The organism is Paenibacillus sp. P46E (genome assembly GCF_001909095.1).
Classification (GTDB): Bacteria; Bacillota; Bacilli; order Paenibacillales; family Paenibacillaceae; genus Paenibacillus_AQ; species Paenibacillus_AQ helianthi.
Genome location: NZ_LVYZ01000070.1, coordinates 1 through 43161 on the forward strand (window position 1 = coordinate 1; position 43161 = coordinate 43161).

Annotated in this window: 37 protein-coding genes and 1 pseudogene; 8 read left to right on the top strand and 30 right to left on the bottom strand. The window is 51.8% G+C overall.

Translation table 11 applies throughout. From position 1 onward, the window contains the following. The 8 genes from A3849_RS26010 to A3849_RS26050 form a co-directional block, all read right to left on the bottom strand. A partial coding sequence (locus tag A3849_RS26010) for a glycoside hydrolase family 38 N-terminal domain-containing protein (RefSeq protein WP_483874381.1) occupies positions 1-839 on the bottom strand: 839 nt, incomplete at its 3' end. Beyond that, a complete protein-coding gene (locus A3849_RS33715; RefSeq protein WP_256700917.1) occupies positions 826-3315 on the bottom strand; it encodes a glycoside hydrolase family 3 N-terminal domain-containing protein in 2490 nt (829 codons plus the stop codon). The genes A3849_RS33715 and A3849_RS26010, both read right to left, overlap by 14 nt. 28 nt (positions 3316-3343) lie before the next feature. Continuing rightward, positions 3344-4261: a carbohydrate ABC transporter permease gene (locus A3849_RS26025; RefSeq protein ID WP_074084390.1), complete on the bottom strand. Its 918-nt coding sequence runs from the start codon at positions 4259-4261 to the stop codon at positions 3344-3346. A gap of 23 nt (positions 4262-4284) precedes the next feature. After that, positions 4285-5217 (bottom strand): ABC transporter permease, encoded by a 933-nt coding sequence (locus A3849_RS26030; RefSeq protein ID WP_074114027.1) that lies wholly within the window; start codon positions 5215-5217, stop codon positions 4285-4287. A gap of 84 nt (positions 5218-5301) precedes the next feature. Further along, the gene (locus A3849_RS26035; protein WP_074114001.1) at positions 5302-6798 is read right to left on the bottom strand and encodes an ABC transporter substrate-binding protein; all 1497 of its coding nucleotides are present in this window, start codon (positions 6796-6798) and stop codon (positions 5302-5304) included. A 175-nt stretch (positions 6799-6973) separates the two neighbouring features. Beyond that, complete coding sequence (locus A3849_RS26040) at positions 6974-8500, bottom strand: response regulator transcription factor (RefSeq protein WP_074114002.1); 1527 nt, start codon at positions 8498-8500, stop codon at positions 6974-6976. Beyond that, entirely contained in the window at positions 8493-10319 is a 1827-nt protein-coding gene (locus A3849_RS26045; RefSeq protein ID WP_074114003.1) for a sensor histidine kinase, read from the bottom strand. Before A3849_RS26045 ends, A3849_RS26040 begins: the two co-directional genes overlap by 8 nt. A 471-nt stretch (positions 10320-10790) precedes the next feature. Next, positions 10791-12284 carry a TROVE domain-containing protein gene (locus A3849_RS26050; protein WP_074114004.1) on the bottom strand — a complete coding sequence of 498 codons (1494 nt, stop codon included), beginning with the start codon at positions 12282-12284 and terminating at the stop codon, positions 10791-10793. Between the two features lie 581 nt (positions 12285-12865). Here A3849_RS26050 and A3849_RS26055 point away from each other — a divergent pair. The 3 genes from A3849_RS26055 to A3849_RS26065 all read left to right on the top strand — a co-directional run bounded on the left by A3849_RS26055 (position 12866) and on the right by A3849_RS26065 (position 15285). Then, a complete protein-coding gene (locus A3849_RS26055) occupies positions 12866-14188 on the top strand; it encodes a helix-turn-helix transcriptional regulator (protein WP_074114005.1) in 1323 nt (440 codons plus the stop codon). Then, entirely contained in the window at positions 14175-15002 is an 828-nt protein-coding gene (locus A3849_RS26060) for a WYL domain-containing protein (protein WP_074114006.1), read from the top strand. Before A3849_RS26055 ends, A3849_RS26060 begins: the two co-directional genes overlap by 14 nt. A gap of 157 nt (positions 15003-15159) precedes the next feature. Beyond that, a complete protein-coding gene (locus tag A3849_RS26065; RefSeq protein ID WP_020426145.1) occupies positions 15160-15285 on the top strand; it encodes a DUF4023 family protein in 126 nt (41 codons plus the stop codon). A gap of 211 nt (positions 15286-15496) precedes the next feature. Here the strand turns inward: A3849_RS26065 and A3849_RS26070 are convergent, their stop codons facing one another. Continuing rightward, complete coding sequence (locus tag A3849_RS26070; RefSeq protein WP_074114007.1) at positions 15497-16213, bottom strand: stalk domain-containing protein; 717 nt, start codon at positions 16211-16213, stop codon at positions 15497-15499. Between the two features lie 192 nt (positions 16214-16405). Beyond that, positions 16406-16930: a GNAT family N-acetyltransferase gene (locus tag A3849_RS26075; protein WP_074114008.1), complete on the bottom strand. Its 525-nt coding sequence runs from the start codon at positions 16928-16930 to the stop codon at positions 16406-16408. Positions 16931-17331: 401 nt separating this feature from the next. Between A3849_RS26075 and A3849_RS26080 the strand changes: the two genes are divergently transcribed. Beyond that, complete coding sequence (locus tag A3849_RS26080) at positions 17332-18927, top strand: acetate--CoA ligase (RefSeq protein ID WP_074114009.1); 1596 nt, start codon at positions 17332-17334, stop codon at positions 18925-18927. A 121-nt stretch (positions 18928-19048) separates the two neighbouring features. Here the strand turns inward: A3849_RS26080 and A3849_RS26085 are convergent, their stop codons facing one another. From A3849_RS26085 to A3849_RS32505, 4 genes are all read right to left on the bottom strand, one after another. Then, positions 19049-19645, bottom strand: a complete 597-nt coding sequence (locus A3849_RS26085) for a hypothetical protein (RefSeq protein WP_074114010.1) — start codon at positions 19643-19645, stop codon at positions 19049-19051. Between the two features lie 90 nt (positions 19646-19735). Beyond that, the gene (locus A3849_RS26090) at positions 19736-20176 is read right to left on the bottom strand and encodes a HEAT repeat domain-containing protein (RefSeq protein WP_074084378.1); all 441 of its coding nucleotides are present in this window, start codon (positions 20174-20176) and stop codon (positions 19736-19738) included. Between the two features lie 200 nt (positions 20177-20376). Next, complete coding sequence (locus A3849_RS26095; protein WP_074114011.1) at positions 20377-20871, bottom strand: aminoglycoside phosphotransferase family protein; 495 nt, start codon at positions 20869-20871, stop codon at positions 20377-20379. Continuing rightward, complete coding sequence (locus A3849_RS32505; protein WP_143191903.1) at positions 20796-21176, bottom strand: phosphotransferase; 381 nt, start codon at positions 21174-21176, stop codon at positions 20796-20798. Before A3849_RS32505 ends, A3849_RS26095 begins: the two co-directional genes overlap by 76 nt. Positions 21177-21333: 157 nt before the next feature. Here A3849_RS32505 and A3849_RS26100 point away from each other — a divergent pair, with 157 nt between their 5' ends. Beyond that, positions 21334-21753: a GNAT family N-acetyltransferase gene (locus tag A3849_RS26100; protein ID WP_074114012.1), complete on the top strand. Its 420-nt coding sequence runs from the start codon at positions 21334-21336 to the stop codon at positions 21751-21753. Between the two features lie 19 nt (positions 21754-21772). Here A3849_RS26100 and A3849_RS26105 read toward each other — a convergent pair whose 3' ends face one another. Next, a complete protein-coding gene (locus A3849_RS26105) occupies positions 21773-22486 on the bottom strand; it encodes a DUF554 domain-containing protein (protein WP_074114013.1) in 714 nt (237 codons plus the stop codon). Positions 22487-22695: 209 nt separating this feature from the next. Here A3849_RS26105 and A3849_RS26110 point away from each other — a divergent pair, with 209 nt between their 5' ends. Continuing rightward, positions 22696-23880, top strand: a complete 1185-nt coding sequence (locus A3849_RS26110) for a nucleotidyltransferase domain-containing protein (protein WP_074114014.1) — start codon at positions 22696-22698, stop codon at positions 23878-23880. Positions 23881-24041: 161 nt separating this feature from the next. Here the strand turns inward: A3849_RS26110 and A3849_RS26115 are convergent, their stop codons facing one another. From A3849_RS26115 to A3849_RS26135, 6 genes are all read right to left on the bottom strand, one after another. Continuing rightward, positions 24042-25838 (bottom strand): ABC transporter ATP-binding protein, encoded by a 1797-nt coding sequence (locus tag A3849_RS26115; RefSeq protein ID WP_074114015.1) that lies wholly within the window; start codon positions 25836-25838, stop codon positions 24042-24044. A 13-nt stretch (positions 25839-25851) separates the two neighbouring features. Next, complete coding sequence (locus A3849_RS26120; RefSeq protein ID WP_074114016.1) at positions 25852-26310, bottom strand: lasso peptide biosynthesis B2 protein; 459 nt, start codon at positions 26308-26310, stop codon at positions 25852-25854. After that, the gene (locus A3849_RS26125) at positions 26307-26612 is read right to left on the bottom strand and encodes a lasso peptide biosynthesis PqqD family chaperone (protein WP_074084370.1); all 306 of its coding nucleotides are present in this window, start codon (positions 26610-26612) and stop codon (positions 26307-26309) included. The genes A3849_RS26120 and A3849_RS26125 overlap by 4 nt, the downstream gene beginning before the upstream one ends. After that, the gene (locus tag A3849_RS26130; protein WP_074114017.1) at positions 26609-27550 is read right to left on the bottom strand and encodes a hypothetical protein; all 942 of its coding nucleotides are present in this window, start codon (positions 27548-27550) and stop codon (positions 26609-26611) included. The genes A3849_RS26125 and A3849_RS26130 overlap by 4 nt, the downstream gene beginning before the upstream one ends. Before the next feature lie 114 nt (positions 27551-27664). Next, positions 27665-27790 (bottom strand): paeninodin family lasso peptide, encoded by a 126-nt coding sequence (locus A3849_RS32510; protein WP_020426161.1) that lies wholly within the window; start codon positions 27788-27790, stop codon positions 27665-27667. 29 nt (positions 27791-27819) lie between these two features. Continuing rightward, positions 27820-29751: an asparagine synthase-related protein gene (locus tag A3849_RS26135; RefSeq protein WP_074114018.1), complete on the bottom strand. Its 1932-nt coding sequence runs from the start codon at positions 29749-29751 to the stop codon at positions 27820-27822. 284 nt (positions 29752-30035) lie between these two features. On the opposite strand from A3849_RS26135, the gene A3849_RS26140 reads away from it, so the two are divergent. Next, positions 30036-30623, top strand: a complete 588-nt coding sequence (locus A3849_RS26140; RefSeq protein WP_074114019.1) for a GNAT family N-acetyltransferase — start codon at positions 30036-30038, stop codon at positions 30621-30623. A gap of 54 nt (positions 30624-30677) precedes the next feature. Here A3849_RS26140 and A3849_RS26145 read toward each other — a convergent pair whose 3' ends face one another. From A3849_RS26145 to A3849_RS26185, 9 genes are all read right to left on the bottom strand, one after another. After that, complete coding sequence (locus tag A3849_RS26145; RefSeq protein WP_074114028.1) at positions 30678-31331, bottom strand: M48 family metallopeptidase; 654 nt, start codon at positions 31329-31331, stop codon at positions 30678-30680. 164 nt (positions 31332-31495) lie between these two features. Further along, positions 31496-32518 carry an ABC transporter ATP-binding protein gene (locus tag A3849_RS26150; RefSeq protein WP_074114020.1) on the bottom strand — a complete coding sequence of 341 codons (1023 nt, stop codon included), beginning with the start codon at positions 32516-32518 and terminating at the stop codon, positions 31496-31498. Beyond that, the gene (locus A3849_RS26155) at positions 32515-33531 is read right to left on the bottom strand and encodes an ABC transporter ATP-binding protein (RefSeq protein WP_074114021.1); all 1017 of its coding nucleotides are present in this window, start codon (positions 33529-33531) and stop codon (positions 32515-32517) included. The genes A3849_RS26150 and A3849_RS26155 overlap by 4 nt, the downstream gene beginning before the upstream one ends. Beyond that, positions 33498-34472 (bottom strand): ABC transporter permease, encoded by a 975-nt coding sequence (locus A3849_RS26160; protein ID WP_074114029.1) that lies wholly within the window; start codon positions 34470-34472, stop codon positions 33498-33500. The genes A3849_RS26155 and A3849_RS26160 overlap by 34 nt, the downstream gene beginning before the upstream one ends. 2 nt (positions 34473-34474) lie before the next feature. After that, positions 34475-35446, bottom strand: coding sequence for an ABC transporter permease (locus A3849_RS26165; protein ID WP_074114022.1), 972 nt, complete (start codon positions 35444-35446; stop codon positions 34475-34477). 116 nt (positions 35447-35562) lie between these two features. Then, entirely contained in the window at positions 35563-37302 is a 1740-nt protein-coding gene (locus tag A3849_RS26170; RefSeq protein ID WP_074114023.1) for a peptide-binding protein, read from the bottom strand. 558 nt (positions 37303-37860) lie between these two features. Continuing rightward, a complete protein-coding gene (locus A3849_RS26175; RefSeq protein ID WP_074114024.1) occupies positions 37861-38907 on the bottom strand; it encodes a phosphotransferase in 1047 nt (348 codons plus the stop codon). Positions 38908-38921: 14 nt separating this feature from the next. Continuing rightward, positions 38922-40148 carry a GGDEF domain-containing protein gene (locus A3849_RS26180; RefSeq protein ID WP_074114025.1) on the bottom strand — a complete coding sequence of 409 codons (1227 nt, stop codon included), beginning with the start codon at positions 40146-40148 and terminating at the stop codon, positions 38922-38924. A 52-nt stretch (positions 40149-40200) separates the two neighbouring features. After that, positions 40201-42582, bottom strand: a complete 2382-nt coding sequence (locus tag A3849_RS26185; protein WP_074114026.1) for a GH36-type glycosyl hydrolase domain-containing protein — start codon at positions 42580-42582, stop codon at positions 40201-40203. 419 nt (positions 42583-43001) lie between these two features. Between A3849_RS26185 and A3849_RS34040 the strand changes: the two are divergent. After that, positions 43002-43161, top strand: a pseudogene (locus A3849_RS34040) (IS1182 family transposase); the annotation flags it as partial.

The window sequence follows — 43161 nt, forward strand, 5'->3', positions numbered from 1 at the left end:
GGCTGGCTCTGGGCAAATTGATAGTCCGGGTATTCGTCCATTAAGGCATTGACGGTGGAGAAGGTCCGGCTGGTCTTCCGCACGGTCTCCCGCGCCGGCCACAGCCAGGCAATGTCGATATGCGACTGGCCAACCATATGAATGGTGCCTTCCGCATTGCCGCCAATCCCTGCGATATCTGTACGCAGCGTCGCTTCCAGGGCCGCTACAGCACTGCCTTCACGTACCGCTGTCTCTTCCAAATTCAAATATTCATCCATCACCCGGTACAAGGATTCCAGCATCCGCGCGCGGCGCATATCCGCTTCGGGCAGCAGGACCGCCGCATCGCGGACGATGACGGCGGTATACATCAGGCTCTGGACCGGCTCATTGACCCGTACCAGCCAGGTGCGGATGGCCCGGATCGGCGGCTGGATGACCGCCTGCTGATTCAGCGGGTCCACCGGCTCGGGAATGGGATCGAACAATTCGATTTCCAGCTCCAGCGGCCGGCCGTCCGGCGAGGCTTCCAGGGTTACAAAGGTGTGGTTCCGGTCGAGGCCCTGGCGGGATTCCCCGTTCACCCGCAGTAAACCCTCGCCGCCCGACTCAAATATGAGACCCGTACGCTGCCCTTGCCATTCTGCAGGAATTTCCAGTGTACGGCGAAAAAAGTAGGTGGTTCCCTGTACACTCGGGAACAGGTTGAAATCTCCGCCTTCGGTATACGGCCGCATTCCGTCATATTGACCCGGCACGGTATAGACCGAAGCCTGAATGTCCCAGCCTTCCAGCGCCTGCTGCTCCAGCCATTGCCGCTCGGACAGCTCGCGGATGAATCTTCTAATCCGTTCCATGTGACCCCTCCGTTACCTCGAGTGCAGCTTCCAGTACCTCATTGACATGAGGACCCACCAGCACCTTGAATCCTCCCGGCTCCACGACAGGCTGAACCTCCGGGCCGATATATTGCAGCTGCTCCGCGCCGACTTCAAATTCTACGATTTGCGCTGCGCCTGGAGCCAGCGTGATTTTGCGGAAGCCTTTGAGTTCCTTCGCAGGTCTGGACACCTTGCTCACCACGTCGGAAATGTAGAGCTGAACGACATCCGCGCCTTCCCGTTCTCCCGTGTTGGTCACGGTGACCCGTACCGTTGCGGTTTGGTCTGCCGTGATTGCCTGCGGCTCCACCTGGAGTTCCGAGTAGCGGAAGCTTGTATAGCTCAGTCCATACCCGAACGGGTAGCGGGGCTGCGAATCGGCCTCCAGATATTGTTTGCCGCGTGAACGTTTGCCGTTGTAATACACCGGAAGCTGTCCCACATCTTTCGGCCAGGAAATGGTCAGCCGGCCGGAAGGATTCACATCTCCGAACAGAATATCCGCCACCGCATGGCCGCCCTCCTGACCGGGATACCAGGCTTCCAGAATGGCAGCCGCGTGTTCCTCGATCCAGGGCTCGCTCACCGGACGGCCGTTGATATAGACCACAATCACCGGCTTGCCCAGCTGATGAATTTCCTGGAACAGTTCCAGCTGCACACCTGAGAGGGCCAGCGAGATCCGGTCAATCCCTTCGCCGCAGTCCATATCGCTCCAGGCATGCTCCGTCACCTTCGATGCTCCGGTCTTCAGGTCAATGCTGCCTTCGCCGAAATCGCGGGCACTTGAGCCGCCAAGCACCATGACCACCGTGTCAGCCTGTGCGGCGCAAGCCAAGGCGGCTTCGAAGCCTTCTCTGTCGTCGCCTTTGATCCGGCAGCCGGGGGCGTACAGCACCCGCTCTGCTCCAAGCTTGCTGCGGACCCCATCCAGCACGGTGACGATGCTGGACCGCGGCTGCGGCGAGGTATAATCGCCCAGCTGATTGTACGGCGCATCGGCGTTCGGGCCGATGACGGCAACCTTGCCGGTGCTTATGCTGCCGCTATTGCCGCTCGCACTGACGCCGCCACCCAGGTTGCTGCCTGTGCCACCCGCACTGACGCTGCCACTTATGCTATTGCCGGTGCCACCCGCACTGACGCTGCCACTCCCGCTATTGCCGGTGCCACTCACACTAACGCTGTCATTCCCGCTGCCCACGCCCATGCTGCCGTTACCCGCCAGCGGCAACGTCCCGCCTTCATTCTTCAGCAGAATGATGCTCTCCGCAGCCAGCCTCCGGGCCAGCTCCCGGTGCTTCGCGCTGCCGATGAACTTCTCCGCCGCTTCCGGATCGGCGTACGGCTGCTCGAACAGGCCGAGCCTGAACTTCAGCTCCAGTACCCGCTGCACGGCGCGGTCCAGAACCTCCACCGCCAGCTTGCCGCTGCGGACAGCACCGGCGAGATGTTCTCCGAACATGACGCCGGACATCTCCATATCGATGCCTGCCGTGATGGCTTGCACCGACGCATCCAAACCGTCCTCGGCGACGTCATGGCCGGCGGCCAGCATTTCGATGGCGCCGCAATCGGTAATCACGAGCCCGTCAAAACCCCAAGCCCCCCGGAGAATCTCCTCCAGGAGTGCGGTATTCGTCGTACAGGGTACGCCGTCAATCTCATTGTAGGCGGGCATAATGGACACCGCGCCTGCTTCCACCGCCTTCTTGAACGGAAGTAAATCCACTTCCAGCAGCTCGCGCCAGCCCATATGCACCGGACCGGCATTGCGGCCGCCCTCGGAGCTGCCGTAGCCGACAAAATGCTTCAGTGTAGCGCCCACACTATCGGGGCTGCTCAGCGATTCTCCCTGCAGCCCCTCCACGGCGGCCACCGCCAGCTCGCTGATCAGGTAAGCATCTTCGCCAAAGCATTCCTCCGTCCGGCCCCAGCGGGGATCGCGCACGACATCCAGCACCGGCGAATAGGTCACCGTTCCGCCCTGGCTCCGGGTTTCCAGCGCCACCGCCCGGCACATCTCCCGGTACAGGTCTACATTCCACGAGCTGCCCAGTGACAGCGGAACCGGAAATACGGTCGCCCCGATGGCCATATGGCCGTGCGAGCACTCTTCCCCGATCAGGATCGGGATGCCAAGGCGTGAGTTCCCGATGGCATAACGCTGAATGGCATTCACTGCCTCCGCCCCCTGGCGCGGGGACAGCCCGCTGGCCAGGGTCACTCCGGTCCACGGATCCGCGCGGAGCATGCCGTAGAGCGAACCGATGCCTGTTTCTGCCACCTGACGTTTGAAATCCGCAGTAAGAGTAATCTCCCCTTCGGTATGTTCGTAAGCCTGCCAGCCGAAAGGCTGAACCAGCTGTGCAGCCTTTTCTTCCAAGGTCATCTGTCCCAGCAGATGCTCAGCCCGTTCCCGGGCCGGTCTGTCTGGATCTGTATAGGTCATACTCTCCACTCCCTCTCTGGTGACGGTCTTATTCTTTCACGGCTCCTATCGTAAGACCCTGGATGAAATAACGCTGGAAGAATGGATAGGCAAAAATAATCGGGCCCGTCGCCAGCACCACCATCGCCATACGCGAGGTATCCTGCGGCATAGAGCGAAGTGCCTCCATGCTGAGTGAGCTGTTGGTCGAGTTCTGCATGATGAACTGCATGCTGGTCTCGATCCGCATCAGCATAGACTGCAGCGGCACCAGATTCGGATCATCGATGTAGAGCAGCGCATTGAACCAGTCATTCCAGTAACCCAAGGTACTGAACAGGGCAATAGTCGCCAGACCGGGTAATGAAAGCGGTAGTACCAGCGTAAGGAAGATGCGGAACTCGCCTGCGCCGTCGATTTTACCGGATTCGAGAATGGCATCAGGAACGCTGGTGCTGTAAAAAGTACGTAGGATCATAATGTAGAAGGCATTGACCGCCAGCGGCATCACGAGCGCCCAGATCGTATCCTTCAGGCCCAGAAACTGGGTAACGATAATATAGGTCGGAACAAGCCCGCCGTTGAATAGCATGGTGAAGAAGGCAAAGAAAGCAAAGAAATTGCGGTATCTGAAGCTTTTACGCGAAATGGCATAGGCATAAAAAGAAATAAACAGCAGACTGATCAGTGTGCCGAGCACCGTCACGAGGATGGTCACCCCATAGGATTGCAACAGCATATCTCCCGACTGGAATACATATTTGTACGCACCCAGACTCCATTTAGCCGGGAACAGACTGTAGCCGTCTCTGGCCAAAGCTCCTTCATCCGTGAAGGAAATGATGACTACAAAGATGAACGGGAATACGCACAGTAATGCAAAAACACCGGCAAACAGATTAAACAGCACGTTCCAGGTTTTGGAGAGCTTATGAAAATCACGTTCTTTATTGACAATAGTGGACATCTGGTTCACTCCTTTCGCCCTGACTAGAATAAGGCGCTGTCCTTGTTGAATTTACGCACGATATAGTTCGAGGTAATAACAAGCACGAAGCCGACAACGGATTGATAAAGACCCGCCGCTGTACTCATGCCGATCTCGCCTGTAGATTTGAGGCCTTGGTATACATAGGTATCGATAACGTTCGTAACACTGTAGAGCGTCCCGGAGTTGCGGGGCACCTGATAGAACAGGCCGAAGTCGGCGTAAAAGATTTTCCCGATGGCCAGCAGGGTCATGATCGTAATAATCGGGCTGAGCAGCGGCAGCGTGATGTTCTTGATCTGCTGGAATTTGCCTGCACCGTCGATCATCGCCGCTTCATACAGCGATTTGTCGATACCCATAATAGCGGCCAGATAGACTACGCTGTTATAGCCGAGCGCCTTCCACAGATACACGAGCACGAGGATGACCGGCCAGTATTTTTTCTCGGAGTACCAGTTGATGGGTTCTGCTCCAAAATAGCCTAGGATCTGGTTCAGCACACCGCTCTCGGAGCTGAGAAAGCTGAAGGCAAAGTAGCCGACTACAACCCAGGACAGAAAGTACGGCAGGAACATGCCGGTCTGGTAGACCTTGGCCAGTTTTTTGTTGGCAATCTCTGCAAGCACAATCGCCATGACTACCGACAGCACCAGCCCCAGCAATATGAACACGGCATTGTATAAAAGTGTGTTGCGGGTGATGATATACGCGTCATTCGTGGTAAACAGAAATTTAAAGTTATCCCAGCCCACCCACTTGCTGTGGATAATGCTGGCCCAGAAGCCCTCCCGGCTGTAGCGGTACTCTTTAAACGCAATAACCGTACCCACCATCGGCAGATAGGAAAAGAAGAGGAACCACAGCGCGCCTGGTAGGACCATGAGCAGCATAACCTTGTCTTTGATGATATTTCGGATGAATCCGCCAATCATTTTCACGTGGAGCCCTCCTAAACTGTAAAAGAAAAGACCGGGCTAGAGGCTTGGCACCCGCCCGATCTTCCTTAAGGAAATGAATTATTTGTTGTTCGCGGCTTTCCAAGCGTCGATTTGGGTTTGTGCTTCTGCGATGATTTTATCGAGTCCGGCAGCTTTGAATTTCTCAATCGCTTTTGGCAGATATTCGTCAGGATCTACGGTTCCTGTCATGAGCGGAGCCCAGAATTCTTCCTTCACGTTCTGTACAGCGGCGATTTCACTCGTTACCTTGGAGGTATCAAAGTTGAAGCCGAGCAGTGGAGCGTTGATGCCTGCTTCGTTAAATTTCTTGAACTGCTCCCACTTATCCGCAGGGTCGCCTTCGTTCAGGTAGTTGATCATGATATTGCCCAGAGAGAAGGACGGCATATCATAGTTTTGTGCTTCCGGCAGATTCTTGATGGTGTTATCATTGATTTTCTCGTAATGCACGCCTTCAATACCCGAATCGACCAGGTTGCGCAGATAAGGATCGGTGTTGAGCAGGTTCAGGAATTCCATGGCTTTCTCCGGATGCTCGGAGTTGGCGGAAATGGCCTGCATCGAACCCATAACAGACCAGTTATAGATGTAGGATTCGCCCGCAGGAGTGGAAACTACAGGGTAGCCGTAGCTGGCCGTCCACAGATTGTCAGCCATAGGCTGTGTAGTCGCGCGGTCCATGAACCATTTGCCGGCTTTATAGAGATCATCCACAGAGGAGGTTGTCGCTACTTCAGATGATACGTAACCTGCCTTGTAATATTTGTGTACGGTTTCAAGACTGGATTTCAGCTCTGGACTTTCCAGAATGTTGACGATTTTATAGTCCTTGGTATTCAGATACACGGCCATTGGCATTTTTTCGATAATGTAGTCGAAAGGCAGCACCGGCATGTAGTCCTTCACCATTGCATATGGCGTAACGCCTGGTTCGTTTTCCTTAATGGTCTTGAGCATAGGTTCAATGCTGTCCAGTGTGGTTGCTTTGCTGATGTCCAGCTTATACTTGTCCACAAGCTCTTTGTTGAAGCGCCATACTTCCTGTGCCGGAAGCTCTTTGTTGGCCGGGATCGCATAGTTGTGTCCGTCTACCTTGGAGCCTTCCAGGAATGCCGGGTCGATGGCAGCCTTAATGTCTTTGCCGTGCTCATCAATCAGCTTGTCCAGCTCCATGAATGCGCCTTTGCGGGCATTTTGCACATAATCCAGGGCCCATGAACTGGTAAACATAATGTCCATAGGTTCACCGGAGGCTACCTTAACCTGCATTTTTTGCGAATAGTCGCCGTAATCAAGCATATTGATTTTCAGGGTTGCGTTAATTTTCTCTTTGGTGTATTTGTTGATTTCAGTCACAACCTGGTCCAGGTCCTTCTGCGGCGCACCGATGGTGTACCAGATCAGCTCTACCGGCTTCTCCGAGTTGCCTTTTGATCCAGAAGCCGAATCATTGGAACTTGCATTGTTCGAACCACCGCCGCATGCGCTAAGCAGCACCGAGACTGCCATCATCGACGTCAGTAATAGGGACAACCGTTTGCTTTTCTTGCTCATTCTTTATAACCTCCCCTTTATTCACCTCAAAACTGCAGGACATGTGAAGGTCTGTTCGGCCTTTGTCCCTTCAAGGATTACTTTAACTTTAGTTGATGTAAGCATTTTCAGACAGAAGCTAAACTAAATAAATCATGTAGAAAATAAAGAAAAGAACTTGCCCGGCAGACAGCCGTTACACAAGTCCTTTATATTCGGTGGGGGAAATCCCCACATATTTTTTGAATTGCTTATAGAAATAACCGGTCTCCCAGTAGCCGACATTCCTGGCAATCTCATGCACCTTGGACGAGGTTCCCCGCAGCTGCTCCTTAGCCTTCTCAATCCGGTAGCGGTTGATATATTCCGTGAACGTGTCCCCTACCTCTTTGCTGAACAGCTGTCCAAGGTAGACCGGGTGGATGTTGAACTGCGCACCGAGTGTCTTCAGCGAAACATCCTCAGCGTAGGATTCATGGATAAAATTAAGCACCTGCTGCACGACCGGACTCTTCACATCGCGGATCAACAGGTCAATCGTAAGCGATGCGGCTTCCTTCAGAATCTGAATCCATTCATGAATGGAGGTCGTTTCGCGGAGTCTGCGGAAGCCCTCCTGGTATAGCTCAGGTTCTTCGCAATGTCTGATTTCCTTCAATTGCATTTTGAAGCGGATCAGCCATTCCATGGAGAAATCCTGGAGAACCTCGGGAGTTACGCCTTCCATATGGCGCAGCTGCTCGAACCGCTCATCAATCCGCTGCAACAGCGCTTCCTTGTCCTTAGCCAGAATCAGCTTCTGGACCTGCTCCCAGTTCTGCGTGACCTCCCGCCCGTCCGCCTCGCTGCGGCTGGCGATCTCCTCATAGCGGATCACTGTCCGTTCAGGGAACAGTATGAAATATTCCCGCGCTTTCTTCGCCTGCTCATAGCTCTGTGCCGCCCCTCCCTCTGTCTCCACGACAGAGCCCATCGAGAAGCAAAGCGGCTGATAGGATGACAGTTTCCTCACCAGACGTTCATGGCAGCGTTCGACCTCTTCCTTCCCGCGCTGGTACTCGCTTAAGCCATGCAGAAGCACGGCATCTCCATCCATATCCTGAAAAAGAATAGTGGAGCTGTTGTCCCCAAGGGCATTCGCAACCGCCTTCAAGAATTCCGCATTGCCGGCCCCCCTGCCCGGCCGCAGCAGGGCAGCCAGTAATAGCGGCTTGTCCAGCTGGATACCCAGCAGTTCCGACCGCTCACGGAATTCATTCACTCCAATCTGTTCCCGGAGCCAGCGGTGCATAATATTATCTCTTAATATAGAGATGCTCTGCGCGTTCAGTTCATCTTCAACTCTGCTTATATGAAGCTTCTCCACGGTATTGCTAAGTGTTGCCTTGAACTCCTCGAGATTAATCGGCTTCAACAGATAATTCTCAATGCCGAGCGTCATCCCTTCCTTCAGATACCCGAACTCATCATACCCGCTGAGAATAATGACCTTCAGCCCCGGCTGGAGGCTACGGACAGCACGGATCAGATCCAGACCGTTCATCAGGGGCATGGAAATATCGGTAATCAGAATATCTGCGCGGAGGGAAGTGAGCGCCTCGAGGGCCTCCTGGCCATTCTCCGCCCGGCCGACAATCTCCATTCCCATTCCGGCCCAATCGACAATATCATACAGCCCTTCAATAATAAAAGGCTCATCGTCTACAATAAACACCTTATACATAGGTTGGCTCCTCCTCTCCCAGATCAGGAAAACATAAGGTCACGGTGGTCCCCTGGCCTTCTTCACTGGCTACCGCTAAGCCGTGCGGTTCTCCATACAGCAGTTGCATCCGTTCATGAATACTCCGCAGCCCGAAGGACTGTGAAGAGCTGTCCGGGTCCAGGAGATCCTTCTGAATCTGCGCAAGCCGTTCCTGCTTAATGCCACGTCCGTTATCGTTGACCACAGCGCGAAGAATTCCGCCTTCTTTGACCAGATCAACCCGGATATGGTTATCGCTGCGGTCTGTCCGCATCCCGTGAAGGATATAATTCTCAACAACCGGCTGCAGGGACATCTTCAGCACGACCCGCCCCTCTAGCTCCTTGGGGCAATGGAGCTCATAGGAGAATTTATCCTTATACCGGATGCGGAACAGCTCCAGATACAGCCGGCAGGCTTCCAGTTCGTCCTTCAGGGTATGCTTCGCCTTGGGGTGGACGTAGCTTTTGAACAGAACAGACAGGCTGTAGATCATCTCTCCAACATCTGCAGCCCCCTGTGAGATGGCACGCATGCGGATGACTTCCAGGGTGTTATAGAGAAAATGCGGATTGACCCTTGCTTCCAGCGCAGCGATCTCGCTGTGCTTCTGCTTGATCTCCGCCTTGAACACCCGGTCGATGTACAGATTCAGCTCGTCCAGCATATCATTGAAGCTTTTGGAGATTTGGCCCAGCTCGTCTTCCTTCACATCGGTGATGCGGGCATTAAGGTCCCCATTCTTCACCTTACGGGTAAAGCGGATAATGTTATGCGCCCGGGTAGCAAAATTGCTGATAAACAGCGAGGGTGTGATCACCGCAAACAGAATACAGATCAGGCAAATGGTAATAATCATGTTGCGCAGACCGCTGTAAGTCGCTGCAAGCTCCCCCTCCGGCACCACACTGAGTACAGTGAATCCGCCCTGGGTATGCGTCAGCTTCGTAATCAGCATGCCGTTCACTTCCTCGCCGTCGGCATAGATCGCTTCAATCTGCTCAGGATAAGGATATTTCTTGCCATAGAATGTCCCTGAGCTGTCAAACAATACATCATTGTCTGCCGACAGCACGATAATATCGCCTTTGAAATCATCCTTGTAGTCACCCATGCTCGCCCAGATATGGTCCGCATCATAGAACACCAGCAGCTGCCCGATATTCCGCAGCGACTGCTTGTCATTAATCGGCACACGGATGGAGAACATGGGGGAATCTGCGAGAGCTATCGTTTTGCGGACCCAGATATTCGGCGTCGTTACACTGCTGGCTTCCTCCAGATACAAAGCATCCGGCACAAACGAATGCGCCGCATTGGTAGAAATAATATTGAAGTTCTCCTGTTCATTGAATACATAGAGCTGCTGTTTGGCAGAGCTGTAGAGCAGCAGACTGCGGATATCCGGATCATCTTCCATCTGGTTGCGGAAAAACTGCACACTGTCTGTGGTGGTGTTGCTCTCATTGAGATAACGTTCGAGCCTGTAGGTGACATAATCTTGATAAGGGTGCTCCAGCAAGTAGGATGTATTGGCCGTAAGCTCACTGTCCCGGTATACATCGCGCATCATCGTCTGCACGGCATCGTATTTATGCTGCATATAGTTGTTTACACTTTCCACGGTCCGCTTCTGGATTTCCAGCTGCCTCTGTACTGCAGATTGGGACATCAGCAGGAACATCAGGTAGGAGAATGTAATCGTGGTTACCACCGCTATAATGGAAAAGATCAGGATGATCTTCATGAACAGATTATTTTTAAAATGCTTTTTGTACCAGTTTCCGGGGAGCAGCATGATGTCTCTCTCCCTCCTATTCACACAGGTTGATTGCCACATTATATCACGCAAGAGGAAACAGCTGGGCTATTCTTGTAAAAGGAAGGCACCTGTTTCCTAACAAATAGTACGATTATTGAGGACCTGTGAACCTGTACATTCCTATGATTGCCAAAAGGTCCACTTATCAAAAAAAACAGCCCGTCCGGAGCTTCAGCTGTGAGACAAGTCGCAGTTGATTCAGGCATCGGCCGGCCTGGGACATTCATGTATCTCCTTCAACAATAAGGTAAGGTCAGATGTGTAAACAGGGTAAAATCTAAAGGTTTACTATACAAATTAAAGGTTAGCGTTTTCATATGCGACAGGATGCAGGCAACCGGCCACAGCCTACTTGTGAACACTCCCAAGGAGCTACCCGCGCATAATTTTGGCAGTAAAGAAGCGCCAGATGAGCTGCTCTGCTCTTCCGGCGCTTCCCCTTTTACCCTATATCTCCATATCTGCTAACTGCTTCGTCATCGAACTGTATCCTTGCACCGACTGGGCAATGTAGGACAATACAGTGTCGCTCCAGCCGTAAACGTAGTAGGTCTGATCATCCTGCTCAGGCACCATTGCATGACGGTAAGGTGCGATATCGACAACGAATGCTTTAACATCGGGATTGACCTTCTTGCGGTACAGCTTGAGCTGTTGATAGAATGGGCTGCCGCTGTTCTGCTGCTCATCGGTGATGATGATCACCTGGTCCACCTTGATGTGCTGCTCCAGCAGCTTGCGGACCGGTGCGCCGGTGTCGGTTCCACCCCGGGCCTGTATCCGTTCCGCCTGGCCCAGGATGCTGTCCCGGCGGGAAGGCTTCGCATCGGCCACTTCGGTATCGAAGAGCCAGAACAACGACTTCCCTTGAGTCTTCTTATACAAAGCCAAAGCAAATATGGAACCGATCTCCAGATAGTCACCCTGCATCGAACCGGAAATATCGAGAAAAATCGCGGTCCGCCCCTCCATATCCGGCAGGTTGTCAAACGTCAGGTCCACCGCTTCTCTCAGCGCATCCCGAAGCTCAGGCTGCTGCACCTGCCGGAACGCTGTCGCGAAACGGAAAGGCAATATCCGCGCTTTGCGCAGCCCCTGTCGATCCACTATGCGCTTGACTACATAATCCAGATTCCGCTGATCGTCGAGGATGCCGCTCCGCTGGAGCGCATTCAAATGGCGGAGCAGGGCGAACGTAGGCATCTGATACAGGATCGCCTTCCAGACTTCCCGGGAAGGCTTGATCGCTCCTGTTACGGCTGAGTATGGAAGCTTGCCCCGCTCGATCCACTCAATCTGCTCCTCCGCGGTCACGGCCTGCTTCAGCTTCTCCATCGCCTCCACCTGTGGCAGTAGCATCAGATTGGCCTCCTGGCCGCGTAAATAACGGAACAAGGCCTGCTGCTTGAGATCCGTCGGCTTCGGATGAGCTGTGGCAATGGCGTCGCCAAGGCTGTAGCCACGGCCACGGCCATTATATTTCAGCGCCCAGTACTCGCTGATTCCCGACAGGAACAGATTGACCTGGCGTTTTACCGCCCGTCCGCCCTCCCCACGTCCCAGCCCCTGCAGGATCGTCAAGAAATCGGACAGGTCAGACGGGATTTGCACAACCTTCATGAAGACTTTGGCGAACAGATCCGGACGTGTACCGGATAGTACAGCCAGCCCAAACAGCGGCTGCAGTCTCATGAACCCCTCCCCCCTGGCATAGACCAGCGCTTTTGCCATAAATTCCGGCTGTTCAAGAGCCATTTGCTGATGCAGCTCCGCCGCATGATCCAAAAGCTCCTGCTGGTCCGCATAAAACGTATTATGCATTGTATTCGTCAAAAGCATCTGCAGATACTGCTCTTCCACAGGACGCGTATAAGCGGGATACCCTTCCTTGTTCAAGGCATGTGGCTTCATGGAGCCAAATAGTTTCGAAGCAAAGCTCATGTTCATTACCTCCTAATCATCAATACCGGTGAGGAAAATGTGGGACAGGTGTATCTGCAGGAGTCGAACCTGCCGTATTGCCCAGAATTATTCATTGGTCACGTTGGAGTGTGAAGTAACCCGTCCCGGCGCCTCACCGGCTTGATGGATTGCACAAAGCGAGGAATTGGGTTGAAAAGGCCGGTCAGTGCCCTGGGGCACCGTCAATTCTATTCCCATAACAGACGAAGGAACCCTTTCAGTCGCCTCGCTTTGTGTACATTTTTATCCTCCGAAGAAAACAAGATTGGACAGGCACAGACTGCTCTACCACTGAGCTATTCCTTCTCTAGAAGGAAGCTGGAGTCGAACCAGCGACAGGTCGCTTAACAGGCGAAGTATCCCGTCCATGCGCCTCGGAGAATTTTTTCAAGTCAGCTTTGCTTGGTAGCATCAGCTTTCTTGTATCCATCTTCGCTTATTTTCTTCCCGGCGAACATGGCGTAAGTATTACGATAATAGAGAAACTTCTCCATTTTCTCCATTTGTCACCGCTGGTACAATAGAAATTAGGTGTCTACTATGTATGATCGGAGGCTACCATGGCCAAGGAAAGCTTTGATAAGGAAATCCAGTTTCTGCGGATGCTTGTATTAACCAGCGGTGCGTACAGCCGTCAGCAGTTTGCCGAACGTCTCGGCATCTCGGTTCATACCTTCGATAAAACCCTGAAGAAGCTAAAGGAAGTCGCAGCCACCCTGCAGGAACAGCCGCCGGAGGCACAAGCCCAGGGCTTCACCGATGCGCTTCGGTTCAATTACTACGAATCAGCCGACCCTCTGCTGCTGTTTCTGTTCCAGGCCAAGTCGCTCAAGGAATCTGAAAGTCTGAGAATCTCCCGGATTCTGGCTGCACTGAACGGGGGCCAGGAGCTGGCCATAAAGGATCTGCTGGACATTTGCTGCAGCGGGCTGGACCCGGAGAGTACGTTTCCCGATGAAAAGACGATCCGCGGCGACCTGAAATATTTGCAGGAGGTCGGGGCTATTGTGCGGGGAGCCGGTCCGCGTCCTTACCGTTACCGGCTGAATAATGATCTGGTCAAGCAATTGACCGGAGAGGAGCTTATGGATCTGTTCGACTTCGTGGATATTATGGCGAATACCCAGCTGCCCTCCGTACAGGGATATTTGCTCCGCAACAGTCTGAAAAAAGAACTGCTCCGGCAGGATGTGGAGAAACAGGCCATCGAACCCTTTTTATACAAATACCATTATTATTCCAGAATCCTGGATGAAGCCCACTTGTCCACACTTCTGGCAGCCATCAAAAGCCGCAGTAAGGTGCAGTTTCTCTACTTCTCGCCGAAAGCCGACACCAGCTATGCCGCTAAAAGCACTAATCCGCTCTTCGAGCGTGATTCCAGCGGCCGCCCGGAAACAGCACTGCCCCTCAAAATCGTCTACGATCATCAGTACGGCAGATGGTATTTACTCACTCACAGCAAGCACTTGGGCATCCGCAAGTACCGGATGGAGGGCATGACACAAATCGAGGAAGGTGAAGCTGTCACAGAGGAGCTTTTCCTGGCGGAGCAATCCGCGCTGGAGCAGCAGATCGCCACAAGCTGGCTGATCGATACCGGCCGTCCCGTTACTGTCCGGGCTAAATTCCTGAATCCCCAGCGCAGCGGCTCTGCCCGTAATTTTGTGAAGGAGCGTGTACTGCTGCAGGGGCAGTGGGGGGTTATAACCGAGGAAGATCCGCACTTTTTCATCTATGAAATTACCGTAAACGGCACGACCGAAATCAAGCCCTGGCTGCGCAGCTTCGGCTCAAGCTGTGAGGTGCTTGCGCCGAGGCAGCTCCGGCAGGAGTTGATTGCCGAATGGAAGGAGATCCTGGACTACTATGAACCCTTTTGAGAAAATCTTCAATTACCGGATCATCTCCCGGATGGAGGATAGCGGCGTCTTTCTCTCCACTTCCCATGAACGCTCCTGGCTGAAGCTGATGCTGGGCCATCCCTCTGCCGCCGCCGCCTTTTCCGGGGTGACGCTTGATAAACTGCGGACCCTGTTGGAGGGTGAGGCTCCTCTGAATCTCGCTGAAGATCTGATCCATAAGGCTTCGACTGCAGAAGTACAGGTCTATCATCCGCTGGTGCGTGTGCTTCGCCGAAGTATTCAACACCATCAGGGCATACAGGTGAGCATCGGCCTGAACAACGGGCACCCCGGTCCGGAACAGTCCGGCCTTCCCTACCGTCTCGAATATTCCATGGTCAAACGGGAATGGTATCTGCTGTGGTACAGCTGGACGCGCCGGGACTTCATGAGCATCAGACTGAAGAAAATAGCATCGGCATGTGAAGTTCCGGCAGCACCCGAGCTTGTACGCACGACTCAGGCCGAGATCCACCGAATTCTGGAGAGCCGCAGACAGAGCGCCGTGATCGAGGTCCTTCCGGATTACAACCGGGAGTTGTCGAGGATTCTCTATGCCTTTTCCTGCTTCGAGAAGGAGGTCCGTTATGACGAAGACAAGGACACCTATTACATCTCCTTGTTCTACTTGGGCAACGAAGGTGAATATGTGCTATCCAAAATGCGCTTTCTGGGCAAACGGGTGCGGATTGTTGAAGGGAACTGGCTAAGAAAACGGATGCGGCAATCTGCTTTGAAGGCGTTGGCTCTGTATGGAGCCTCCCCGGACCAGACGCTGACCCGCCAGGAATGATCCTCCGCAAAAACGGGCACAGTAACAGCAGGTCTGAGAAATACCGCTGCTACACTTAGCATATGCTTACAAAAATTTTAGCGTATGCTTTCGAAGCGAGTTTTATACGCAGTCACTCGATGAAGCATATGCTTACAAAACTTTTAGGAGGATATCAATGGACACTCACGAGTTCGTGGAGAAGTTTCAGGAGAATATGAAGAAGGCGGAGAAAAACAAACGCCGCGGCAAAGGCTCACCGGAAGCCAAACTGGCAACCAAGCAGCACGGCACGAATAAATAAATAGCAGATACCCCCGCCGGACTCCTAGACTGTGGAGACCTGCGGGGGGATTGTCTGCTGTTCATCGTGGATATGTAGCTGCAGTGTCTCTTTTGCAGCTGCGATTGCGGCTTTCTTTTCAAAGTAAGGTTCTGCTATGGGTACATGCGAGCAGCCCGCCTATCCTATGGATAGAGCGGGCTGCTCGCAGTTTCACCTTTAAAAATAAATGTTATTTGCTCAGTTTCGCTACACTTGCAGCCACTTTCTCAAGCTGGGCTTTGCTCAGCGCTTTGTCCGGCGAGCTCAGAGTGACGTAGCGGTCGTCCAGCTTAAAGGTAAGCATCGGGATATCCGAGGGAGTATACCATTTGGCTGCTGCTCCAGTCGAAAGCTTCACTGTAGTACCGTCATACTCGTAGGAGTAATCCCGCGGCGAGATATCTACGTTCATGTGGCTGAAGAGGAATCTTACGCCATCGGAGCCTTCGGCTGCCTTTTGGAAGGTGTCTCCGCTGGTCATTTGCATCGGTGCATAGGCGGTCTCGAAGCCCTGGAAGGCGGAGAAGGCCTTGGTGATGGCTTCTTTTTGCGCGGCACTGTACTGGATGGTGGCCAAAGTAACCGCTGAACCGTTACCCGGTGCTGCTGATCCCGCTGATGAACCCAGAATGACTTGATTGGTTGAAGGATTGAACGTTACCGGCACCTTAAGCGCGTCCGCCATCGCCCGGACAGGCAGGTAAGTTGTATCATTATAAGTGATTGGGGCAAGCGCTTTGCCATTATTGTCTACCGGAGTGTATGCGGCTCCGTTTACTGTAAATCCAATGCTGTGATTCAGATACGCGCTGATCTTCTGCATGCTGGTTCCCGCATATACCCCCGCCGAGCCTGTGACTGCCATTCCGAATACCATGGTTGCTATGATCATTTTTTTACTTTTCATTATAATCGTCTCCTTATAAGTTCGTTTGTGTGTTCCCTGTTATAGATACATTTAATCATGAACTTGTTTCCAACTTGTATCGTGATTGTAAAGAAGTAATTCCAAGCCGGTGTCCGATCTATCTTGAGAAAAAACCCGCCTATTCATTATGAATAGTGCGGGCTGTGGCCTAGCTCATGAATATACCCAATGCTATCGGCGGCGGCCAGGAACCGGGATATTATAGACTTCGGTATACAGGATATCCCGGAACATCCGGAATTCCTGCAGCGTCACCTGCCGGGGATAGGTCATGATTCTCAGAGGCAGATCGGCTTGCCCCTCGCGCAGCGGAGGCTGCACATAATCAAAAAGGTTAAGATGAAAGCCCAGGCGCTCGTAAAAGCCGATTCTGCGCTCTGCAAGCTTATTTTCCGGCGGCTCCACCTCCAGCACAACAGGCTTGTCCGTGAGGGCGAGATACGCCTGCATCAGTTTCTTGCCAATCCCCCCTCCGCGGATCTCGGGGTTGACCGCAAGATGCTCGACAAACCGCAGTTCCGGGAACTCCCAAGCGGCCAGGAAGGCCTGAATGCGGTTCTCCGTATCCAACTCGGTATGCAGCCGGTAATGGGGATGGCTAAGCAACGACTTTTGTCCACTGAAGGTTCTGATTTCAGTGACAGGAAAAGAAGCTTCCATAATGGAATAAATCTCTTCAAAAGCTGTAGGGTTCATGGTCATCTTCCTGCTTTCTGGATAGTTGCCGGTTAGCGGCTAAAGGTTCCTTCTTTGTCTTAACCTTAATGGTATTGGGTATAATCGTAAGCAAATGATTAGGGGGAGCAAGCCATGCCGCCGCTTGGGGGCTTTTCCCACTATTATAGAAGGTTGCCCTGGACAAGTTGTTTCAATTTTGTATAATCTCCCATAAGCCTTTCCCTAATCAGGATTGCGGCTATTTCGAAACCGTATGCCATGATGCTCTTCCTTTCCGGGTCCTACATAGTTCTGCATGATAGCCAAAAATAGTCACAGAACATTCTCTACTGTTCCCCTCCAGTTTAGCACCTGGTACTAGGAGAACGTGCTATACTATACCTATTGAAAAAACATCACGTTTATATTAGGAGAGATTCATTTTGGACAATCAGCATTGGATTGCACCTGAATTCTACAATCTCACTTCGGAAATGGAGCATCATCCAGCCGATAAGATTGCGCTTAAGTGGCTACAAGAGAACGGCAATTACGAAGAAATCACCTACGGCGAGCTTATGAAGCAGGCCAACCGCCTTGCCGGCGGGCTGTCCGGTCTAGGCCTGAAGCAAGGTGACCGTGTACTTGTTATGGTTCCGCGCCGGATTATCGCTTATGTCATTTATCTGGCCTGCCTAAAGCTTGGGCTCGCTGTTATTCCTTCCTCCGAAATGCTGCGGGCCAAGGATCTGGCCTACCGGCTGCGTCATTCCGAAGCCAGAGCGGTCATTGTCTGGTCTGAAGTGACCGGTGAAGTCAATAAAATCACCGAAGATCTGCCGGCACTTGATTACCGTCTCTCGGTTGGCGGGAGTGAAGAAGTACTTGGCAGCGGGTGGGCTGATCTGGAGGGCCTGATGAATGGGCAGCCGGAGAGTTTCACAGCTGTAGCGAGCCGCCGCGATGATATCGCAATTCTGGCTTATACCTCGGGCACAACCGGTAATCCCAAGGCTGTGGTTCATACGCATGGCTGGGGTTACGCACATCTGAGAATTGTCTCTTCACTCTGGTTCGATATCCGTGAGTCCGATACTGTCTGGGCTACAGCCGCACCGGGTTGGCAGAAATGGATCTGGAGTCCGTTCCTCACTGTTCTAGGCAACGGCGCAACCGGCTTTGTCTACAACGGGCCATTCCATCCGGAACGCTATTTGCAGCTGCTGCAGGACCAGGGAATACAGGTATTGTGCTGTACGCCTACCGAATACCGCTTAATGGCCAAGACCGAAGGTCTGCCGCACTATGATCTGTCAAAGCTGCGCTGCGCCGTATCCGCAGGTGAGCCGCTCAACCAGGAGGTCATCAACACCTTCAAGGAGCATTTCGATATTACCATCCGCGACGGCTACGGGCAGACGGAGAGCACGCTGATTATTGCGGCACTCAAGGATGAACCGATCCGTGTCGGCTCCATGGGCAAATCCATAGCTCCCGGCCTTGTTGAGGTCATTGACGAAGAAGGAAACCTGCTGCCTGCAGGAGTCGTTGGAGATATTGCCGTGCACTTAAGCATGCCAGCCTTGTTCCAGAACTATTACAAAGACCCTGAACGCAAAGTGAACTGCTCGCATGGAGAGTATTTTGTCACCGGAGACCGGGCGCACAAGGATGAGGACGGCTACTTCTGGTTCGAAGGCCGTGGCGATGACATCATCATCAGCTCGGGATATACCATCGGACCGTTTGAAGTGGAAGAAGCCCTGATGAAGCATACCCTGGTCAAGGAATGCGCCGTGGTGGCCAGTCCTGACGAGATCCGCGGCTCGATTGTCAAAGCCTTTGTTGTACTGAAGGACAATGTTACAGGTACACCAGAATTGGCCAAAGAGCTGCAGTCCCATGTAAAAGAGTGGACGGCCCCTTACAAATACCCGCGCAAAATTGAATTTATCGCGGATCTCCCAAAAACCGCCTCCGGCAAGATCCGGCGCGTGGAACTGCGGGAGCAGGAAAAAAAGGCTGCACAGGAATAACCGCTTTACCAGCTATAGCGTAAACACGGCAAGTTGCTTCTATAAATAATAAAACGGGCGTCTCCCTATAAATGGAAGACACCCGTTTTTTGTATACGTGGATACTTAAACACCTTCAAAATCATTCCGACCAATAGTGGGCCGACGGATTCAGCGCTGCGCCAACTTCCCCTTCGAGAACCAGGTCGCAGTCCAAATAGCCTTCCTCATCCAGAAAATACACATCCTGCTTGTAAAATTCACAAAGCGTCTCCAGGAACTTCTCCGGGGAATCGTACATCACGACCAGGTCGCCGTAGTCATGCAGCAGGTCGCAGATCCGCTCAGTTCCGTCCTCACTCTGCAAATAGCAGATAAAATCACTACCGTAGTTGATCAGGATGGGCAGAACGGTTCCTCCGCCGCTGTAGCCCTTTTCTTCCAGAATACTTCTCAGCACCTGGATTTCTTGCGCATACTCCTGAATATGAATCAGCCGGTAGCCCGGAATGAATTCGATCAGACTTGGCTCTTCTTCGTTGCTGCTGGTACCGGAAACCTGGCTGTAGATGGCCTCCAGAAGCCCTGGCGCAGCCGGTACGATGTCGCTGATCACCGGCCCGCCTGTCGTTTCACCGCTCCCTAAGCTGGCAATGTAGTTCGGCCGCAGTCCGGCAGACAGCTGAAGAAACTCCTGAAATAGGCGTGTTAATGGTTCAGTAGATGAATTGTTAAGCATATTGTCATCCTTTGCATGATTAGTTTTTGAGAACCGTCAAAAAACGGAGCGATAGGGAATCCTCCCCGTCTCTCCGCTCTATGGCCTTACCTATTTAGTGGCTGAAGCCCACAATTTCTGCAGCCAGGCGTCAAAATCTTCGCCCTTCTCGCCTTCATAAGCATCATAGACGTCAATCCGCATCTTTTTCAGCTTTTCCTTGAACTCTTCATAGGAATGGTCCCGTGGAAGGCTCTTCTTGACGCGCAGCACAATCTTGGATACACCTCTGAACAGCTCGGCTTTGTTCTTCGACGGCACGGTAACCTCTTCACCGAAGGCCTTCAGCTTCGCATATGCAGCTTCTTGGACAGTATATACAGGATCGCTGATCATCAGACGATTCAGAATATCAATAATTTGTTTATGGTTGAAGCGGCCAAGCTCCTCCACGGCCTCAAGACGCGCTCTCCAATCGGCAGAGCGTCCGGCAGCCTTCTTCAGTTCCTCGTAATTCTCCGGCAGCCCGTTATTCAATTCTTCATTATTCAAACGTTACAATCCCCTTCTTGGTTAAATCTGCTGGTCGTATAGTGCAATTCTACCGTACTGCACTCCTTGATTTCAATCTTTTACACCAATATTAATACGATGTGAAAAAAACATCCTGAAAAATGGTCTTCGCGGCTCTTCCTCCGTGTATCCTGGCTTCCGTTATTCGCGGTTTGGCCTTGAACCACCATGAGGTGATCTTAAGGAGCCAAGTACCAGCCGGGAATCATTCTACGGAATTGGTCATAGTCCTTCAGAGCGAGTCGGCAGCGTTCCATCATGTCCTGAATGTCGGCTTCGCCGTAGGGAATCGACCACTTTATGGAATACAGCGAGGTATACGCCACATACAGCGCCTGTCTTTTCCAGAAATCCTCCGGTGGCGGCCCTCCGAAATAGCCCTCCAGCTTGCCCTTAGCAAAAGGGATGCTCTGCTCCCTGTCGAAGAACTGTATTTTATAGAATTCCTCCGCATAATCTCCAATATCCCAGCGGTTGAAATCTATAACGCCAATCCTTCCTTCAGTCGTGTAAATCTGGTTGCCTACATGGAAATCACCGTGATGATGCACCTTCTCTACATCATGGATCACGCCGATGTTCTGCCGAACGAAGGCAATTACTTGCTGATCCCCTTCCAGGTGGTACGGACAGTCTTCGTATTCCTTGATCCTTGAGAGAATCTTGGCCTGCATGTCCGCTTCATTGTGGGGGAGCTTCTCTTGCTGCAACTCCCAAAATCAACAGCCCGGGACATCGGGAAGTCCAATTCATTAAAGCTGCGGATCGCTTCATATTCCCGCTGTTTGCGCTGAAACGAAGTACCCGGTGAGAGTCTCAGCAGCAGCCTGCGCCCCGCCTGATCCTCGACATAAAATTTCCGGTCACTCGACCAGCCTTTCAGCACGGGTTCTACCGTTAACCACGACTCGGCCCCCGGTATCCCGCGTATAGCATTTATCATTTCCTCACATCCTTCCAGGAGTTTTTTAATGTTCATCACTTATGCTCCCATCATGACCTTTCACTGATTTAGATCAGCGGTACTCAACAACTATAAAGAAAACTTTAGCACGAAGTCCCGGCAGAGATATGCTAAGCTCAAGATATTGAGCCCTTAACAGGCTACTATCCGAACCGAGAGGAAGTATCAAACCATGGAGCTTTTTATTTCTCAGACATCCCTCCCTGCCGACAAAACCTATGTATCAGACAAAATGAGAGAGTTTAACTGGAGGCATTTCCCTGATTCCTTAAAAGGCAGGTACCAGGAAGTACAGCTGTTTCTAAAAAATGCAGATGGCGTGAATTACGGTGGCCTCACCGGTGAAATCTGCTGGAACTGGCTGGAGGTGCACTACCTGTTCGTGGACGAGGCCTGCCGCAAAACCGGCTATGGAAGCCTGCTGATCGCAGAGGCAGAATCCCTCGCCCGTTCCAAAGGCTGCGATTTCATCAAGCTGGACACCTTAAGCTTTCAAGCGTTGGATTTTTACCTGAAACACGGTTTCGAGGTGTACGGGACCCTTCCTAATGCCGGAGGCTTCAGCCACTATTACCTGAAAAAAGATCTCTAAGCGGCGGTTCTTCTACTTTTCAAACAGACTGCCCGTACCCGTACATTATCGCCACCAGCAACACCGCCACCAGAATGCCCGGCAGCAGATTAGCCACCTTGATCTTGGTAATCCCCAACAGATTGAGGCCGATAGCCATGATCATCACCCCGCCAGCCGCTGTCATCTCTGTAATCATGCTGCTCATCAAGGCATCGGGAACGAACCGGGTAATCTGTGTAGCACACAGGGCAATGGCTCCTTCATAGAGAAAAACGGGGATCGCAGAGAACAAGACACCCATTCCCAAAGTTGAGGTCAGTATAATGGAAATAAATCCGTCCATGATAGCTTTGGTATACAGAATCTGATGATCCCCTTTCATCCCGCTGTCGAGTGCGCCCAGAATGGCCATTGCCCCCACCACGAACACCAGACTTGCGGTGACAAAACCAAGGGATAGGCTCCCTTGTTCACCTGAACCTATCTTATGCTCTAGCCATTCGCCTACCCGGTTGAACTTCTCATCCAGATCTATCCATTCACCTGCCACAGCTCCGATGACGAGACTCAGGATGACGATCAGGAAGTTTCCGCTTTTGAAGCCCATCTGAATCCCCAGAACAATAATGGCAAGGCCAATCGCCTGCATCACTGTGTTTTTCATACTCTCCGGAATCCGCTGCAGCAGCTTGCCCAGGAGTGTTCCCGCAAGAATCGCAATACCATTAACTATAGCGCCTAGTAGTACCATTTCTTTCGCTCTTCCCCCACATTTACGTATTCTTTGATTCGAGCCTCTCAATAGTCTACCAACTACCTTGACTGCGTCAATAGTCTATCTTCATGGTATAGTTCAGGAAATTGACAATTTTCAGGTTTCGATGGTACGCTCAAAGTGTGTTCTTTAAACCGAACAGATTACAGAACGAAGCGTTACAAATTCAAGTAAGGAGATCTCCTATGAATGACAGGTATGGCCTGGATACAAAGAGCTTTTCCAAAGAGCTTCGGCTTCTATTAGAAGTCCTTAACACGGACGACATCGATGACACCGCCAAACAGAATCGACAGCTGTTCATGGGTATCGACTGGGAGCTATGGGTACGGTTGTCCCTGCATCATCGGGTATTTCCTTATATTTATCCCAAACTTAGCCGGATGCGTGAAGAGCATGTGCCCCCGGAGGTAACCGAGCGATTGAAACGGGAATACCGGAGAAATACTGTGCAAATGCTCCAGCTCAGCGGGGAAATGGGCTATATCGGGGAGGAGCTTGCGAAGCTGCAGATCCGTTCCCTGTTCCTGAAAGGACCGGTGCTTGCCCAGGAGCTGTATGGCGAAATCTCGCTGCGCACCTCGCGTGACCTCGATTTTATCGTACCGATGGCACAGCTGGCTGAAACGGAATCCCTGCTTCTCCGCCTTGGTTATGTCAAGGAGGAAGACTTCGAAAGTATACTGGGAGACTGGAAATGGCGGGAGCATCACACCACGTTCAATCATCCGGACAAAGGCATTAAGGTGGAGGTGCATTGGCGCCTCAGTCCCGGTCCCTCCACAGAGCCGGATTTCGACGAGCTGTGGAAACATGCACGGACGAGCAGCCACTTCGGGCAGAATGTCCATTATTTGGGCAGCGAAGACTTATTTCTTTTTCTGGCGGCCCATGGCGCACGCCATGGCTGGTCGAGACTGAGATGGCTGCTGGATATCCGTCAGCTGCTGCTCCAAAAGCCCGATACCGGCAAACTAACCGCACTGCTGCGGCGGTACCATTACAACGATGTCGGCGGACAGGCGCTTCTGCTTGCTGCCGGTCTGCTGGCTGCGCCAGTTGAGCCTGCGCTGGCCAGCCTCGCAGAGCGGCCCAAGGCGCGGCGGATTGCCGGGCTTGCGCTTTTCTATATCGCGCGAATGATCAATCTGCACAATCCTCCCCTGGAGCCGGAAGCCGAGCGGCATTATAAATATTATCAGCCCGCGATCCTGACGCGCTGGCATCAGTTTCTGTACATCATAGGCTTTCTGTACCCTTATGCGGCAGATGCCAAGACGTTGCCGCTGCCAAAGAAGCTGCATGTGCTCTACTTCCCTTTGCGCCCTTTTTTGTGGACTTGGCGCAAGGTTAGCGGCAGAACAGAATAGCAGCCATACAGCGCAGATGGCCGCACGGTATGGCTGTGGAATAGAGATTCTCCCTTTCATCGCACCAATAAAAAGGATACTCCTGCACTTTGTGCGGAAGTATCCTTTTTCTATACCCACTTATTTCATTAGAAGGCAGAACCTGCTGCACTACTCTAACCTTACATGGCTTCTTCCTGGCTGCTGAGCAGACGGCTGAACATGCCGCCTTTTTCCGAGGCCAGGCCGCTGAATACTCCCTGCTGGATGACACGGCCCTGGTCGATGACCAGAATCTGATCCGCTCCCCGGATTGTCGACAACCGGTGTGCAATGACGATGACTGTGACTGTTGCCTTCAAACGCTCCAGCGCCTCCTGAATCCGCTTCTCGTTCTCAGTATCCAGTGCACTCGTCGCTTCGTCCAGCACCAGGATAGACGGCTTGCGGATGATTGCCCGTGCCAGCACAAGACGCTGTCGCTCTCCGCCTGAAAGACGGACGCCGCGGTCACCGAGCAGTGTGTCCAATCCCTGAGGCAGCTTACGGACAAAATCGGCTGACGAAGCGAATTCCAGCGCCTCCCATAGCTCATCCTCACTTGCATCGGGCTTGATCATCGTCAGATTGTCACGGATCGTGGCGTTATACAGAAAAGGGTCCTGTGCTACATAGCCTATAGAACGCCGGTAAGGCAAAAGGCTCTCTCCAGTGACCGGCTGCCCGTCTGCCAGAATCTCCCCCGATTCCGGCTGCATCAGTCCCATGAGCAGGTCCACCAGCGTGCTTTTCCCTGCACCCGAACGTCCTACAATCGCAGTCATACGGTTAGCCGGGATCACCACGTTCACTCCGCGCAGCGAGTACTCCTGCTCTTGCGGGTTGTAGCGGAAATCCACATTGCGCGCCTCCAGACTATGCTTAAGCATCATAGGGGCAACGACAGCTCTGGATTCCTGCGCGCCATGCTCCGCAGCCTGCAGGCATTCTTCCTGCAGCAGCTGCAATTGCTTGAAGGAAGGCAGCACGGAAGCAAGCTGCTCCAGCAGTGTCTGAAGCGCGGAGAAGGTCGGCCACAGCCGGGCGAACACCAGAATCACCAGGAGCAGATAAGGTCCCTCCACATGCAGAAAACGGAACGACACGAAGATAAACATCGCGATCAGCAGCGTAGATGACATTTTGTACAGCAGCTGGGAATTCGTGCGCAACCGCGTATAATCCAGCTGCTCCTGTTTGACCTCACCGGTGAATTCATGCATCCAGCCCAGCCGGGAATCCTCCAGATTGTTGCTTTTGATATCCTTGATGCCGTTCAATTGATCCGTAATCCCGGCCAGATACTGCTTGCCCAGCTCGGAGCTCCGGCTGCCCAGCCTCTTCGCCTTGCGGATAAACCGGCGGGAGAACAAAGACAGCAGAACCGCGCAGACCAGTACGGCAAGCGTCATTTGGGGAGACAGCCAGAACGCGAAGCCAATCTGGACCAGCGTGAACAGCAGCGAAGTCAGGAACTGCAGGAAAGCGCTGATCCCCGCAAGCACCCTCGCGAGTTCGGTCGTCATTACATTGATCAGGTCGGAGGTACGTTTTTTCAGAAAAAAAGACCATTCGGCCCGCAGCAGTGCACTGTATACCTCATATCTCAGCTGCCGGCTGTAGGTCTGCTGAATATCGACGTTCCGGATAGCTACAAAACGGGTGATCAGATTCTGGGAAAGTACAATGACTACATATCCGCCAAGCACCAGCGCAAGCGCTTCGGTCTGAGGCAGGTCTGATATGAAACCGAGCATAGGCAGGTCGAGGCCTGCCGTTTTTCCGCCAAGCTGAATACCGGCCATACCCAGCATGGGCACCAGCAGCAGAACGGCAGAACTCTCCAGCAGGCCGCTGATCCCCATACCGAGCAGATTTAGATACAGTTTGATTCCGGACAAGCGCTGAAGCTGCCGAATGTAGTACATTATCGCTTGCATGGACCCACCTCAATCACTCAGCATGTAATACTTTGGCGAATTTCTTCACCACCACGAAACCCTTCATCACATCATCGCCGGAGACATAATAAGACCCGCTGCGCAACCAGGCATGGGCAATCATCTGGCCCTGTTTGTCCTTGGCCACTCCCATGTACAGCGTGCTCTCGATCCCGCGTTTTTCGAGCATTTGGAGTCCGGCTACCGCCCGGACCATACAAGTACTTTTCCAGGGCGTATAGCGGCTCATGATACGGATTGCTTTGGTAATATGCTGAATGCGGGCGATATCGCTCTCTTTGGATACTACAGGGGTTTCCAGAGACTGTATGCCCAGCTGGGAAGCCGTTTTGGCAAAAGGAAACAACAGCTGGATCCGAACGAGAAAAAGCCTCCAAAGCGCCTCGAGAAGGAGCGCCAAGGCGGCTTTGTCCACCGTCAGCAGTAAGCGAATGCGCCGCAAGGTAATCATGGCTGGCTTACAATAGCCGCAAGATCCTCATTCAGCAGGCTCTGCAAAAAAGCAAACACATCCTGGCGGGCAATCTCTTCCGGAACCTCAAAGCTCTCCTGAATGATCTCTACCACCCGGCCTGCGGTTACAGGCGACGCCAGCGCAGTCCAGATTTCCCCGCCAACCTCACCCAGGTTGTAGTATTTGCCATTCTTTACATTCAGCATGACCTTCTCGCCATCCATATCGCTGGCAATATTCCCCTCACGCTGTACCAGCACGGATTCGAGCGATAAGACCTCTGTAGTATTCATATTCATGGATTCATCTCCTTCATTTGATGTTGCTGCAACGCTTCTAGAATAAGTGCGGTTTGCTGCGGAGCACTGAAGCCCTGCTCTGGCCGGGTCAGCCGGTACATCGGCAGACGTCCCACGAAGGAAGCCAGCATTCCAAAATGCCATTCACGGATACCGATCCGGTCGACAATTGCTCTCTGATAAGTATGATTGTACAAGGTGTGAAACCGCTCCATACCGTCAATCGTCTGCAGGCTGACCGGAGCCTCCGGTGCGGCAGATAATTCAAACAGGCCTGCAAGCTGCAATGGCTCACCGTAAAAGCGGTCATGTACCGGTACGGCAAACTTGGTTTCTCTCTCAAACAGCGGGCGGTAGAGGGACGAATTCATTCCCAAATAGTCCAGGCTCTGCTGCCACAGCTTTTGCTGCGGATAACCTGGAACGGCTAATGGATAACCATTATGCACCATAACGGGAATAACGTCGTCACTGATCAGCGGACTCCCCTGATCCATCAAATACGAGGCCAGCGTTGATTTGCCTGCCCCTGAACGCCCAACCAGTGCGTATGCCTTGCCATCTATAACAAGCGCACTTCCATGAAGCGGAAGAATCTGTTTCTGCATCAGCAGAATTCCCATGCAGGAGCCAAGGATAAAGAGACGGATACAATCCGGATCTGCTCCGGAAGCAGGTGATACTGTAATCGTATTGCCGTCCTGAATGGCAAAGATGGCTGTATCCTTCGCCTCGAACATGACCTCATGCCCGGATACCCCAAGGCTCCGCGTGATCTTCGGTATAGCTTCCCAGCGGTCTTTCAGATCCCCCTCAATGACCGATATACTGCCTATAAGTCCCGGCTCACTGGTAATAGGAAGCTCCGGCAAAGGGAATTCGCTGTGGATCTGCAGACCAAACGCTTTGTAAGCCAAACCTTGAACGGTACTCGCCATATGATCCACTCCATATCTTTGGGTTTGCCCGGTTTCGGGGTATTGCTGTAAAATATAGCCCTTGTCCCCCTCAGCAAGCAAAGGGAGACTAGGGCCAATCGAACCAAAACCATCCTAGGAGTAGTGTTGTACTTCATCCGGATCATCTTGGAAGGCATCAACGATGGCGACACCAGGTCCAGCCATAGTCATTTTCACATCGAGTACTTCCAAAGCAGGCTTGCTGTATTCCTTTTTCATAATTTCACCCCCTTTCAAGCATTACACTCTCAGGACAAACGCTTCAGAAAACGGTAAAAGACAAGTCCACGCGTCAGAAGGCGAAAATCCGAATTGAAAATCATATTTGGTGCGGGCTCACTACCCAGCCGATTCAAACATTCGGCGAGCCCGGTATTATTAAGGTAGGCGGAGGTGCGGGGGTCCTTGATCATCTCCCTAAGTTCCTGAAGAAAAGCCTCCCATTTCGGGAGCATACGGTAGATCCCGTCCGCCCCCTGAACGCCGCGCCGCTTCCGGTTCAGACGCACCTCATCAGGCAGCAATCCCTTCATCGCTCTGCGGATCAGTGAACGGTCCACCCCATTTTGTACATACTGGCTTTCCGGCACGGACAGGCAAAAGCGGATGACACGCAGATCATTCGTGGGATCGCGATCCCACACCCGGTATTTCAGCGACAGCTTCGTCGCTACTGTACCATTCACATTCCAGACATGCGGCTGTTCAAAATGCTTGCGCCGGATATCATAGATGGTCTGGGAAGATCCGCTGTTTATCCCCAGAACCCTAAGCCGTTCCTCCACTTCCGTACGCCTCGCGAAATCGGGGTGAATCAGATCAGGAGGGGCTTCGTGCTGCTTAGCCGGCAGCAACTGGGTCAGGGCCGGGAAGGCTTTTTTGCCGACAATTTGAAATACCTTCTTGCGGTTTGCACCCATTGACTCATTGTACTTCCGGTTTTCCCGGTAAAAGGAGATCCAGCGGAATTCACGAATCAGCTTGGCCTGATAATCCAGTGCAGGTCCCCAGGATATGCTCCAGTTGCCTCTTTGTCCGCTGAGCAGCACGCCAATGTTCTTCATTTGCGCCTGTTCAAAGATCCCTTTTAGCCAGTAGGAGTTTTCGATAAATTTATAAGGCATCTCCATAATATCCAGCCACTCATCAATATCATTGTAAGGACTCAGATGGGGGAAATTCAAAAAGTTGGGCTGAATATTCCCCACATGATCGATGGTTTCCTGAATATAGGGACGCTCGTCGGCGACACGTTTGCCGATGTTGAAATCGACAAAGTTATCCACCGGATAGGAACTGAAGGTATGTAACGGCTGGCCCTGGCGGCGAAGTTCTGCAGCAGCAAAGCTGACTACCGACCCGGAATCAAGCCCCCCGCTCAGGTTAGCTCCAACGGCGCGGTGTGTCCGAAGCCTGTCCCGGACCGCTTGCCCAAACACCTCTCGAAAGGCTTCCTCATACTCCTGGTCTGACCGCAGCCGCAGCTCGGGTGGAGCCTGCAGAGTGCAGTAGCGGGAGAACGAGATCTTTCCGCCGCTTACGGAAATAGAATGGGACGGCGGCAGTTGTTCGATGGATTGATAGACTGTGGAATATAGGTCCGAAACATCCGTCCGTGTATGGATCGCCAGGAACTCGGAGGCCCACCCCTCATTCAGGGTCCGGTCCGCCCCTGGCATCGACAGGAGTGGATGAATGACGGTACAGAAAGATAAGAGCCCCCTGGACCGAAGGAAGTATAATGTCCGGTTCCCGGAGAAATCTCTGGCTCCGAACAACGCGCGCTTCCGTTCATCCCATATCACAAAGGCAAAGTCACCGACCAGATAAACCGGTGCCTGATCGCCCCATTTCTCATAGGCGAGCAGAATAAGCAGGCTGTCCGGTATAGAGATTCTATCCCCCTGCGGTACCTGAAGGCGCTCGAACAACTCTTCCCGGTTATCAATAATTGCGTCAGCCGTAATAGCCAGTTTCCGTTCAGCATCATAAAAGGGAAGCGTCTCTCCAAGGGATTGTGGCGTGACCCACTGGGACAGGCAACCCAGGAAGATGTCTTTGCTCTGCCACGTCATGAACTCATCAGCGGGATAGCGGTTAAGCTGTTGCATTAGGGCTGGCCCCAGTTCCGGGTCCAGAGGTTCATGCTGTAATGGATAGATTCCGGCGATCGCGCTCATGGTAAGGCCCCCACCTGTTTCAAAAGCCTCCCCGTGCTTCTAAAAAGCACCGATTGGAGCTTTTTTACTGGTTCTTAATTAAGAACATTTCTTTATATATAAGATAACCCCCATCCCATTCGTTGTGAATAACACCAGCGGGTACTTTTAGGTATCCTTTAGCGTATTGACAACTTTAGGCATGCATGTTATAGGCATAGGCAAAAAGACTGTAATCAATCTGATTGAAAACCGTATAAACCATATGTTATGTTAATCAGTAACATTTTCTGGGAGTTGAGACCATGGGACCTGCTGGCATAAATCCAATTTTAATGAATTTCCCTGAGCGCTTCGAAAGTGATCGTCTACTGATTCGTGCAGCACAGTGGGGAGACGGAGCCGCTGTCAACGAGGCGGTTCACGAAAGTCTTGCAGAACTGAGTCCATGGATGCCTTGGGCACAAGCTCCGCCGACTGTTCAGGAATCCGAGGCCAGCATCCGTCGGTCGCATCTGCAATTCATGGAGCGTAAAGACCTCAGAATGCTTCTATATCATAAGGAATCCGGTCAACTCGTGGGAAGCAGCGGGCTGCACCGGATAGACTGGCAGACGCGCAAATTCGAGATCGGGTATTGGGTGCGGACATCTTGCAGCAGGCAAGGGTACATCAGCGAGGCCGTAGATGCCATTACGGAGTATGCGATTCGAGAGCTGGGCGCTAACCGGATCGAAATCCGGTGTGACTCGCGCAATACGCAGAGCGCACGGGTAGCCGGGCGCCTGGGCTTCACCCTGGAAGGCATCATCCGGAACGACAAATGTGATGTGGAGGGAGCGTTAAGAGATACTATGCTCTTTTCGAAGGTTCGTGGAATGGAGTACTTGTAAGGTGGGGATTACGCTGCAGGAGCTTGAATTCAAGCTTCCGTTTCCATTTATCAGCTAAAGTGTCATAAACTGACCCTGCCGCGCCAGAAAAGCCTCCTTCTCTTTATAATCCGGCATTACACTTCCAAGACGGCGCCAAAAGGACCGGTCATGGTTCATATGCAGCAGATGGCACAGCTCATGGATAATCACATAATCGATCACCTCGGGCGGTGCCATGGCAAGCCGGTAATTAAAGGTCAGCTTTTTATCCGCGCTGCAGCTTCCCCATTTGGTTCGGGACTCTACGATTTCAATGGATTTGGGCTTCACCTTCAGTACCGTCTGATAACGGGTGATTCGCTCGGCAACGATTTTTTTGAGACTGGTAAAATAGAACTTCTTCAGCTCGAGCTTCAGCTTCTCCTCATCCCGCTCACCCGTCTCAATCAATTCATGCAGCAAAACTTCCTTCCCGAGGTACAGGAACCGCCCTTCCTCCTGATACTCCTTGGGAGCCGGAAGCTGCCGGGCCGCCGCATTCCTCTGCAGACTCTCCAGAATCCACTCTTGATGCTTCTGTACGCTGCTCCGAATCATCTCTTCGCTTGTACCCGTAGGCGCCTTAACAATGACAAGCCCCACCATATCAATCTGCAGGGAAATTTTCTTCCGTTTGCCATATTGAATATGAAGCTGCAAGGTCTGTTCTCCAAGTTGAATCTGCATAGCCACCATCGTTTCTGTATGATTTCATTTCTCTTAAGCTTAGCATGAATTCACTCTAGATATGAAGCATGATCAAAGAGGGGATGTTTCCGCAGCCGGATAACGGCTTCTGAAACATCCCCTCTTTTCATGCCATATTTATGATTTCATAGGCATCCGCGGGATCACGAAGTGGCCAGCGGAAAGTGGCAGGCCACCATCCGGCCGGGAAGCAACTCCTCAAGCTGCGGCTCCTGCTGGCGGCATTTCTCCTGGGCCATCGGACAACGGGTGTGAAACCGGCAGCCTGAAGGCGGATTTGCCGGTGAAGGAACATCACCCTGCAGCACAATCCGGTCTTGCTTCCGTCTTGGCGTCGGCTTGGGAATAGCCGAGAGCAACGCTGCTGTATATGGATGCAGTGGAGCGGCGAATAAAGCCTCCGTCTCTGCAACTTCAACCATTTTACCCAAATACATGACACCTACACGGTCCGAGATGTGACGGACGACATTTAGGCCATGCGCAATGAACAAGAAGGTCAAACCAAGCTCCTTCTGCAGCTTCATCAGCAGGTTAATTACCTGGGACTGCACCGAAACGTCGAGTGCCGATACCGCTTCGTCGGCAACAATGAACTGCGGATTCAGCGCAATCGCACGTGCGATCCCGATCCGCTGACGCTGTCCGCCCGAGAATTCATGCGGGTAACGGTTTCTCCGCGATGCATCGAGGCCCACCAGCTCCATCAGCTCCACGACTCTGGCGTCGATTTCCTTGGCCGACATGCTCCGGTGAATCCGCAGCGGCTCTCCGATAATATCCTTGACCAAAAAACGCGGATTCAAAGAACCGAAAGGGTCCTGAAAAATAATCTGCATCTTCTCCCGCAGCTTCCGCAAATCCTGGTGGCTCAAAGAGTGGATATCCTGGCCACCAAACAGGACCTCTCCCCCAGTAGCGCTTTGCAGTCTGAGCAGTACGCGTCCAAAGGTAGATTTGCCGCAGCCGGATTCACCAACAAGTCCAAAGGTTTCCCCTTTACGGATAGACAAGGAAACACCGTCTACCGCCTTCACCTGCCCTACGGTCCGGTTAAGAAGACCTTTAGTAATCGGGAAGTATTTTTTGATATTCTTCACCTCCACCAGAACTTCAGCGGTGGAGGTTGTCTCCATCATCGGTTGGACTGCCGTCTCATTCGTCATGCCTGTCTCACCTCATCTTTGTTGTCAGCTTGAACCGGCTTACCCTGAAACAGCCAGCAGGCCGTACGGTGATCATCCGTAATCATGAAATCCGGCGGCTCCTTCATACTGCAGACCTCCATCGCATTCGGACAGCGCGGATGAAAGCGGCAGCCTGTCGGAAGCTGGCCAATGGGCGGAATCGTTCCTTTTATCGTATACAGCTCTCCGCCGCGTCCTCCCTCAAAGCCGGGAATGGATTGCAGCAGACCAATCGTATACGGATGGCTGGGATGATCAAAGATTTCTTCTACCGTGCCCTCTTCTACAATCGCTCCCGCATACATAACAGCAATACGGTCCGCAATTTCAGCCGCAACACCCATATCATGGGTAATCAGCAGAATGGACATGCCAAGCTCGGCCTGAAGCTTGCGCAGCAAATCCAGAATCTGAGCCTGAACGGTAACATCGAGGGCTGTAGTAGGCTCATCGGCGATCAGCAGCTCGGGATTACAAGCGAGGGCAATAGCGATAACCACCCGCTGGCTCATCCCGCCGGACAGCTCATGCGGATACTGTTTCGCCCGGATTTCCGGTGCCGGAATGCCAACCAGCTTCAGTAGGCCAACAGCCATCTCCGCAGCTTCTTTGGCATTTTTATTCTGATGAAGCTGTAGACTTTCGGCAATCTGATCCCCTATTGTGAACACCGGATTTAGTGTAGACATGGGATCCTGAAAGATCATAGCGATCTTGTTGCCACGGATTTCCCGCATCTCCTCCTGCGTCTTGGCTGCGAGATCCTGGCCGTGAAAATCAATATTGCCTTCAAGTATCATCCCGCCTGCATAATCGATAAGCCGCATAATAGCGAGTGAAGTGACACTTTTACCGCTGCCGGATTCACCTACCAGACACACCGTTTGACCTTTATCCACTGCAATGGAGATTTGGTCGGTTGCTTTTACCATCCCCTTCTCTGTGATAAAGCCGGTGGTCAGTTTCCGGATTTCGAGTAATTTTTCCGCCATTTGTCCAGCCTCCTCCGGGATTTGGTCACTTGCTGTCTGGGATCTAGTCCATCCCGGATACCATCGCCGATAAAGTTAACCGCCAGCACCACAAGCAGGATACACAACCCTGGATATACGGCCTGCAACGGATCTATCAGCATGAATTCCTGTGCATTACTGAGCATAAGCCCCCAGCTTGTGGCCGGAGATTGAATGCCAAGCCCCAAATAGGACAGTGCAGACTCACTTAGAATCGCCCCGCCGACCATCAGAGTCGCATTCACAATAATCGGGAAGCTTGCATTGCGGAGCAGGTGGCGGAAAATAATCCCCCAGTTCGATACCCCAATCGCTCTGGCAGCCTCAACATACTGCATCTCCCTAAGCTGCAAAAAATTCCCCCGGACCAGACGGGCAATGCTCATCCAGCTGGTTAAGGCCAGAATGAGGATCATATACTTAACCTCTGAACCGAAAATGGCCAGCACCAGAATGTTAAGGAAGAGCGTAGGCACGGAGTTCGTCACGTCAACTATACGCATGAAAACCGTATCCACCCAGCCGCCAAAGTAACCCGAAATTGCGCCGACAATCGAACCGACGACTACTGAAGCAAAGGCTACTGTAAACCCGATACTCAGGGAAATTCTCGCACTGTACAATAGTCGGGTGAGAATGTCGCGGCCCAGTTCGTCCGTCCCCAAAAGATGTCCTTCAGCTCCGGGCTTCAAGTTGGGGAACATCATGTCGATGGCGTCCGGCTTATATTTGGTTAGAACTGGAGCAAGAATCGCCACAATGATGAAAAAGAGCAGAACGAAAAGCCCGCTCATAGCATATGGGTTGTGTGAGAACTTTTTCCACAGGATGACCCAAGGACCGGGAGGTCTCTTAAGCTCTGCCGCAGGCAGCCCCGGTTCCACTTTCAATGAATCCGTCGGAAGTTGTGATTGCTCCATACTCATGCCGCCTTGCCTCCTTGCTTGCCAAGCTTGACACGAGGGTCTACTATCGCATACAGAATATCCGCCAGCAGATTGCCCAGTACAACCATAACTGCTGTTACGATAGTTATGGCCATCAGTACTGAATATTCACGCTGGGTCGCCATTTGCACGTACAATCGGCCCATACCCGGCCAGTTGAATACACTCTCGGTCAATGCGGCCCCTCCCACCAATATAGGAAGATCCATTCCCAGAACAGTAATGATCGGAATAAGTGCATTGCGCAGCGCATGGTGGAAAATGACCTTGCGTTCTTTGACGCCCTTTGCACGTGCTGTTCTGATATAATCCTGATCCAGCACTTCAAGCATGCTTGCTCTAGCATATTTCATATAAGACACCAGGAAACCAAGGGCCAGAACGGTAATCGGCAGTACAAGGTGCATGAATAGATCTCCAATGTCCCCTTCTTTGCCCCGTGTGTGCATATCCGATAAGGGGAACCAATCCAGCTTCAGAGAGAACCACTGCTGCAGCAGGATTCCGAACCAGAACGTCGGCATCGCAAAGCCGATATAGGAGATGAAGGATGCGGACTGGTCAGATAATCCGTATACCTTGGTGCTGTTGTAGATGCCCCAGGGAATCGCAATGATCAGGGACACCAGCCAAGCAGCCCCCATCAGAATGAAGGTGTTGCCGATACGAGGCAACAGCAGATCGGATACCGCGAGATGATTTTTAAAGGTATACCCCAGATCGCCCTGCAGCAGGTCGCCGACCCAGCGAATATACTGAATATAGATAGGTTTATCCAGACCCAAATTATGCGCTTGCTGCTTGAATACTTCCGGTGAAAGGCCGGGGGACAGCATCACCTGGGTCGGCCCTCCGGGGGCCGCATGTATAAGAAGAAAGGTAACTATGGTAATCAAAAAGATTACCAGCACTGATTGCAGTACGCGACGGATCAGATATTCTGTCATCAAATGTCCTCCTAGAGATGGTAAGACATAGAACCCGGAACTCCTTATGACAAAAGGAGAAGAGGAAAGAGAATTCTCTTTCCTCCCCCGTAATTCTATTTCCTGTGTCTGTTTGTTTAGTTGGTTACCCACCATTTGAGAGCATGGAAGTACTGTCCATAGCCCAGTGACGGCTCTGGAGCGTCTTCATCTGCCCAGTGAACTCTAGGCCCCGTACCAATGGCTTGCCCATATTGATACAGGAACACGTAAGGCAGATCAGTAGAGATTTCTTTAGCTACTTCTTTATAAATTTCTTTACGCTTCGCTTGGTCAACAGTTGAATATCCATCTACCCACAACTTATCCAGCTTCTCATTCTTATACCAGCCGCTGTTCTGTCCAGCAGGCGGGAAGTATTTGGAGGAGAAGACGCTCTCTGAATCCGGGTCAGGAGTGTTCAGGGACCACGCCAACAGCAGGGCCTGGTATTTACCCGGCGTAACGTTCTGGTCAATCCATGCTGAAAAGTCAATAGCCTTCGGCGTTACTTCGATGCCGACTTCCTTCAGGTTCTGCTGGATGACTGCAGCAACCTGCTCACGGCGGCTGTTGCCCGCATTATATTGCAATTCGAAGGAAAAACGGTGTCCGTCTTTGGTGAGAATGCCATCCTTGCCGGCAACCCATCCATCTTCTGCCAACAGTTTCTTTGCTGTTTCCGCATTGTAATCATAATTGACAGCTGCGTCGCCCGGATCAGCCCAAGTATCCGGCAGGAAAGGTGCGTTCATCAGTGCGCCGACACCCTTCAGAATGTTGTCAACCATGCCTTGACGGTTCAGTGCGTGCGCAATGGCCTGTCTGGTCTTCTGTCCATTGAATAGCCCATAATTGTCTTTAAAGTTCTTGGAGTCAAAGTTAAATTGCACATATTCATACTGAGCACCCGGCTTTTGGATGATATGGATCGAGTCGTTAGCTTTGACCGCTTCAACCTGAGTAACCGGAATGGCACTGATATGGTCCGTGTCGCCCTTCAGGAGAGCTTGAACCTCGGTGTTTTGGTCGGCATAGATTTTATAAACGACCTGTGCAATGTGAGGTTTAACTTCGCCCCAGTAGTTTGGATCAGCATCCAGAGTATGGCTGTCGCCCTGTTTCCAGGAAGTCCATTTCCACGGTCCGTTTGTAACAGTTTTAGCAGGGTCGGTACCATATGGATTAGTTTGCATTTCTTTCGGCTTGACATCCTTCAGAACATGGGACGGTACAACAGCCTGAACCAAAGCGTATAAGAATGGCGCATACACTTGCTTCATTGTGAACTTCACGGTCTTGTCATCGACTTTCTCAACAGTCTTTACCTTGTCGAATAGACTGGTAAGCGGCGATCCGGTTTCCGGATTCTTCGCCATCTCAACCGTAAATGCCACATCTTCTGCAGTGACCGGCTGGCCATCGCTCCATTTGATGCCGTCTTTCAACTTCACAGTATAAGTCAATCCATCCGCAGAGATTTCCGGCACATCCGCAGCCAGAGACCAAGGTTCTGCCTTTACATTTCCTTCGCGGTCCAAGTTGTACAGCTTGGCAAATACGAATTCTCCTATATCACCGGAAGAGGTATCATTAACCATGAGAGGATTAATATTTACGATATCGGAGAATGTGCTAAGTACCATCGTTCCGCCATCAACCGGTCCATCTGCAGCCGGTTCAGAAGCAGCAGGTGCTTCACTTGCGGCAGGAGCAGAGCTCTCTGCTGTAGCACTCGGTGAATTAGTTGCAGTGTTATTTGTACTGCAACCTGTGAATAGAACTCCTACAAGAGATAGAACCAGTAAACCAGACCACCATTTTCTCTTTTTCGCCATTAAATTTACTCCTCCTTTTGATAGATCCGTGTAACGTAAACCGTCAATGCCATCAGGTTCCAATGTACCCTCTCTGCTAAAGCTTTGTTCAACCTCCCTTGTGTAAATCACAACATCGGTCTTCAAGGTATGTAACAATACCTTACAAAGAATCTCTTACCCCTTCAATCGCTATCCCCAGAATAGACCGAAGGTCAATAAACTGCAGGAACAGCACTTGAGGAGGTAAGGTTTCCCATATAAATTATGGTTTATATTACATGTTAAATTTTCTTACGTCAATATCTTTTTTATCCGTTTTTTACCTTGTATTATTTCTATTATATGTATTAGATCACCTTACAAACCCATTACATTTCCTATTTAGATTTTTAATTCCATTAATAGTTAAAAGAATGCAGGTTTCCATCTCGAACTATTAAATTATTAATGTAAACGTTATGTGATGTTTTCATTTGTGAATGTACATTTTTTCATAATTAAAAGAAGCGAACCGCGATGATAGGCTATCCGCCTATCCGCTGTTCGCTTTCTTAAATAATATAGCCCGATTGGGCTCTATCGTATATTTATACCAAATTTTGCGTCGATGTCCGCCAGCCACTCCAGAACAACTGGAATACTCCCCGCATAGGCCAGAAGTGCATCTAGTGTATGCAAAACCTCCTGGGTTCCCAGTGCCTGGCCCTGTTCATCTGTATAATCGAGACTTAAGGAGCGCCGAATGCTGTACACCAGCCACTCCAGTTTCCCTTGAAAACCGGCATCCAGCGCATCTCCCCAATGGTTAAGAACGGTCCCGCCTTGAAGCAAATAGGCTTCAATTAACGATTGGAACGCCTCTTTGACGGGAACACCCGTATCCGAAACCGACCAATACATCGCTACTTCAAGCAGTTCCTGCACCCCGTTGATGGGCCCTGCAGCTTCCCAATCTATGAGGACAGGCATCCGTTGGTCATCCCACAGCACATTTTTCGGATCCAGATCCCTATGGCTGATTATCCTATTATTCATTAACAGCTCCGATGCGGCATTCGCACGATTTTCCCATGTCTGCAGGTTATCCAAGTTCGCTAACAACAGGGAGGCCCAATCCAGCTCCTGCTCGGCCGCCTGCCTTGCGTATCCCTTCCAATCTGCTGCCAAGTCTTGCCGTTTCTCTCCCGGATCATCAGCAAGCAGTCCTGAAAAATCCGTTCCATGTATCTGGGCAAGCGTTCTGCCTATCACTTTGCAGCATTCCAAATCAATCATTCCGGCAGGCAGTGGTTTCCCTTCTACCCAGGGAAACAACAGATAATATTGACCGTTCACCTCATGCAAGAAGCTTCCCTTTGTAAGGATGGCCGGCAGAGCGTTGATTCCGTTTCTACGTGCAACATTGGCGACTTTCTCCGATAGGATGTAGTTATCCATAGCCGTACTGCGCTGCATGATCTGAGGATTCAACGCCTTCACCGCATACTCTGCCTGATCTGTCTTGAGCCGATACATCCGGTGCAGGAAACCGCCAAAAATCTGTTCCGGTTCAGTTACGGGTTGACCCAGATGGTAGGCCGAGCATAACATTGCAAAGTCTATTTTATAGCGGATATCTTTCATTTCCACATCCCCCTTTATTTACTCACACAATTCCTGCCTTTTTTCTTCGCGCGGTATAGGGCGGTGTCCGCTGATTTCATCACGCTTTCCGTGGTTTTGTACTTCTCGTTCTTCTGAGAAACCCCGATGCTTACAGTTATGTAGATTTGCTTAGCGGCTTTTGTGCTGGCAGATTTTTTTTTGGATTTGCTTTTGGATCTGCCTTTGGCGCGCAGGGTGAGGGCTCGTTTGGATATCTTGTCCCGCAGCTCTTCGAGATGGGGAAGCACATCATTGATATTTTTCCCCGGAAAAAGAATCGTGAATTCCTCCCCGCCGTAACGGAAGGCTCTCCCTCCGCCGGTAACGTCCTGTAAGGTGGAAGCCACCAGCTTTAGCACTTCATCCCCGGTATCATGCCCATAGGTGTCATTGAATTTTTTGAAGAAATCAATATCCAGCATCGCAATGGTATAGTTAAAACCCAGCTTCATCATGTCCTGCTTGAGCGCCCGCCGCGAGGGCAATCCGGTAAGCTCATCGGAAAAAGCCATCGAATACGAATCCTGAATGATCGAAAGAATAAGAACCAACCCTGAAACGGCAAAAAATATCGAATACAGCAACGGATTGCTGCTCTGATCCAGCACGTAAAACATGGCTAGCAGGACACTGATGAATGAAATTTCCTGTGATGAGGACCGGTATACGATTAACCTGACTATCAGAATAGCTAAAGTGACGACAAACGCAATAACAGACAGCTGCGGTATGGGAGTGACGGCGTGAAGATTTACAGGTACAACCTCTGTATTCAATAGATTAAGCCATTTGCTGTCTCCTAATTTCATCTGCCAGAACAGAAACAGGCACTCTGCCAGGATCAGAGCGATCCGGAGGCTGCCCCATAAACTGATGATGCCCCGCTCTTTAAAAAACGAAAACAGCGCAATGTTCAATGGAATCACCAGACAGATAATAGAATAGATATCCTCCTTCCGCACTGCCATACCCGGGATTTCCGGCAGATAAGTTGTGGAGGCCAGGCAAACCGCCAGAATAATCAGAATGTAGAATTCCCGGCTACGGTTAAACTTCCAGGATAATATGGCCCCCACGCCAAACATAACATACGGAGAAAGACTCGCCGCCGCCAGCTGTGAATCAGACATGGCATTCGTACGGGTGGACAAAAAGTAGGCTGCCGCAATGAGAAAAAAGGGTATGGCTCTGGAAAAGAGAGCTGTAATGGTCGTTCTCAAGCTTAGGTAATCCCCTTCATGGAGTTTTTCTGTGGCTCCCTATTATATCGGTTTATTGAGGTGGAAGCTTCACCAAAACGTCGTACTCCCTGCCAGCTTCCACATTCTTGATTATGCCATCTTCGATTCGGTTTCCGTTCACATACACTTCTACAGCAGTCACCGCCGCCTCCCGTTTCATCGCAACATGCAGCTCGGCCCCTCTAAAGCTCCGTTTGACCGACGCCTCTTCCCAGTGTGCTGGAAGCTGAGGATGGATGCGGATCCCCTCCTCATTTCCCTGTACCCCAAACAGACCGTCAATCAGGCAGCGGTATACCCATGGCACCGTCCCTGTATTGAACAAATGGCTGGAACGACCGGCGGTACGCGGAAACTGTCGGTAAGCCCCGCGATAATAGTTGGGGATGAACACAGGCAACTGGCCGCGTCGGATCAGATCCTCAGGGTCTGGTCCGGGGATCATTTTGCGCAGCAGGCGGTAGGCATCATCCGGTTCACCCACAGCGTAAAGCGCATAGATATAAAAGGCTGCTGCATGGTTATACACCGCCCCGTTCTCGGCGGTTCCCGGGTGCTTCTGCGTGACTCTGCCCACATCCTCACGCATGGCAGTGTAGGATGGCGCGAGCTTTTCCAGCCCATAAGGGGTTTCCAGCTGCTCCTTGACCGCACGCATCAGCTTCTCTTGCTTCGAGGCATCCGCAGCCCCGCACAGCAGAGCCCAGCCTTGAGGGTTAATGAAAATACGCCCCTCCGTATCCTTACTGATGCCGAACACCACATTATCATCGGTGATTCCCCGGGCATACCAGTTGCCGTCCCACAGATATTGATTAATGACCACATTCGCCTCATCCGCCGCCGCAGTGAGCTTCCTGCTCATCTCCGGCCGTCCGCTAGTACCGCAGATATCCGCCCAGATCATGAAGGCATATGCGGATGCCATGGTCAGCCAGCCGGAGACGCCTTTGCCTTTGTAGCCCACCATGTTCATCGGATCACACCAGTCACCCTGGTCGATATAGTTCAAACCGCGCTCATCCGTTGCCTCCATCAGCCAGAACATCGCCCGGTTGATATGTTCATATACGGTAGCCGCCTCTTCCCCGCCCGCAAAAGGAACCTCTTCCTCCAGAATGGTGTAATCATTCGTTTCATCCAGATAGGTGCTCAGACAAATGGGCAGCCAGACACAGTGATCCATATGCGGAACCTGATTGATGTACTTCAGCTCAGCCGCTTCATGCAGAATGATTCCGTCCGGCATGGCACCGCTTGCATTTTGCTGGCTTAACGCCGTGAGAAACGCATTTCTTGCCATCTGTGGCTTGATATAGCTCATTCCCATATTGTCCTGGAGGTAGTTCCGGGTCTGCGGGTCTGTCGTCAGGCGGTTGGTCTGGCCATGATAATACATTTGCCGGGGCAGCCAGTGATTCACAAAGTTGTCCAGTTCAGGATCAGGCGTCTTAATCTCGATGCAGCCTTTGCCCTCCTGTATATATCCCGCATATTCCCGCTCCGCCGCAGCAAAGCCATCCTCACCGCCGGAAGCCGCATTCAGGAAATACTGCTGGCGGATCTGCGCGATCTCCTCTACTGTTTTGGCCGGACCAAAAATAAAGCGGTAGAGCTTATCTTCACCAGGCGCAAGCTCCGGACTGTATTGCAGGACACACAGCGGCATCTCATAGCGGGCATCCCCTTTGGAGAGCTCCTCCTGCTGAACGGCCGATGGCATGCCAATTCCGCCTTCACCTTCAAAGGCTTCCTGGCTGGCTTCCCAGGCGCGAGGTGGCTGATCGGCCAGGAGGAAGGTTTTGTCCTTCAGCTGCTTGATCTTCGCATAGTCCTGATATTTCTGATATGGGGTAATCGCAGAACAGACCATCCCCTGCAGCTCTTCATGATACTCCGCCGACTGATTCATCCACGACATGTAGCCCACCGTAAAATAAGGATAGATACTGAGCTTCCGCTTCCGGTCCGAGAGATTCTTCACCTTCACCCGCCATAGCTCCATGGCCTCGTCTTTGGGCAGGCTGAGCGTCATTTCCACAGCAATGCCAAGATGCTCAAGCTTCCAGACAATATGGTGTTTCCCTACAGCAAACGTGTATTGGTCCGGCAGAACACGAACCGGCTCATACGGTGCCGAGAAAATCTCACCCGTCTCTTCATCCTTCACATAGAGAAACCGGCCGGGATGATGGGCATAGTAGGGCTGCTCCGGCTGCATGAAGGTCCTTGCTTCCAGATTCGGTGCATAGGAATACTTGGCAGGCTCAGGCTGCATAAACTGCGCGACCGCATATCCGCGGCAATTGACGTGAATCATCATCTTCTCGTTCCATAGAAACCCTGAAGCTTTGGGGAGCTGAGTGGGACTCGTCAATTCAACATATTCATTGTCTTGTGTGGCTCTAATCATCATGTATCCTCCCTTTATTCACCAATTATTCATCCTAAATCACATAGTAGTTTTAGTATAACTGTCATAGAAGAGATAGTACATTGTGGAGTGGTAACGCTCTCGGGAGCAGCAAAATAAGGGGCTGTCCCAAAAGGGATAGCCCTTTGTTTTCAAGTAGGATCGTCGTGAGCCCTCGGGTGGACGCTCCGCGAACGGACCGTTGTTCCAATCGCTGTTGTCCCCAGATTTTATTTATTCTCCTTCGCGGTGAAAATCCGGGGACAAAGGCGACCGCTGCCGCTTTTCCACAATCGTTCCGTCCTCTCCGCTGTTTAAGCGGGAAATGGGGGCTACAATCTTTAAAAAAAGCAAAAAAAAGAAACCATCCTTTGGTAAAATGGAGTTACCACACAACCATTTCAAAGGAGAGGTTTCTTTTGTACATTCAATATACCATGGACCAACTTTGCTTGCCAATGGATCTGGAAGAAGATATTCCAGAACATCACCTCGTTCGTATCGTCAATGCCGCCGTTAACCGGCTGGACGACGGCATTTTTGACGCGGCCTACCCAGGTGGTGGCCGTGACAGCTACC

Excerpts from the sequence above, each read along its gene's own strand:
- A3849_RS33715 (WP_256700917.1), bottom strand. The coding sequence starts at position 3,315 with ATGACCTATACAGATCCAGACAGACCGGCCCGGGAACGGGCTGAGCAT.
- A3849_RS26025 (WP_074084390.1), bottom strand. The coding sequence starts at position 4,261 with ATGTCCACTATTGTCAATAAAGAACGTGATTTTCATAAGCTCTCCAAA.
- A3849_RS26030 (WP_074114027.1), bottom strand. The coding sequence starts at position 5,217 with ATGATTGGCGGATTCATCCGAAATATCATCAAAGACAAGGTTATGCTG.
- A3849_RS26035 (WP_074114001.1), bottom strand. The coding sequence starts at position 6,798 with ATGAGCAAGAAAAGCAAACGGTTGTCCCTATTACTGACGTCGATGATG.
- A3849_RS26040 (WP_074114002.1), bottom strand. The coding sequence starts at position 8,500 with ATGTATAAGGTGTTTATTGTAGACGATGAGCCTTTTATTATTGAAGGG.
- A3849_RS26045 (WP_074114003.1), bottom strand. The coding sequence starts at position 10,319 with ATGCTGCTCCCCGGAAACTGGTACAAAAAGCATTTTAAAAATAATCTG.
- A3849_RS26050 (WP_074114004.1), bottom strand. The coding sequence starts at position 12,284 with ATGAGCTTTGCTTCGAAACTATTTGGCTCCATGAAGCCACATGCCTTG.
- A3849_RS26055 (WP_074114005.1), top strand. The coding sequence starts at position 12,866 with ATGGCCAAGGAAAGCTTTGATAAGGAAATCCAGTTTCTGCGGATGCTT.
- A3849_RS26060 (WP_074114006.1), top strand. The coding sequence starts at position 14,175 with ATGAACCCTTTTGAGAAAATCTTCAATTACCGGATCATCTCCCGGATG.
- A3849_RS26065 (WP_020426145.1), top strand. The coding sequence starts at position 15,160 with ATGGACACTCACGAGTTCGTGGAGAAGTTTCAGGAGAATATGAAGAAG.
- A3849_RS26070 (WP_074114007.1), bottom strand. The coding sequence starts at position 16,213 with ATGAAAAGTAAAAAAATGATCATAGCAACCATGGTATTCGGAATGGCA.
- A3849_RS26075 (WP_074114008.1), bottom strand. The coding sequence starts at position 16,930 with ATGAACCCTACAGCTTTTGAAGAGATTTATTCCATTATGGAAGCTTCT.
- A3849_RS26085 (WP_074114010.1), bottom strand. The coding sequence starts at position 19,645 with ATGCTTAACAATTCATCTACTGAACCATTAACACGCCTATTTCAGGAG.
- A3849_RS26095 (WP_074114011.1), bottom strand. The coding sequence starts at position 20,871 with ATGCAGGCCAAGATTCTCTCAAGGATCAAGGAATACGAAGACTGTCCG.
- A3849_RS32505 (WP_143191903.1), bottom strand. The coding sequence starts at position 21,176 with ATGAACATTAAAAAACTCCTGGAAGGATGTGAGGAAATGATAAATGCT.
- A3849_RS26100 (WP_074114012.1), top strand. The coding sequence starts at position 21,334 with ATGGAGCTTTTTATTTCTCAGACATCCCTCCCTGCCGACAAAACCTAT.
- A3849_RS26105 (WP_074114013.1), bottom strand. The coding sequence starts at position 22,486 with ATGGTACTACTAGGCGCTATAGTTAATGGTATTGCGATTCTTGCGGGA.
- A3849_RS26110 (WP_074114014.1), top strand. The coding sequence starts at position 22,696 with ATGAATGACAGGTATGGCCTGGATACAAAGAGCTTTTCCAAAGAGCTT.
- A3849_RS26115 (WP_074114015.1), bottom strand. The coding sequence starts at position 25,838 with ATGCAAGCGATAATGTACTACATTCGGCAGCTTCAGCGCTTGTCCGGA.
- A3849_RS26120 (WP_074114016.1), bottom strand. The coding sequence starts at position 26,310 with ATGATTACCTTGCGGCGCATTCGCTTACTGCTGACGGTGGACAAAGCC.
- A3849_RS26125 (WP_074084370.1), bottom strand. The coding sequence starts at position 26,612 with ATGAATATGAATACTACAGAGGTCTTATCGCTCGAATCCGTGCTGGTA.
- A3849_RS26130 (WP_074114017.1), bottom strand. The coding sequence starts at position 27,550 with ATGGCGAGTACCGTTCAAGGTTTGGCTTACAAAGCGTTTGGTCTGCAG.
- A3849_RS32510 (WP_020426161.1), bottom strand. The coding sequence starts at position 27,790 with ATGAAAAAGGAATACAGCAAGCCTGCTTTGGAAGTACTCGATGTGAAA.
- A3849_RS26135 (WP_074114018.1), bottom strand. The coding sequence starts at position 29,751 with ATGAGCGCGATCGCCGGAATCTATCCATTACAGCATGAACCTCTGGAC.
- A3849_RS26140 (WP_074114019.1), top strand. The coding sequence starts at position 30,036 with ATGGGACCTGCTGGCATAAATCCAATTTTAATGAATTTCCCTGAGCGC.
- A3849_RS26145 (WP_074114028.1), bottom strand. The coding sequence starts at position 31,331 with ATGCAGATTCAACTTGGAGAACAGACCTTGCAGCTTCATATTCAATAT.
- A3849_RS26150 (WP_074114020.1), bottom strand. The coding sequence starts at position 32,518 with ATGACGAATGAGACGGCAGTCCAACCGATGATGGAGACAACCTCCACC.
- A3849_RS26155 (WP_074114021.1), bottom strand. The coding sequence starts at position 33,531 with ATGGCGGAAAAATTACTCGAAATCCGGAAACTGACCACCGGCTTTATC.
- A3849_RS26160 (WP_074114029.1), bottom strand. The coding sequence starts at position 34,472 with ATGGAGCAATCACAACTTCCGACGGATTCATTGAAAGTGGAACCGGGG.
- A3849_RS26165 (WP_074114022.1), bottom strand. The coding sequence starts at position 35,446 with ATGACAGAATATCTGATCCGTCGCGTACTGCAATCAGTGCTGGTAATC.
- A3849_RS26170 (WP_074114023.1), bottom strand. The coding sequence starts at position 37,302 with ATGGCGAAAAAGAGAAAATGGTGGTCTGGTTTACTGGTTCTATCTCTT.
- A3849_RS26175 (WP_074114024.1), bottom strand. The coding sequence starts at position 38,907 with ATGAAAGATATCCGCTATAAAATAGACTTTGCAATGTTATGCTCGGCC.
- A3849_RS26185 (WP_074114026.1), bottom strand. The coding sequence starts at position 42,582 with ATGATTAGAGCCACACAAGACAATGAATATGTTGAATTGACGAGTCCC.